The sequence below is a fragment of the Dyella sp. 05T440 genome (assembly GCF_056395965.1).
Map to the genome: position 1 here is coordinate 56,498 of NZ_JBFTKN010000019.1, position 50,799 is coordinate 107,296.

General features: G+C 64.4%; 50 protein-coding genes, 1 tRNA gene and 1 other RNA gene (1 of these 52 running past the window's edge). 28 read left to right on the forward strand and 24 right to left on the reverse strand.

The features are described 5' to 3' along the window. The 3 genes from AC1DE1_RS19265 to rpe form a co-directional block, all read left to right on the forward strand. A protein-coding gene (locus tag AC1DE1_RS19265) for a c-type cytochrome (RefSeq protein WP_477175075.1) crosses the window boundary here: on the forward strand, positions 1 to 8 show its end. It extends 343 nt beyond the left edge of the window; only the last 8 of its 351 coding nucleotides appear in the window; its start codon lies beyond the left edge, outside the window; its stop codon occupies positions 6 to 8. Beyond that, positions 5 to 811 carry a co-chaperone DjlA gene (gene djlA / locus AC1DE1_RS19270; RefSeq protein ID WP_441605406.1) on the forward strand — a complete coding sequence of 269 codons (807 nt, stop codon included), beginning with the start codon at positions 5 to 7 and terminating at the stop codon, positions 809 to 811. The genes AC1DE1_RS19265 and djlA overlap by 4 nt, the downstream gene beginning before the upstream one ends. 98 nt (positions 812 to 909) lie before the next feature. Next, positions 910 to 1,590 (forward strand): ribulose-phosphate 3-epimerase, encoded by a 681-nt coding sequence (rpe, locus tag AC1DE1_RS19275; RefSeq protein WP_477175074.1) that lies wholly within the window; start codon positions 910 to 912, stop codon positions 1,588 to 1,590. A 253-nt stretch (positions 1,591 to 1,843) separates the two neighbouring features. Here rpe and AC1DE1_RS19280 read toward each other — a convergent pair whose 3' ends face one another. Then, the gene (locus AC1DE1_RS19280; protein ID WP_441605408.1) at positions 1,844 to 1,975 is read right to left on the reverse strand and encodes a hypothetical protein; all 132 of its coding nucleotides are present in this window, start codon (positions 1,973 to 1,975) and stop codon (positions 1,844 to 1,846) included. Between the two features lie 384 nt (positions 1,976 to 2,359). Here AC1DE1_RS19280 and pdsR point away from each other — a divergent pair, with 384 nt between their 5' ends. Genes pdsR through AC1DE1_RS19295 form a run of 3 tightly spaced genes read left to right on the forward strand, consistent with a single transcriptional unit; the run spans position 2,360 to position 5,674 of the window. After that, the gene (gene pdsR, locus AC1DE1_RS19285) at positions 2,360 to 3,049 is read left to right on the forward strand and encodes a proteobacterial dedicated sortase system response regulator (protein ID WP_046972653.1); all 690 of its coding nucleotides are present in this window, start codon (positions 2,360 to 2,362) and stop codon (positions 3,047 to 3,049) included. Further along, on the forward strand, positions 3,049 to 3,636 hold the full coding sequence (locus AC1DE1_RS19290; protein ID WP_477175073.1) for a hypothetical protein: 588 nt from the start codon (positions 3,049 to 3,051) through the stop codon (positions 3,634 to 3,636). The genes pdsR and AC1DE1_RS19290 overlap by 1 nt, the downstream gene beginning before the upstream one ends. Before the next feature lie 25 nt (positions 3,637 to 3,661). Further along, a complete protein-coding gene (locus AC1DE1_RS19295; RefSeq protein WP_477175072.1) occupies positions 3,662 to 5,674 on the forward strand; it encodes an ATP-binding protein in 2,013 nt (670 codons plus the stop codon). A 129-nt stretch (positions 5,675 to 5,803) separates the two neighbouring features. On the opposite strand, the gene AC1DE1_RS19300 is transcribed toward AC1DE1_RS19295, so the two are convergent. Continuing rightward, a complete protein-coding gene (locus AC1DE1_RS19300) occupies positions 5,804 to 7,015 on the reverse strand; it encodes a hypothetical protein (protein WP_477175071.1) in 1,212 nt (403 codons plus the stop codon). A 174-nt stretch (positions 7,016 to 7,189) separates the two neighbouring features. On the opposite strand from AC1DE1_RS19300, the gene trpE reads away from it, so the two are divergent. From trpE to AC1DE1_RS19320, 4 genes are all read left to right on the forward strand, one after another. After that, the gene (trpE, locus tag AC1DE1_RS19305) at positions 7,190 to 8,665 is read left to right on the forward strand and encodes an anthranilate synthase component I (RefSeq protein ID WP_477175070.1); all 1,476 of its coding nucleotides are present in this window, start codon (positions 7,190 to 7,192) and stop codon (positions 8,663 to 8,665) included. 2 nt (positions 8,666 to 8,667) lie between these two features. Continuing rightward, positions 8,668 to 9,375, forward strand: coding sequence for a hypothetical protein (locus AC1DE1_RS19310; protein ID WP_477175069.1), 708 nt, complete (start codon positions 8,668 to 8,670; stop codon positions 9,373 to 9,375). Between the two features lie 213 nt (positions 9,376 to 9,588). Next, positions 9,589 to 10,272: a hypothetical protein gene (locus tag AC1DE1_RS19315; protein WP_477175068.1), complete on the forward strand. Its 684-nt coding sequence runs from the start codon at positions 9,589 to 9,591 to the stop codon at positions 10,270 to 10,272. Between the two features lie 142 nt (positions 10,273 to 10,414). After that, positions 10,415 to 10,648 (forward strand): hypothetical protein, encoded by a 234-nt coding sequence (locus AC1DE1_RS19320; RefSeq protein ID WP_441605415.1) that lies wholly within the window; start codon positions 10,415 to 10,417, stop codon positions 10,646 to 10,648. A 1-nt stretch (position 10,649) separates the two neighbouring features. Here AC1DE1_RS19320 and AC1DE1_RS19325 read toward each other — a convergent pair whose 3' ends face one another. The 7 genes from AC1DE1_RS19325 to AC1DE1_RS19355 all read right to left on the reverse strand — a co-directional run bounded on the left by AC1DE1_RS19325 (position 10,650) and on the right by AC1DE1_RS19355 (position 21,054). Beyond that, on the reverse strand, positions 10,650 to 11,672 hold the full coding sequence (locus tag AC1DE1_RS19325; protein ID WP_477175067.1) for a serine hydrolase domain-containing protein: 1,023 nt from the start codon (positions 11,670 to 11,672) through the stop codon (positions 10,650 to 10,652). 47 nt (positions 11,673 to 11,719) lie between these two features. Next, positions 11,720 to 12,418, reverse strand: coding sequence for a M15 family metallopeptidase (locus AC1DE1_RS19330; protein WP_477179268.1), 699 nt, complete (start codon positions 12,416 to 12,418; stop codon positions 11,720 to 11,722). A gap of 13 nt (positions 12,419 to 12,431) precedes the next feature. Continuing rightward, positions 12,432 to 13,967, reverse strand: coding sequence for a serine hydrolase (locus AC1DE1_RS19335; RefSeq protein ID WP_477175066.1), 1,536 nt, complete (start codon positions 13,965 to 13,967; stop codon positions 12,432 to 12,434). A gap of 7 nt (positions 13,968 to 13,974) precedes the next feature. Beyond that, positions 13,975 to 15,192 (reverse strand): dipeptidase, encoded by a 1,218-nt coding sequence (locus AC1DE1_RS19340; protein WP_477175065.1) that lies wholly within the window; start codon positions 15,190 to 15,192, stop codon positions 13,975 to 13,977. Then, the gene (gene lysA, locus AC1DE1_RS19345) at positions 15,189 to 16,454 is read right to left on the reverse strand and encodes a diaminopimelate decarboxylase (RefSeq protein WP_477179266.1); all 1,266 of its coding nucleotides are present in this window, start codon (positions 16,452 to 16,454) and stop codon (positions 15,189 to 15,191) included. Before lysA ends, AC1DE1_RS19340 begins: the two co-directional genes overlap by 4 nt. A gap of 65 nt (positions 16,455 to 16,519) precedes the next feature. Next, positions 16,520 to 19,522, reverse strand: a complete 3,003-nt coding sequence (locus AC1DE1_RS19350) for a TonB-dependent receptor (protein WP_477175063.1) — start codon at positions 19,520 to 19,522, stop codon at positions 16,520 to 16,522. Positions 19,523 to 19,566: 44 nt separating this feature from the next. Next, on the reverse strand, positions 19,567 to 21,054 hold the full coding sequence (locus AC1DE1_RS19355; RefSeq protein ID WP_477175062.1) for a transglutaminase-like domain-containing protein: 1,488 nt from the start codon (positions 21,052 to 21,054) through the stop codon (positions 19,567 to 19,569). 148 nt (positions 21,055 to 21,202) lie between these two features. Between AC1DE1_RS19355 and AC1DE1_RS19360 the strand changes: the two genes are divergently transcribed. The 12 genes from AC1DE1_RS19360 (at position 21,203) to AC1DE1_RS19415 (ending at position 33,619) form a co-directional block, all read left to right on the forward strand. Next, positions 21,203 to 22,354 (forward strand): DUF819 family protein, encoded by a 1,152-nt coding sequence (locus AC1DE1_RS19360; protein ID WP_477175061.1) that lies wholly within the window; start codon positions 21,203 to 21,205, stop codon positions 22,352 to 22,354. Between the two features lie 8 nt (positions 22,355 to 22,362). Continuing rightward, the gene (locus AC1DE1_RS19365) at positions 22,363 to 23,769 is read left to right on the forward strand and encodes a C40 family peptidase (protein ID WP_477175060.1); all 1,407 of its coding nucleotides are present in this window, start codon (positions 22,363 to 22,365) and stop codon (positions 23,767 to 23,769) included. 49 nt (positions 23,770 to 23,818) lie between these two features. After that, on the forward strand, positions 23,819 to 24,916 hold the full coding sequence (locus AC1DE1_RS19370; RefSeq protein WP_441605423.1) for a dipeptide epimerase: 1,098 nt from the start codon (positions 23,819 to 23,821) through the stop codon (positions 24,914 to 24,916). 1 nt (position 24,917) lies between these two features. Beyond that, on the forward strand, positions 24,918 to 25,775 hold the full coding sequence (locus AC1DE1_RS19375; RefSeq protein ID WP_477175059.1) for a MurR/RpiR family transcriptional regulator: 858 nt from the start codon (positions 24,918 to 24,920) through the stop codon (positions 25,773 to 25,775). Between the two features lie 21 nt (positions 25,776 to 25,796). Continuing rightward, positions 25,797 to 26,591: a L,D-transpeptidase family protein gene (locus AC1DE1_RS19380; protein ID WP_477175058.1), complete on the forward strand. Its 795-nt coding sequence runs from the start codon at positions 25,797 to 25,799 to the stop codon at positions 26,589 to 26,591. Continuing rightward, entirely contained in the window at positions 26,588 to 27,835 is a 1,248-nt protein-coding gene (locus AC1DE1_RS19385; RefSeq protein WP_477175057.1) for a dicarboxylate/amino acid:cation symporter, read from the forward strand. Before AC1DE1_RS19380 ends, AC1DE1_RS19385 begins: the two co-directional genes overlap by 4 nt. Beyond that, on the forward strand, positions 27,832 to 28,968 hold the full coding sequence (locus AC1DE1_RS19390) for an NAD(P)/FAD-dependent oxidoreductase (RefSeq protein ID WP_477175056.1): 1,137 nt from the start codon (positions 27,832 to 27,834) through the stop codon (positions 28,966 to 28,968). The genes AC1DE1_RS19385 and AC1DE1_RS19390 overlap by 4 nt, the downstream gene beginning before the upstream one ends. A 256-nt stretch (positions 28,969 to 29,224) precedes the next feature. Continuing rightward, positions 29,225 to 29,821 carry an anthranilate synthase component II gene (locus AC1DE1_RS19395; protein WP_477175055.1) on the forward strand — a complete coding sequence of 199 codons (597 nt, stop codon included), beginning with the start codon at positions 29,225 to 29,227 and terminating at the stop codon, positions 29,819 to 29,821. Then, positions 29,818 to 30,885 carry an anthranilate phosphoribosyltransferase gene (gene trpD / locus AC1DE1_RS19400; RefSeq protein ID WP_441605484.1) on the forward strand — a complete coding sequence of 356 codons (1,068 nt, stop codon included), beginning with the start codon at positions 29,818 to 29,820 and terminating at the stop codon, positions 30,883 to 30,885. The genes AC1DE1_RS19395 and trpD overlap by 4 nt, the downstream gene beginning before the upstream one ends. Before the next feature lie 42 nt (positions 30,886 to 30,927). Further along, entirely contained in the window at positions 30,928 to 31,722 is a 795-nt protein-coding gene (gene trpC / locus AC1DE1_RS19405; protein WP_441605485.1) for an indole-3-glycerol phosphate synthase TrpC, read from the forward strand. 19 nt (positions 31,723 to 31,741) lie between these two features. After that, entirely contained in the window at positions 31,742 to 32,443 is a 702-nt protein-coding gene (locus tag AC1DE1_RS19410) for an HAD family hydrolase (protein WP_441605486.1), read from the forward strand. Positions 32,444 to 32,629: 186 nt separating this feature from the next. Continuing rightward, positions 32,630 to 33,619, forward strand: a complete 990-nt coding sequence (locus tag AC1DE1_RS19415; RefSeq protein ID WP_477179267.1) for a bifunctional helix-turn-helix transcriptional regulator/GNAT family N-acetyltransferase — start codon at positions 32,630 to 32,632, stop codon at positions 33,617 to 33,619. A 78-nt stretch (positions 33,620 to 33,697) separates the two neighbouring features. Here AC1DE1_RS19415 and crp read toward each other — a convergent pair whose 3' ends face one another. Beyond that, on the reverse strand, positions 33,698 to 34,393 hold the full coding sequence (gene crp / locus AC1DE1_RS19420) for a cAMP-activated global transcriptional regulator CRP (RefSeq protein ID WP_441605488.1): 696 nt from the start codon (positions 34,391 to 34,393) through the stop codon (positions 33,698 to 33,700). Positions 34,394 to 34,671: 278 nt separating this feature from the next. Between crp and speD the strand changes: the two genes are divergently transcribed. Then, the gene (gene speD / locus AC1DE1_RS19425; RefSeq protein WP_019465856.1) at positions 34,672 to 35,457 is read left to right on the forward strand and encodes an adenosylmethionine decarboxylase; all 786 of its coding nucleotides are present in this window, start codon (positions 34,672 to 34,674) and stop codon (positions 35,455 to 35,457) included. A 920-nt stretch (positions 35,458 to 36,377) separates the two neighbouring features. Here the strand turns inward: speD and coq7 are convergent. Then, positions 36,378 to 37,019, reverse strand: a complete 642-nt coding sequence (gene coq7 / locus AC1DE1_RS19430; RefSeq protein WP_477165769.1) for a 2-polyprenyl-3-methyl-6-methoxy-1,4-benzoquinone monooxygenase — start codon at positions 37,017 to 37,019, stop codon at positions 36,378 to 36,380. Continuing rightward, positions 37,016 to 38,230 (reverse strand): (Fe-S)-binding protein, encoded by a 1,215-nt coding sequence (locus tag AC1DE1_RS19435; RefSeq protein WP_477175053.1) that lies wholly within the window; start codon positions 38,228 to 38,230, stop codon positions 37,016 to 37,018. The genes coq7 and AC1DE1_RS19435 overlap by 4 nt, the downstream gene beginning before the upstream one ends. A 140-nt stretch (positions 38,231 to 38,370) precedes the next feature. Between AC1DE1_RS19435 and rplM the strand changes: the two genes are divergently transcribed. From rplM to AC1DE1_RS19450, 3 genes are all read left to right on the forward strand, one after another. Further along, the gene (gene rplM, locus AC1DE1_RS19440; RefSeq protein ID WP_046972628.1) at positions 38,371 to 38,799 is read left to right on the forward strand and encodes a 50S ribosomal protein L13; all 429 of its coding nucleotides are present in this window, start codon (positions 38,371 to 38,373) and stop codon (positions 38,797 to 38,799) included. Between the two features lie 9 nt (positions 38,800 to 38,808). Beyond that, positions 38,809 to 39,201 carry a 30S ribosomal protein S9 gene (gene rpsI, locus AC1DE1_RS19445; protein ID WP_046972627.1) on the forward strand — a complete coding sequence of 131 codons (393 nt, stop codon included), beginning with the start codon at positions 38,809 to 38,811 and terminating at the stop codon, positions 39,199 to 39,201. A 66-nt stretch (positions 39,202 to 39,267) separates the two neighbouring features. Then, a tRNA-Gln gene (locus AC1DE1_RS19450) sits at positions 39,268 to 39,341 on the forward strand. 433 nt (positions 39,342 to 39,774) lie between these two features. On the opposite strand, the gene AC1DE1_RS19455 is transcribed toward AC1DE1_RS19450, so the two are convergent. The 7 genes from AC1DE1_RS19455 to AC1DE1_RS19485 all read right to left on the reverse strand — a co-directional run bounded on the left by AC1DE1_RS19455 (position 39,775) and on the right by AC1DE1_RS19485 (position 43,611). After that, positions 39,775 to 40,878: a hypothetical protein gene (locus tag AC1DE1_RS19455; protein WP_477175052.1), complete on the reverse strand. Its 1,104-nt coding sequence runs from the start codon at positions 40,876 to 40,878 to the stop codon at positions 39,775 to 39,777. A 158-nt stretch (positions 40,879 to 41,036) separates the two neighbouring features. Then, positions 41,037 to 41,675, reverse strand: coding sequence for a ribose-5-phosphate isomerase RpiA (gene rpiA / locus AC1DE1_RS19460; RefSeq protein ID WP_441605647.1), 639 nt, complete (start codon positions 41,673 to 41,675; stop codon positions 41,037 to 41,039). Between the two features lie 26 nt (positions 41,676 to 41,701). Then, positions 41,702 to 42,166 carry an EVE domain-containing protein gene (locus AC1DE1_RS19465; RefSeq protein ID WP_441605646.1) on the reverse strand — a complete coding sequence of 155 codons (465 nt, stop codon included), beginning with the start codon at positions 42,164 to 42,166 and terminating at the stop codon, positions 41,702 to 41,704. Next, positions 42,163 to 42,783 carry a 5-formyltetrahydrofolate cyclo-ligase gene (locus AC1DE1_RS19470; RefSeq protein ID WP_477175051.1) on the reverse strand — a complete coding sequence of 207 codons (621 nt, stop codon included), beginning with the start codon at positions 42,781 to 42,783 and terminating at the stop codon, positions 42,163 to 42,165. Before AC1DE1_RS19470 ends, AC1DE1_RS19465 begins: the two co-directional genes overlap by 4 nt. 79 nt (positions 42,784 to 42,862) lie before the next feature. Beyond that, positions 42,863 to 43,049: non-coding RNA, 6S RNA (ssrS, locus tag AC1DE1_RS19475), on the reverse strand. A 6-nt stretch (positions 43,050 to 43,055) separates the two neighbouring features. Further along, entirely contained in the window at positions 43,056 to 43,379 is a 324-nt protein-coding gene (locus AC1DE1_RS19480) for a cell division protein ZapA (RefSeq protein ID WP_441605644.1), read from the reverse strand. Continuing rightward, positions 43,372 to 43,611 carry a TIGR02449 family protein gene (locus tag AC1DE1_RS19485; RefSeq protein WP_441605643.1) on the reverse strand — a complete coding sequence of 80 codons (240 nt, stop codon included), beginning with the start codon at positions 43,609 to 43,611 and terminating at the stop codon, positions 43,372 to 43,374. Before AC1DE1_RS19485 ends, AC1DE1_RS19480 begins: the two co-directional genes overlap by 8 nt. Positions 43,612 to 43,714: 103 nt before the next feature. Here AC1DE1_RS19485 and AC1DE1_RS19490 point away from each other — a divergent pair, with 103 nt between their 5' ends. Both AC1DE1_RS19490 and AC1DE1_RS19495 read left to right on the forward strand, forming a co-directional pair. Next, positions 43,715 to 44,275: a UPF0149 family protein gene (locus AC1DE1_RS19490; protein ID WP_441605642.1), complete on the forward strand. Its 561-nt coding sequence runs from the start codon at positions 43,715 to 43,717 to the stop codon at positions 44,273 to 44,275. A 2-nt stretch (positions 44,276 to 44,277) separates the two neighbouring features. Next, positions 44,278 to 45,582 (forward strand): aminopeptidase P N-terminal domain-containing protein, encoded by a 1,305-nt coding sequence (locus tag AC1DE1_RS19495; RefSeq protein ID WP_477175050.1) that lies wholly within the window; start codon positions 44,278 to 44,280, stop codon positions 45,580 to 45,582. 101 nt (positions 45,583 to 45,683) lie between these two features. On the opposite strand, the gene cydX is transcribed toward AC1DE1_RS19495, so the two are convergent. From cydX to pepQ, 5 genes are all read right to left on the reverse strand, one after another. Then, positions 45,684 to 45,815 carry a cytochrome bd-I oxidase subunit CydX gene (gene cydX, locus AC1DE1_RS19500; protein ID WP_121882642.1) on the reverse strand — a complete coding sequence of 44 codons (132 nt, stop codon included), beginning with the start codon at positions 45,813 to 45,815 and terminating at the stop codon, positions 45,684 to 45,686. Positions 45,816 to 45,830: 15 nt separating this feature from the next. Further along, entirely contained in the window at positions 45,831 to 46,961 is a 1,131-nt protein-coding gene (cydB, locus tag AC1DE1_RS19505; protein ID WP_441605640.1) for a cytochrome d ubiquinol oxidase subunit II, read from the reverse strand. 10 nt (positions 46,962 to 46,971) lie between these two features. After that, positions 46,972 to 48,558 carry a cytochrome ubiquinol oxidase subunit I gene (locus AC1DE1_RS19510; RefSeq protein WP_441605639.1) on the reverse strand — a complete coding sequence of 529 codons (1,587 nt, stop codon included), beginning with the start codon at positions 48,556 to 48,558 and terminating at the stop codon, positions 46,972 to 46,974. Then, positions 48,555 to 48,797 carry a hypothetical protein gene (locus tag AC1DE1_RS19515; RefSeq protein ID WP_477175049.1) on the reverse strand — a complete coding sequence of 81 codons (243 nt, stop codon included), beginning with the start codon at positions 48,795 to 48,797 and terminating at the stop codon, positions 48,555 to 48,557. Before AC1DE1_RS19515 ends, AC1DE1_RS19510 begins: the two co-directional genes overlap by 4 nt. A gap of 187 nt (positions 48,798 to 48,984) precedes the next feature. Continuing rightward, positions 48,985 to 50,313: a Xaa-Pro dipeptidase gene (gene pepQ, locus AC1DE1_RS19520; protein ID WP_477175048.1), complete on the reverse strand. Its 1,329-nt coding sequence runs from the start codon at positions 50,311 to 50,313 to the stop codon at positions 48,985 to 48,987. Positions 50,314 to 50,799: the final 486 nt, after the last annotated feature.

Sequence of the window (50,799 nt, forward strand, 5' to 3'; positions counted from 1 at the left end):
ACCCATGAATTTCACCTGGACCATCTGGCTCGCCCTCTTCGGACTGATCTTCGGCCACGGGCTGCCCGGCGCCGTGGTGGGCGGCATCACCGGTTTCATCATCGACAGCCTGCGCCAGGGCCAGCGCCGTCGCGCCACGCCCCAGGCCGGCGGTTACATCAGCCCGCTGTTCGCCTTGCTGGGTGCCGTGGCCAAATCCGATGGCCGCGTGTCGGAGGCGGAAATCGCCGTCGCCGAGCGCCTGATGCAGCGCATGGGTCTTGAACAGGACGCACGCAAGCAGGCCGTCACCGCGTTCAACGCCGGCAAGCAGCCGGAGTTCAACGTGACGCCGGCCATCGAGGAATTGCGCCGCTGGGTGGGCCTGCGCCGCGACCACGCTTTCCCGGTGCTGGACGTGGTGATCGAGACGGTGATCGCCGAAGGCAATCCGCCGCCCGAAAAAATGGCCATCCTGCGCCAGCTCGCTTTCGCGCTGCGCGTGAGCGACATGGAACTGATGGCGCTGATGGCGATGAAGGGCTATGCCTGGAACGCCAGCGGCGGCTCGCGCGGCTATGGCCAGCGCGGCAACGGCGGCTACGTGCCGCCTCAGCGCAATACGAACGGCCCCGATCCGTACACCGTGCTCGGCATCGCGCGCGATGTGGACGACCGCGCGGTGAAGCGCGCCTATCGCAAGCTGATTTCCGAACACCACCCCGATCGCCTGGGCGACCTGCCTGAGACGATGCGCAAACAGGCCGAATCGCGCGCCAGCGAGATCAATGCCGCCTACGAGCGGATCAAGGCCGAGCGCGGGTTCAAATAAACTCTGCCGTGACCTGCAGGAGCGCACCCTGTGCGCGACCGCAGACCATCACGACACCTCAGGTCGCGCACAAGGTGCGCTCCTACAGGAAACCGAATATGAGCAAGCAAACCAACGTCATCGCCCCGTCCATCCTCTCCGCCGACTTCGCCCGGCTGGGCGAGGACACCGCCAAGGCGCTGGCCGCTGGCGCGGACTGGGTGCACTTCGACGTGATGGACAACCACTACGTACCCAACCTCACCATGGGTCCGATGGTGCTCAAGGCGCTGCGCGACTACGGCATCACCGCGCCGATCGACGTGCACCTGATGGTCAAGCCGGTCGATCGCATCGTGCCGGACTTCGCCAAGGCCGGCGCCAGCGTGATCAGCTTCCATCCGGAAGCGAGCGAGCATGTGGATCGCACCCTGGGCCTGATCAAGGATTCCGGCTGCCAGGCAGGCCTGGTGTTCAACCCGGCCACCTCGCTGGACTGGCTCGACTATGTGATGGACAAGCTCGACCTGATCCTGCTGATGTCGGTGAACCCGGGCTTTGGCGGACAGAAGTTCATCCCCTCTGCGCTGGACAAGCTGCGTGAAGTGCGCCGTCGCATCGATGAAAGCGGCAGGCCGATCCGCCTGGAAATCGATGGCGGCGTGACGGCGGCGAATATCGGGGAAATTTCGGCGGCGGGCGCGGATACCTTCGTGGCCGGCTCGGCCATCTTCAACGCGCCGGACTACCAGGCCGTGATCGCGGCCATGCATCAGCAGCTGGCCGCCGTGCGCGGCTGATCAGCGGTTCCGGGCAGAAAAATCCCGGCGCTGTTAACGCCGGGAGAAGTTTCGTCGGAACGACGTGTGAGGAGACCACACAACGGCCGCTGATCCACGGCAAGAATCCGCGACCGTCAGAACTTCTGACCGGGTTTTTGCGATTTGGTTCCCGTCGAGACGTCATCATCTTTCGATAGCGCTTTGTTAACGCTAGAAAAAAATCCCCGCCGGTGGGCGGGGAAGGAACGTGCCTAGGATGGGAACACGGTGGTTACATGGGTTGCCAGTCGGGGTCGGGTTCGTCCGCCCCGGCGGCCGGCGCGCTTCCATGCGCACCAGCCGCTTCCATGGCTTCCACGGGTAAGGAAAAGAAGGGGTCGTTCAGGTCGAAGTCGCTGCTCATAGCGGGTCTCCTCAGTGCAGGCTCATGACCAGGCCCAGTAATAGCCCACCGAGTGCCAAGATCACGCGAAGCGGCTCAAAACCCCGCAATTCGGCGTTGGGATCGACATGGGCTTGATCGGTGGGACGCATCACTGGACTCCTGCAAGGACGAGCCCATTGAGCGGCCGGCAAGGGCATAGGGCGGGACCCGGATATGGCAAAACGCGGGCAAGATCGGCCCGGCCTCGGGCGGCCACGCCCGATCGTGACGCCGGTCCCACCTTCTGTGGCGGCCAGCCGGCCCAACATGGCGAAACGCGGGCATTGCGTGGCGATGGCTTGCGCGGCCTGGGCCCAGGCTTCACGCTGCGCGGCGTTGCCAGGGAATCCTCAGGAGTGAAGCATGGGCCGCAGTATCGCCATCGTCGAAGACGAGCCGCTGATCCGCGCGAATTACGTCGAAGCGCTCAACCGCTTCGGCTATGAGACGCGTGGCTACGGCTCGCGGCAGGAAGCCTCCAGCGCGTTCGCGATGCGCCTGCCCGAGCTGGTCATCATCGACATCGGCCTGGGCGACGAGCCCGAAGGCGGCTTTGACCTGTGCCGCGAACTGCGCGCCAAGTCGGCCACGCTGCCGATCATCTTCCTCACCGCGCGCGATTCGGATTTCGACGTGATCTCCGGCCTGCGCCTGGGCGCGGACGACTATCTGAGCAAGGACACCAGCCTGCACCAGCTGGCGGCGCGCATCGCGGCGCTGTTCCGCCGCATCGAGTCGCTGAAGGTGCCGGCCAGCAGCGAGACGGTGATCGAGCACGGCCCGCTCAAGCTCGAGTCCGAGCGCATGCGCATCACCTGGAACCACGAAGAGATCCCGCTCACCGTCACCGAGTTCTGGATGGTGCACACGCTGGTGCGTTTCCCCGGCCACGTGAAGAATCGCGACCAGCTGATGCGTGAGGCCGAGTTGGTGGTGGACGACGCCACCATCACCTCGCACATCAAGCGCATCCGCAAGAAGTTCATCGCCGTGGCGCCGGAGTTCGACGCCATCGAGACGGTGCATGGCGTGGGTTATCGATGGAAGCCGTGATGAAGCGCTGGTGTTGGGGGCTGCCGTTGTTGCTGCTGGTATCCATTGCGCAGGCCGCGCCTGCAGACAAGGTGGCGAGGGTATCCGGCGCAGCGGATGGGGACGTTCCCGGCTGGACGATTCGGGCGTCCACGCCTGACGGCTGGACGCAGGACTGCTGCATGTACGCCAAGGCGATCGGCGTGAACCTGGTGATGTACAAGGGCGAATGGACCGGCGAGCCCGAGCGCGTGATCGTGCTCAACGTCTGGAACGCCAAGCTCTCCTCGCTCGAGGCCGAATTGCAGGACGACAGGCATCGCTATCTGGAACGCGATCCGGCCGGCAAGGCGAGCGTGTTCGCCGTCGACAACAAGACGGTGAACTGCCGCGGCGTGCTGTTCGAAGGCAGCGACCACAAGGACGATGCGGTGGTCTTTTGCGATCCCGGCCTGGCCAGCGGCATCCGTTTCAGCTGGTCGATGACGCTGGCGCATGACGATGCACAGAAGGCGGACCTGCTCGCCTTGTTCCGCCACGTGGCCGGGCTGTCGCAATACACCAGGCAAGCGTCGGCCGGGCAGGGTGCTGCCAAGACGCAGCATTGAGCGGCGTTTTCAGTATCGTCGCGCCATGAACCTTCGCCACAAACTGCTGCTGGTCGCCCTCTGCACGCTGGCCTTGCCGGTGGCCGGCTGGTTGTACGTGCGCCAGATGGAAACGCTGTTGCGTGAGGGCCAGGCGCAGGCGCTGACCGCCTCGGCGCGCGCCATGGCGCGCAGCCTGGTCGTCACCGATGCGCCGCTGCCGCCGGCAGGTCCCGTGTGGTACGTGCAGGAGGCGAGCAATCCCATCACCATCGACGGCTACGGCGACGACTGGGCGCCGCTCACGCCGTGGAGCCAGCCGCTGGACAAGCGCGGCAAGCTGCTGCTGGCCGAAGATGCCGACTGGCTCTATCTGTATGCCGATGTGCGCGGTGCGCAGCGCACACGTGCCGATGCGGACGATCCCACCGCCTTGCGCGCCGATCATCTGGTGTTGAGCCTGGGCAAGGGCGATCAATCGCGACGCTACCTGCTGGCCAGCGCGGCGCCGGGACAGTTGACTGCGCGTCCGCTGGATCCGCCGGTCGATGGCCTGCCCACGCGCATCACCGCGCAATGGCAGGAAGACGGCGGCGGTTATCGGGTGGAATTGCGCGTGCCGCGCAGTCCCGGGCTGGATGCCCTGGGGCTGGCCGTGTTCGATCCGGCCACCGGCGGCGATCCCGCGGCGGTGCAGAGCCGCCCGTTGGTGACTTACTCCAGCGCGCTGTCGAAGGAATTGGGCCTGCTCGCGCTCGACGGCGTGCAGGCGCGCGTGCTCGCGCCCCAGGGCTGGCTGCTCGCGCAGACCGGCCGCCTCGCCACCCCTGCATCGGCGCCGGGCGATCAGCCGGGCTGGTTTGCCTCGCTGGTGTATCGCTCCCTGCTCGCCAATCAGGTGGACGACGCGGAGTTGTGGACGCAGGACGTGCCGCGGCTGGATGTGAGCGAGGTGCACGAAGCAAGCCTGGGCAAGCCGGCCACGCTGTGGCGACAAGGCGAAGCCCGCGGCAGTGTGGTGCTCGCGGCCGCCGTGCCGATCGAACGCGATGGTCAGGTGCGCGGCGTGCTGCTGCTGGAGCAGGCCAGCCGCGCGGTGCCCTTGCTCGCCAACCGCGCACTGCTTGGCCTGTTGCTGACCAGCTTTGGCGTGCTGCTGGTGGCGGGCGCGATCCTGCTGATCTTCGCCACGCGCCTGAGCATTCGCCTTGGCCGTCTGCGCGACGCCGCCGAGCGCGCGCAGTTGAACGATGGACGTCTGGACGGCCCATTCCCGATGACCTCGTCGGAAGACGAGATCGGCGATCTGGCGCGCAGCTTCGAGCGGCTGTTCGAAGTCGTGGGTGGTTACACCGATTACCTGCGCACGCTCGCGTCCAAACTTTCTCATGAATTGAACACGCCGCTGGCGATCGTGAAATCCTCGCTGGACAACCTCGAGCACGCCTTGCAAGCCGAACACGCGATGCCGCCGGACGCGGCACCGTATCTTCAGCGCGCCCGCGATGGCGTGGCACGGCTGGGCATGCTCGTGCGTGCGATGAGCGAAGCCAGCCGGATGGAACGCTCCATCGCCGCGGCCGAACCGGAAGACGTGGATCTGGTCGAGGTCGTGCGCGGATGCAGCGAGGCCTATCGTCCGCTTGCGGGCACGCGCAGGATGCAGGCGGTACTGCCGCACGACGCTCTGTTCATGCATTGCGCACCTGAATTGATCGCGCAGGCGTTGGACAAATTGTTCGACAACGCGCTGTCGTTCACGCCGGAAGATGGTTGGCTGCGCCTCACCTTGCGCGCCACCCACGATGGCGCCGAGATCGAGCTCGCCAATCAAGGGCCGCCCTTGCCGGCAGCCATGCAGGGGCGTTTGTTTGATTCACTGGTGAGCTTGCGCGACAAGGCGACGCCCGGCGATGCGCCGCACCTGGGCTTGGGCCTGTACGTGGTGCGCCTGGTCGCCGAGCGCCACGGCGGCGTGGCAGTGGCGCGCAATCTGGAGGACGGCAGCGGCGTGGCGTTTACGCTGCAGCTGCATGGAATGCCGCGGCAAAGGCTCTGAAGCGAAGCAAACGACCCCTGTGGGAGCGCACCCTGTGCGCGACGCTCTGTCGGTGGCCGTCGCGCACAGGGTGCGCTCCCACAGAGAGTGAGGGATTCCCAAAGGGCATCGAGATACAACAACCTCGCGCTACTTCAACTCCCCCAACGTCCACCCACCACCACCCGGCATCACCGCGATCTGCCGCACCGTGGTGGCCGCGCAGCTGGCCGGCTTGTCGGTGCACTCGGCGAGCGTCACGCGCAGGTGCTGGTCATCCACCAGGTCGAAATCGGTCAGCTTGGTATTGGCCAGGCGCGTGGCTGTGTCCAGCGCCGTGCCGATGAAGACGCCGTTGTGGAAGACATAGAGCTGCAATGCGTTGGGTTGGCACTGCTCGTCGACCGAGACGGCCGCTTCTGCCACATAGGTGTCGCCCTTGCGCTGGGCGCGACCGGTGAGCAGGCGCTGGCCGGTGAGCAGGAAGCGGTCTTCGTCGTTCTTGGGCGCGGCGGTCTTGGCCATGCATTGGTTGCTGGCCACGGTGGCCGGTGCGCTTTTCGACAACGGCTCCAGCGGTCGCGGCACATACGGCTGCGCCGCCAGCGTGGCCGCCGGCTTGTGCATCCACAGCGCGAGCGCCCCGATGCTGACCAGCACGGCCACCACTGCAACCGCGCGCCCGCGCAGGAGTGGACGCGGAAACAAATAGACCAGAGTGCACAGCGCCAGCAACAACGCGACCGGCGAAAGCGGATGCCACAGCAGTGCCAGCAAAGCGAACAGGGCGGCAAAGACCGCTGCGGTGGAAAAAGGCTTGCGGACCGGCGCCGGCGTCGCAGCGGTGGGCAGGGGCGGCGGTTCCGGAGCGGTATAGCTGTGCTCGGCATCCAGCAGCAGTGGCTCGCTCAACGGTTCGGTTGCCGGCGGTATATCGGATTCGATCGCAGCTTCCTGCGCAGGCAGCGGAGGCGGCTCCGCGCTGGTCGATGCGGGCGTCCAGGCGAACCAGCTCTGTCCGCCGTCATGGCACCACTGGTCGCCTTCTTGCGCATAGCGGGCCAGCGCACCCTCGGGCAGCGGGCCACGTACCTGCTGGTCACGGCGCAGCCAGATCAGCCGTTCGCCGTCGGGCCATACGTCCGCTTCCACGCCCATGCCGCGCAGTTGCGCCGCTTGTGCCTCGGCCGCATCGGGCTCAAGGCCGCGGCGGATGATCAAGGGCGCCCGCGAGAAAACGCGTTCGCGGAAGCCCGCCATCTCCATCCCAAAGGCGGCAGCCATGCGTTCGTGCACGGCGGTAGGGTCCTGCCCATCGAGCAGGCGACCGGAAAGTACCAGGCAACGTTGGTCCATACCCATCGATTTCCCCTGCGGATGCAGCCATGTGCACCGATACCGCAAGGTTAGGCGTGCTGGCGCGGCTGAACAAGCGGCACGTGGCCCTCGTACGTGGGGCAATCGTGAAGGGATGCTTCGGTCCCCGCCTCGCTACCCCTACAATGCCCGTTCAAGCTTGGCCATCCGGATCCCCACGTGATATCCCGAGACGATTTCGACGCGCTGGCAGCGCAGGGTCATACCCGTATCCCGCTGGTGCGCGAGGTGTTTTCCGACCTCGACACGCCACTGTCCGTGTACCTGAAGCTGGCCGATGGCCCGTATACCTTCCTGTTCGAATCGGTCGAGGGCGGCGCCACCTGGGGGCGTTATTCCATCATCGGCCTGCCTGCCAGGCGCGTGTACCGCTTTCGCGGCCACGAGCTGGAAGTGGAGGACGCCGGCGAAGTGACCGAGCGTCGCCACGTGGCCGATCCGCTGGGCGAGATCGAAACCCTGCGCAAGCAATACGACGTGCCGCGCCTGCCGCAACTGCCCGCCTTCACCGGCGGCCTGGTGGGCTACTTCGGTTTCGAGACGATCGGCTATATCGAGCCTCGCCTCGCCCAATGGGATCGCCCGGACGAACTGGGCACGCCCGACGTGCTGCTGATGCTGGCCGAAGAAGTGGCCGTGTTCGACAACCTCAAGGGCCGCCTGTATCTGATCGTGCATGCCGATCCGTCGCAGCCACATGCGTATGCAGCAGCACAGCGCCGGCTCGATGCGCTGGTCTATCGCCTGCGCCAGAGCGGCGTGTCCTACCCGCAGCTCAACCAGAGCACGGCGCTGGACGAGGGCGACTTCAAATCCTCCTTCACCAGGGAGGAATTCGAGGCGATGGTGGAGCGCGCGAAGGAATACATCCGCGCCGGCGATATTTTCCAGGTGGTGCCGTCGCAGCGCCTGAGCGTGGGGTTCAACGCGCGGCCGGTGGATGTGTATCGCGCACTGCGTGCGCTCAATCCCTCGCCGTACATGTATTTCGTCGACCTGGGCAATACGCAGATCGTCGGTTCCTCGCCGGAGATCCTCGCTCGCCTGAAGGATGGCAAGGTGGTCGTGCGTCCGCTCGCGGGCACGCGCAAGCGCGGCGCCACCGAGGAAGAAGACCAGGCACTGGAAGCCGAACTGCTGGCCGATCCAAAGGAACGCGCCGAGCACGTGATGCTGATCGACCTGGGCCGCAACGACATCGGCCGCATCAGCGAAACCGGCAGCGTGGAAGTGAGCGAATCGTTCGTGGTCGAGCGCTACTCGCACGTGATGCATATCGTGTCGCAGGTGCAGGGCAGCGTGCGTCCCGATGTCGGCTATATGGATGTGCTCAAGGCGACCTTCCCGGCCGGCACGCTCAGTGGCGCGCCCAAGATCCGCGCGCTGGAAATCATCCAGGAGCTGGAGCCGTACAAGCGCAACATCTACGCGGGAGCGATCGGCTGGATCGGCTGGTGGGGCGATGCGGATACCGCCATCGCGATCCGCACGGCGGTGATTCAGGATGGACGTCTACACGTCCAGGCTGGCGCGGGCATCGTGTACGACTCCGATCCGGCATCGGAGTGGGAAGAAACCATGAGCAAGGGCCGTGCGCTGTTCCGCGCCGTGGCCCAGGCAGCCAAGGGTCTCTGAGCATGCGCCGTCTACGACGTGGAGCGGCCTGGTCCTGCGCGCTGGGCTTGGGCAGCAGCCTGCTGGTGGCGCCGCTGCATGCGCGCGAGCCAGGAACGCCGCCGGCCTGGCGCGACGACGCCACCTCGCGTCTCGAGGCGCTGGCGCTGTTGCAGTCGCTCAATGCCGAGTTGCTCAGCCACCCCAGCGCCACGCTCACGCTGGAGCGCTGGTGCGCCGTGCATCAGCTCGCACCCGTGGCCAAGATCGTCGCCGAACGCGTGCAGGGCCAAGACAAGCCACTGCCGCCGGAAGCGCGCAACCAGCTGCAGATCGGCGCGGACGAACCCGTGCGCTATCGCCGCGTGCAACTGGCCTGCGGCGAGCATGTGCTGTCCGAAGCAGACAACTGGTACGTGCCCTCGCGCCTCACCGATGCGATGAATCACGAGCTCGACAGCACCGACACGCCGTTCGGCAAGGTGGTGCAAGCCTTGCACTTCCGCCGGCAGACCTTGTCCGCGCAATTGCTGTGGTCGCCGCTGCCCGAAGGCTGGGAAAGCAAGCCCACGCTGCCGCCTGCGAACAACACCTCACTGGTGATGCCGCCGCATGTGCTCGAACACCGTGCGCTGTTGTTCGATCAGGCCAATCGCCCCTTCAGCCTGGTGGTCGAAACCTATACATCGCAAGTTATTGCCTTCGCTGCGCCGACGCTGCCTCGGCCATAAGTTAGATATCGAACCCCTCGTTTTTTATTCGCTTCTCCGATAAAAATGCGCGACGCAGTCACGGGGGCTGACTGTCTTGCGTCGAACTGTCGTCTGACAGTGCGTTCGTGCAATACGAACGCGATGCGCATCACCGCCACCTGTTTCAACCAGCGCTACGGACGTCCAAGGGGGGATGTCTGGGAATGCGCGGGACCAAGTCAGGGGAATGACATGAAGCATTTAGGGAAGAAGGCCGTCGTGATGGCGTGCGCCTTGAGCGTATCGGCGTGCGCGTCGATCGTGGGTGGCCGCTATCAGAAGGTGGAAGTGGATGCGCGTGCGGCAAACCAGAGCATCCATGCCGATTGCACGCTGAGCAATGGCACCGGCCAGGTGCGCGTGACGACGCCGGGTACGGCGGTGGTCCATCGCTCGTCGCACGATCTCAGCGTGACCTGCCAGCAGGACGGCAAGCAGATCGCGCAGCAGTCCTACGACGCCAGCATCCGCGGCATGGTGTGGGGCAACCTGATCATTGGCGGCATCGTCGGCCTGGCCATCGATTTCTCGGACGGCGCCTCGCATCACTATCCGGACAAGCTCACCATCGTGCTGCCCTCGGCGTATGCGCTGGCCTCGACCTATCCGAGCGTCAACGCGGTGCCGGGCGCGACGTATGCCACGCCGACGGCCGATGGCCTGGCCAGCCTCGACGGTCGCGTGAGCAAGAGCATGTTCAACGCCGCGCAGAACGTGGCGGCCTCTCGTCAATGCGATCGCGCCATCCATGTGGTGATGGTCGACGGGAGCAAGGCAATGTTCCGATCGCAGTGTCCGGCGTCCAGCGACGTGCAGATCGAGTGCGCGGGCGATGCCTGCGTGCCCCTGCAGCAGGCTGGCATCGCCGCCAACTGACCGGCGATTGCCTGAGGGAGCCGGATTCTCTCCGGCTCCCCGGCATTTTCGGATTATTCCGATGTTTTGCCGGATGCGTGCTGGCTAACGTGTAGAAATCCCGACCCACAGTGCAGGCGCGAGCCTGGCGCGGAGTTTCTTCATGGACGCCCCCATCATCGAATATCTGGTCGCACGCCAACAGGGCGAGGGCTGGCGTGTGTTGCGCGACGGCTCGCCCGTCGGTCGGCGTTGCGTGCTGGTCAATGCGCTGGAATTGGCCACGCTGCTGGCCGAACGCGAAGCCACGCGCGGCGGTGGCGCCACCCGCGTCCTTATGGCGAGTCAGGACACCCACCGTTTGCCGGGTTACCACCCGTGGCGCAGCGTCACCTGATTCAAGGCTTCAGGTACAGCTGCCCGATGGCGAGCGCCGTGCGATAGGGTTCCGGATCGTTGCGGTTGCTGAGCAGGATCACCGTCACGTGCTGCTTCGGCCAGCGAATGATGACGTTGCGAAAGCCGATGCTCTCGCCCGAATGCCAGAGCACGTCGCCGTGGATGCGCCAGCCGTAGCCGTAACTGTCCACATCGGGCTCGTCGTTGATTTTGTTCTGGGGACTGAAGGCAAGACGACGCGATGCATCGGACAGCAGGCGATGGTCGTAGAGCGCGGCATCCCAGCGCGCGAGATCGTCGATGGAGGAGTAGATGCCGCCATCGCCGCGTGTCGCGCTGGTGGGACTCTGGTCGGTTTGCACCCAGTGCCCGTTCTCTTCGCTGTAACCGTAGGCGCGATGCGTGACCTGAGGGCCGCCGCGCACGTAAAGCAACGTGTGCGTCATACCCAGCGGCCGGAAGATGTTCTGCGCGAGGAAATCGGGCAAGGGCCGTCCCGATGCGCGTTCAACGATCAAGCCCAGCAGCACGTAGCCGCCATTGCTGTAGCGATACGCCGTGCCCGGCGGAAAATAACTGCGTGGCTCCGCGGCAAGCATGCGCAGCACGTCGGCATCGCTGATCTGCGCGGTGGCATCGGCGGGCATCAGATCTTCGTAATCGATCAGGCCGCCGGCGTGACTGAGCAGTTGCCGGATGGTGATCGGCTCATGTGCGGCGGGGAGTTCCGGTAGCCAGTGACGAACATGATCGTCCAGGCTGAGCTTGCCGCGTTCGGCCAGCAACAGGATCGCTGCCGCCGTGAACTGTTTGCTGACCGAAGCGAGTCGATAATTGGTAGCTGGCGTGGCGGCCTCGTGTGTCTCGAGGTTGACCAGGCCGTAGCCGCGGTTGACCAAGAGTTTGCCGTCCTTGATCACCAGCAGGGATGCACCTGGTCCGTTGCCCTGGTAGCGGAACATCAAGTCGTCGACCTCGCTCGCGTGCACCACGCCGGAGCAGAGCAGAACGGCGACACACATGAAAACCCACTGGCGCATCATGGCTGGCCTCGTCATTGGCGGGACGGTCATTGCACCGGCACGTCGTAGACGGTGTCGGGTGAGGGCTCGGGGCTCAGCGTGTAGTGCCACCACTCCATCGCATAATTGCGGAAACCTTCTCGTTCCATCGCGCGCTTCAGGATCTCGCGGTTGGCGTGCTGCGCGGCATTGGCTTCCAGTGAATCGGTGTTGGCCAGCGTGCCGAAGTAGTCGAAATCGGTACCCATATCGAGCGGCGCGCAGTGACTGTCGGTGGCATCGCATTGCATCAGCGTGAGATCCACTGTGGCGCCGCGGCTATGGCCGGAGACCGGTGCGATGTAGTCGCCCAGCAGCGCGCTCTTGTCCAGTTTCGGATAGTGCGTGGCCTTGGTCCGCTGGTCGTTGAGGTCGCCGGCCCAGCGCACGAAATGCTGCACGGCTCGCGCGGGGCGATAGCAGTCAAACAGCTTGAGTCGCTGGTGTTGCGCATGCAGGTCGTGCTCCACGCGTGCCAGCGCTTCGGCGGCGGGCTTGAGCAGCAGGCACTTGGGCGCGAGGTAACCATCCACGGGTGCGCCGACGAAATTGTCGCTGCCGGCGTACTTGATGTCCTCGGCGATATCGGGCGCGAGTTGACGGATATCGACCAGGCCCGCTTGTGCCGCCGAGGTTGCCGGCGACAGCCTGGGTGCACCGTCGGCCTGGGCGAGTGCGACGAGCGCGAGCAGTGCCAATCCAGACATAAAGCGTGGGCGCTCAGTCACAGCCGTGCTCCCGATGAAAGGCGAGATCTTCGAAGTCGTAGCTGAAGTCCGCAGAGGGATCGACCTTGCTCATGTGCAGGCTGCCGTGGTTGTCGGCGGGGAAACTTAGCCATGCGTCGGCGTCCCCGTGATCCCAGTGCACCAGGTAACGCTGGCCGGCGCGCATCACCGTACCCGTCAGTCGCGGCGACTTGGCTGCGGCGAAACGCAGTGCCTTGCCTTGCGGGCACAAAGTGATGGCGCCGAACCACGGATCGCGCCATTGGCCCCACTGGCTGCGCAGTTCGTCCGCTTTGGCTGGTTGTGAGGCGGGCGGCGCAGCTGCCTTGCGGGACGTGGCCGCTGCGCGATCGAGTTGGTCGGCGTACCAACTGACATCGTGCGCATCGGCGGGCGAGGTGAACTGCTTGGTCAGCGCTTCGACCAGCACCGTGCGTGCGTCCTCCGCCTCGCTGTTCATCAGCACGACGAAACCGGCCTGGCGATCGGGCAGCAAGGTCATGGCCGAATACATGCCGGACAGCGTGCCGGTATGCGACACCGTGTGCACGCCATCGACGTCGGCAATGCGCCAGCCATAACCATAGGCATAGAGACGCGTGCCATCCCAGGCGCGACGCCGGGCCGAGATCGGCATCGGTGTGTAGGGCGTCCACAGAATCTGGCGCTGTTCGGGCGTCAGCCATTGCAGCTGCTGCGGTGTCGGTGCGACCCAGTTGCGCGCCCACACCAGCATGTCGGCAAGGCTGCAGCGCACGCCACCGGCAGCGGCCGAGGTGATGTCGGGAATCTCGGCGTCGTCGGCGTTGATCACGATGTTGCGATCATGCTCGCGCATGTGCGGCTGGGCGACGTTGCCCACGCCGTCCCGCCCCCATGCGCCAATCTGGCAACGTGTGAGGCCGAGCGGCTGGAACACTTCGCGGCGCAGCAAGGCGTCGTAACGATCATGACCCGCGGCTGCGGCCACTTCGCCGGCGACGACGTAGAGCAGGTTGTCGTAGGCGTAGCCCGCGCGAAAACTGTAGGCCGGCTTGAGATAAGCCAGCGCATGCACGATGTCCTTGCGCGTAAAGTCGTTGGGTTCCGGCCACAGCATCAGATCACCGGCACCCTCGCGCAGCCCGCTGCGATGGGTGAGCAGATCGCCCACCTGCATATGCACGGTGACCCAGGGGTCGGCCATGCGGAAATCAGGCAGGTAGCTGCGCACCGGTGCATCCCAGCGCAGTTTGCCTTCCTGTACGAGCCGGGCGAGCAGGGCGGCGGTCATCGCCTTGCTGTTGGAGGCGATCTTGAACAGCGTATCGGGCGTGACCGGCTGGCCGGAGCCGGCCACGCGTTCACCCAGCGTGCGCGTATAGATCACTTCGCCATGATCGATCACGCCGACCGCCAGGCCGGCGAGGTGATAGCGCGCCATCACCGCATCGACGATCGGATCGAGCTGCGCGGCGGACGGCGAGTCGGCCGCCGTGGCGACACTGGTGGCGAGGGCAAAGGCTATCGCCACCGTCCACCGCCGCATTAGACGCTCAGCCCGCATGACCCGCCGTGGCGTGATTGGTCACTTCATCCCACACACGCAGCAAGTTACCACCCCAGATCTTGGCGATGTCCGCGTCGCTGAAGCCGGCGCGATGCAGTGCTGCCGTGAGATTGCGCGTCTGCGTCGCGTCCGACCACCCGGCGAGACTGCCGCCACCGTCGAAGTCCGACGCGATGCCGACGTGATCGATGCCAGCCACCTCAACCATATGCTTGATGTGCGCGACGTACTCATCAACTGTTGCGGGCCGGAAGGCCGCATCGATGCGCTTCATGCCGTCGATATAGGCGGGCAGGTATTCGTGCTTCTCGCTGTCGAAAGTCTTGGCACCAGCCTGCTTGGCCACTTGTGCCTGCAGCGCTTTGATGGCCATCTCGCGGCCCGGATCGAGCTTGATGAATTCACCCACCGCCACCGCATGGATCACGCCGCCCTTGGCCGCGATGGCGCGCAGCAGATCATCCGACAGATTGCGCGGATGGTTGGTCAGCGCGCGCGACGACGAATGCGAGGCGATCACCGGCGCGGTGGACAAGGCGAGCACCTCGCGCACGCAGGCGTCGGAGGAGTGCGACACGTCGACCATGATGCCCAGCTCGTTCTCGCGCTTGACCACGCTGCGGCCGAAATCGGTGATGCCGTATTCCGGCAGCGGGGTGTCGCCGAGGTCCGCTTGCGGCGTGGAGCTGCTGCACAGGTCGTTGTTGCCCATATGGGCGAGGCCGACGTAACGCGCGCCGCGCTTATAGGCCAGGTCGAGGTTCCTGATGTCGTGGCCGAGCGAGTAGCCGTTTTCCACGCCGATCATCGCCGACAGCTTGCCTGCGGCCTTATTGGCACGCACCTGCTCCGGCGTGGTGGCAAGACGGATCTGATCCGGATAGGTCTTCAGCATCAGGTCGATAGCGTCGTACTTGCGCTTGGCCTGGGCCACGGCATGCGCATACCCGGCCGGCGTCAGCGGGCCCTGGTCCACGTAGACGATGAAGAACACAGCGTCCAGGCCACCGCGGCGCATCTTGTCGAGGTCCAACTGCATCGGCGTCGTCTTGCCGAAGTCGAAGCGCGCCTCGTGCATATACCCAAAGGGAATATCCACGTGCGTGTCGAGGGTGATCGGCGGATCCTGCTGCGACCGGGCGGGAGCGCTGGCCAGCGTGAGTGCAAGCGCGGTGGCGCCGCCGAGTAAGCCAAGAGTCTTCATGCGGTTTCCCAGTGTTTGGCCGGCTGCTCGCCGGCGACCATGTCTTCGTAACTTTGGCGCTTTCGCACGACAGCGTAGCGTCCCGCATCCACCATCACTTCGGCGGCGAGCGGGCGCGAGTTATAGGTGGAGGCCATCGAGGCACCGTAGGCGCCGGCGGTGCGTATCATCAGCAGATCGCCGGGAACGCAGGCGGGCAGGGCGCGTGCCCTGGCAAAGGTGTCGCCGGTTTCGCATACCGGTCCCACGATGTCGTAAGAAGTCATCGAGCGTGCGTCCCCGGCTAGCGGCGCGATGTCGTGCCATGCATCGTACAGGCTGGGCCGGGCCAAGTCGTTCATGGCGGCGTCCAGCACCAGGAAGGTACGCTCGTCGCCCTGCTTGAGGCGGATCACGCGCGTCAGCAGCAGGCCGGCCTCGCCCACCAGATAGCGGCCGGGTTCGAACAGCAGGCGTCCTTCAAAGCCGGCCAGGGCTTCGCGTACCACCTCGATATAGGCAGCTGCATCGATCGGGTGATCGTGGCCTTCGCGATAGCAAACGCCCAGGCCACCACCCACGTCGACGCTGTTGATCGCATGCCCCTGCGCCACCAGTTCGCGCCAGAAAGCCGCCACGCGCTGCAAGGCTTGTCGAAATGGCTCCAGCTGGAGGATCTGCGATCCGATATGCACATGCAGGCCATCGAGTTGCACATGGCTGAGTTCGTCGCGTTTGGCAAACCAGCGCCGAGCCTCTTCGATGCTCACGCCGAACTTGTTCTCGGCGCGGCCCGTGGAGATCTTGGCGTGGGTGAGCGCATCCACGTCGGGATTGATGCGTACGGCGGCACGAGCCTTGATGCCCAGAGCCAGCGCCACGCGCTGCAAGGCCAGCAGCTCGTCGTGTGATTCCACATTGAAACGCAGGACCCCGACCTCCAGAGCTTCGGCGATCTCCGCCTCGGTCTTGCCCACGCCGGAAAACACGATGTGCTCTGGTGGTATGCCCGCTTGCTGCGCACGCCACAGCTCGCCGGCCGAGACGATATCCGCGCCGATGCCCTGCCCATGCATCAAGGCGAGCACGCCGCGGTTGGGGTTCGCCTTGACCGCGAAACAGATCAGGTGGTCGGTGCCGTGCAGGGCCGACCGCAGGGAAGCGATGCGTTCGCGGATCGCACTGGCCGAATAGACATACAGCGGCGTGCCTAAACGGTCCGCCAGCGCGTGCAGGTCGATGCCGTCGAGCTTGGCGCAGGGTGAAGCGATCGTGTCCATCATGGGCGAGCCTGTCGCAAAAAAAACGGCAGCCTGCATCGCGCAGGCTGCCGGTGGGGACGGACTCATCAGAAGTCCACGGACACCGTCAACTGCGCAAAGCGAGGCGACTGGAAACGCAAGGGCTGTTCGAAGGTGGAACTGGTGCTGTTGGAAATGGTGGTCTGCAGATCCTGGTCCACCTGGATGGTGCGCTGTTCGTTGAGCAGGTTGTAGACCGCGAACTTCACGCGCAGCTGGCCGACGTCGGCCAGCTGGCGCAAGTAGGTGATGCTGGCGCCAAGGGTGTAAGTCCACGGCATGCGGCCGTATTTGCCGCGCGGCGAGGATTCGTACACGCGATCTTCCGAACGCGCCGCATCGCAGTTGGCCACGCAGATGTAGTAGCTGTGGTACACCGTGGCGTCATACGGATTGCCGACGCCGAAACCGGTGATGGGGCCACCCGAAGCGATATTCGCGTCGCCCGCCACTTGCCAGTTCGGCGTGATGGCATAGGTGCCGCGCAGCTTGAGCTGATGACGACGATCGTTGGGCAGGTAGCCGTCGCCGCCGAAGTTCACCCACGGATCATCGAAATTCTCGGTGCGGCCGGTGTCGTCGAAGTTGGTGTCGGAGTTCACCGGGCCCTCCGCATTGCCGCGGTTCCACGACAACACGTAGGACGCATTGAACGACCACTTGTTGTCCCAGGCGCGATCCAGCTGGAATTCCAGCGCGGTGTAGGTGCGCTTGGGATTCACCCAGCCGCGCTGGCCCAGGTAGTTGCCATCCTCGTCGTACATCGCCCAGCCTTCCTTGGACGTATCCACGGTGACCCAGCCATCGGCCGTGCCGTCGCAGTTGGTGTCGCCCCACACCTTGTTCTTTTTGCCGGGATTGCCCATCACCCAGCCGATGTAGCCGTCCGGACCGCACTTGCCGGTGGCGCTGATCTCCATGTCGTCGATGGCATTGTGCAGCTTGCGGTAGGTGCCGTTCACGCCCCACGACCACTTGTCATTGAGCATCTGCTGGAAGCCGATGATCAGCTCATCCTGGTAGACCTGCTGCATATCCTTGTTCACTTCCGAACGCAGGTCATGCACGGTGCCGTCGCCCTGCGACGTGTCCACGCCGCCCAGCTGCGGTCCGAGGACGGGAATGGCGTACTGGTTGCCGTTGGCATCGGTAAGCGTCTGCCAGCCACCAAACGCGTAATACGTGCGCTGGTCGAGCAAGCCACCGGCCTGCTTGATGTTGATCACGTTGGCCACCGGCAGGTAGTAGCGGCCCAGGTTGCCATAGAGTTTGGTAGTGCCGTCCCCCTTCACGTCCCACGAGAAGCCGAAGCGCGGCGCCCACATATTGTCCATCTTGATATAGCTGCGGCCAGCGGCGTCCATATTGTCGAAGCCATCGCGACGGATGCCGGCGTTGAGCAGCAGGTTGGGCGTCACCTGCCAGTTGTCTTCCAGATAGAAGGCGTTGTTGGTGGTGTCGAAGTTGCCTGCGATCTCGTAGCGGCGGGCGCGCACATAGCCGTTGTAGCCCGGCGGAATCACGCCGCCGCCGTTGGGATTGGGGATGGTCGAGCCGGGCGTGGCCGCATAGACGTTGTAGTAGATCGCGCCGGGGCCCGGATAGTGACGACTGTAGACAGAGTCGTCGTCCTCGTGGTCGTAGCCGAAACGCAGCAGGTGGTCTTCCAGCTTCCATTCGAAGTCGGCGCGGCCTTCCTTGCGCTTGTCGTTGCGCTTCTCCACCGCCGTATTCGTCGTGCAACCCAACGGCACGCCAGGCTTGGGAACGGCGGTTTCAGCGGCGACGTGGTTGCAATCGAGGTCGGTGAGCGCGCGATTGAACGATTCGCGCTTGTTCTCGCCGTACAACACTTTCATCGACAGGTTGTCGGTGAGGTAGTTGGTATAGGTGAGCGACCAGTTCTTGCCGCCGGTGTCCGTGTAGATGGTATTGGTCTTGGCGCCGATGGTGTGCGTGTCGTAGTCGTAGTTGTAGACGGTGCCGACGTTTTTGCTCTTGTCCGAGAAGGCCATCAGCGAGAGCAGGTTGCTGTCGTTGATGTGCCAGTCGATGGTGGTACCCCAGAAATCGGGACTGGAGCTGTTGCTGGTGAGGGTGGTGCCCTCGTCGTTGGTGTTGCGCGGGTTGTCACCGCGCTGTTCCACCATGGCGAAGATAAACAGCTTGTCCTTCACGATCGGGCCGGACGCGTAGATGTTGGTCTTCATCAGCGAATCGCGGTCCTCGCTGGCCGTGAGGTAGCGATTGCCGTTGGCGTCGTAGCGATCCTCTGCCTGCGCATGCCACGCCCCCGGTTCCATCGTCATTTCCACGCCCGCGTGGAAATCGTTGGAACCCGAGCGCGCCACTGCGTTGATCACGCCGCCGGTGGTGCGGCCGAACTCCACCGAGTAGCCGCCGGTCTTCACCTGGAATTCCTGGTAGAAGTTGAACGGTGCCTCGGAATAGCCATTGCGGTTGTAGAAGTCGGTGACGTTGAGGCCGTTGACGTAGATGGCGTTCTCCGCCACCGACGAGCCACCGAAGGACAAGCCGCCAAAGGCCGATGCGCCCTTCACCACGCCTGGCGCGAGTGTCGCCACGGCGGCGATGTTCTGATCCACCGGCAGGCGACGCAGCTCTTCACGCGAGATATTGGTGGACGACTCGGTCGAAGTGACGTCCACCGCGGTGATGATCGACGTGCCGGTGACATTGACTGCCGACAGGTTGGTCGCGTTGTTGCCGCCCAGGTTCACGGTGGTGGCGTTGCCCAGCGTCACGGTGACGGGCGTGGACTGCGTGATGGTCTTGCCGTCCTTGGCCACGGACAGCGTGTAATCGCCGATGGCGAGGAACGAGATGCGGTAATTGCCCTTGTCGTCGGCTGTTACCGAGCGGGTGAAACCCGTCTGCGGATTGCTGATGGTGACGAGTGCGCCGGGTTCGGTGTGACCGACCACCGTGCCGTCGTTATTGCCTGCAAATGCCGGAGGCGTGGCCATCGAAGCCAGACCCATGCCCAACGCCATGCACAGCATGGTCCTGCGAAAAGTACGACTGACCATTTCCCCGTCTCCCCCGGTTCTGTCGTCGTTGATGTAAAGACCGCTTATCTGCTGGCGCGCTCAGTCGCCGGCAGCAGCTGCCACGTGAAGTCGTAGTCCCATTGATCGAAGTACAAGTTGCCGCCACGCCACTCCAGCTCGCCGCGCTGCGAGTCCACCGTTTCGGAGCGGAAGAACTGTTTGGCTGGCACCAGCGGCTGGCTGAAATCGCTGTTGAAAGCGATGCGGTAGGCGTCGAGCCCGCCGAGGTAGAACCACTGCAAGGCAGGGTCGTCGCCCGCCGCCGGATGCAGCTGGCCGAAGGTCACGTCCATCGGTACCCAGCCATAGGGCGCCAGATAGAGCTGGCCCCAGTCGTGGATGTTGTTGTACTTGCCGTCCGAGAAGATGAAGCCCGATTGCCAGCGCGCAGGAATGCCGTTGAGGCGCAGCAGAGCAATCAACAGCATGGTCTGCTCGCCGCAATCGCCGTGGCCGGCATGCAGCGTGTAATCGCTGAGGTTGCTGATGGTGGAATATTCGCGTGCCCCGGCCCAGGGAATCTGGTCCACGGCGGCGAACAACTTCTGCGCGATGCGATACGGATTGGTTTCGTTGCCCACGGCCTTGCGCGAAAACGCGCGCAGGTCGTCGGTGAAGACGATGTGCGGTGCGCGCTCGGCGACAAAGGGCGCAAGCTCGGGCGAGATCTTCGCCGGCACCACCTTGGACGCATCGATGTCGTGGTATTGCGCGTAAATGGTCAGCTCGTAGGTGACGGCAAACGTGGTCGGCTTGCCTGCGACGGCCGGCTTCTCCAGATAGGCCGTGCGTTGCATCGTGCTGGCCGGCGCCACTTGAGCGCCGACAGGCTGGCTGTCGACGAGGCGCACGCCTTCCTGCTGTCCCGGCAGTTCGCGCGGAAACGGCAGCCAGGCGCGCACCGTTTCGCCGGCGGGCACGGCATCGGCGTTGACTGTGACGGTTTCGGTGACGCGCACATGGTTGGGCGTGACGCTGCTGCGATGCGTAGCGAGCGCTTCGCGACGCGCGTCGCGATGGTGATCGTTGAGCTTCTCCATCGGGTCGTCGTTGGACGGCGCCGGATGCGTGCGCCGTGCGGCGGCATCCTTGCTGAGCAGGAACAGGTTGCCCGGCGCACGCTTGAAGTAAAGCGTGCGCCCGTCGATCACCTGATGTTCGAGCAAGCCCTGCTGATCCCAGCGCGCGAACTCCGCGTCGGTGAGGTCGGGAATCTGCTTGCGCAGTCGTGCTTTGGCGGCATCGGCATCGAGCGTGAAGTCGAGTCGGATGCGGCGCATGCGTTCGCGCTGGAACAGCAGCGCATCGCGCGCCTCCGGCGAGAGTCCTGGTTGGGCCAGTGCGTTCGTGATATCGGCTTCAGCCGCGCTGAATTGCCCCGCATCGATCTGCGCAATGGCATGCTGCACCGGGGCTTGGGTGGCGGCCGATGCGACACCGGCGAGCAGCAGGCAGGCAAGCGCCGTCGCCAGCGAAAATTGCCGACGTCGCAAGGATGAGATGGGTCGCACCGTCTGCACCTGCCACTTCCCCGTAAGAAAAAGCGAAGTCGCTGTGTAGCACGCTTGCAATCGACGGTCAATAATTTATGCTTCGAGCAAACGTCGTCCGAATCAGATATTCCAAAGACGACGATGATCGGGGATTCAAAGGGGACGCATGATCCACACGGCCTGGCCTTATCTCGCTGTCATGTTGCTGGCAGCGGGCCTGTTTCCCGCCCTGGAGCGGCGCTACAAGTGGCGTTTCTTCGAGGTTTTGCCGCCGATCGTGCTGACCTATCTGCTGGTGACCGCGTTGGCGGTCACGGGTCTGTGGCAGGTCAATGCGGAGATCCGCGCCACCCAGGGCATGCTCATCGAGCACCTGGTGCCGGCCCTGTTATTCCTGCTGATGATCAATTGCGATCTGCGGGCGATCTACCGGCTGGGGCCGCGCGTCCTTGCGGTTTTCTTCGTCACCATGGTGTGCCTGTTCATTGCCTTCGTCGGCACCTTCCTGATGTTCCGCGTGTGGCTGAAAGGCGATGCCTGGCAGCCGCTGGCCGCGCTGTCGGGCAGCTGGATCGGCGGCACAGCCAATATGGTGGCGGTCAAGCAAGCCATCGGCATGCCCGATCGCCTGCTGGCGTTTTCGCTGCTCACCGATGCCTTGTGCTACTCGATGTGGGTGGTGGTGCTGTTTGGCCTGGGCCGCGTGGCCACCCAGTTCAACCGCTGGACTCGCGCCACCTCCAGCGCCGACATGGTGGTGGAGCCCTCGCGCAGTCACGGCCCGACCACCTCCGAGAACGTGCTGCTGTGGCTGGGCATGGCCCTGCTGGTGGCGGCGCTGTCCGCATGGCTTGCCGGGCGCCTGCCGGTAACCGAGATGGTGTCGTCCACCACCTGGACCATCATGCTGTCCACTGCCTTCGGTCTGGTGGCTGCGCATACACCGCTGGCGCGCTTCGCTGGCGCCAGCACGATTTCCAGCGCCATGCTGATCAGCGTGGTGGCCATCCTGGCCTCGCAAAGCAATTTCGACGGCATTGCCTCGGCGCCGCTGTATCTCATGTGCGGCGTCTGCATCATCGCCATCCATGCCGTGCTGCTGGCGCTGGCCGCGCGGGTATTTCACTTCGATCTGTATCTGTGCGGCATTTCCTCGCTCGCCTGCATCGGCGGCGTGGCAGCCACGCCCATACTCGCAGCCAGCTACTCGCGTTCACTGGTGCCGGTGGGCATCCTGCTGGCCTTGCTCGGCTATATCCTCGGTACAGGGTTTGGATTGCTGGTGGCGTCCGTCATGTCGTCACTGGCCATTGCATAGGAATCAGCATGCGACTCATGCCTCGCCTGACGTTGTGTCTGCTCGCCGCGCTGGCCGCGGCCCCGGTCTTGGCGGACCAGCGGCCCGACCCCGTCCCCGTGCCGCCTTCGGGCGTGCTCGGCATCAGCAACAACGCGATGCTGGCGCCGGATTTCTGGATCAAGCAGCTGGCGCAGCCTGATCGCGTGCTTGCGGGCATCGATGCCATCGGCGCGCAGAACGCGAAGCTGCTCAGGGTCGATGGGTCCATGCACGACCTGCATGGCGTCCCGGCCAACGTCGATCGCGCCATGGTGACTGGTTGGATCAACGACCTTTCGCAGTATCCCAAGCGCCCGTTGTTTGACGACAAGGGCCAGCCGGTGCCCGACAGCTTGCGCGCGCAGCTCGCGGACGCGCTCGCGCTCGATGCCGTGCCGGCACAGCAGACCAGCCGCTACGGCATGATCGTGCAGCGCGCGGCCTTGCGTACGTATCCCACCGACACGCGCGTGTTTACCTCGAAAGACGATACAGACATCGATCGCTTCCAGGAGACCGCCGAATTTCCCGGTACGCCGGTGCTGATCGCGCACACCAGCCGCGACGGCCGCTGGCTGTTCGTGGTGAGCGAGCGCTATGCCGCCTGGACGCATCGCGACAATGTCGCCGAGGGTTCGGCGGTCGAGGTGCTAACTTATGGCACGCGCCTGCCGCAACGCGTGGTGACGGGCGGAACCATCCGCACCGTGTTTACGCCGGAGCAGCCGGCGGTATCGCAGCTGCAGCTGGATATGGGTGTGGCCGTGCCGGTGCTGTCCGATCATCCGGCCGATGAGCCAGTGAACGGCCAGTCGCCCTATGCGTCGTACGTGGTCGATCTGCCGATCCGGCAAGCCGATGGCAAGCTCGCGTTCTCGCCGGCATTGATCCAGCGCAACGTCGACACGCAGGACACCTATTTGCCGCTGACGGAAGCCAACATCATCCGCCAAGCGTTCAAGTTCCTTGGCGAGCGATACGGCTGGGGCCACGACTACGATGGCCGCGATTGCAGCGGCTTCGTATCGGACGTCTATCGCAGCATGGGCGTGCAGATGCCGCGCAACACCAGCAAGCAGGCGATCAGTCCCGGCCTCACGCATCAGACCTTCGGCGACAAGGACAGCCACGACGCGCGCCTCAAGGCCGCGATGGCCTTGCAGGTGGGCGACCTGGTCTATATCCCTGGCCACGTGATGATGGTGATCGGCAAGCTCGATGGCGAGCCCTACGTGATCCACGATACGGGCGGCATGTCTTATCGCGACGGCAAGGGCGGCACGCGCCGCGTCAAGCTCAACGAAGTGTCGGTGACGCCGCTGCTGCCGCTGATGTACGACGACAAGCACACCTATGTCGACCGCATGACCAGCATCGTGCGCGTGCATCCGTGATCGTCTTGCGCCTCCATTCCCTATCGAAGACAGGAAGCTTCCGCCTCCCATGAAGATCACCGACATCCAGTTCGGCATGCTGCGCGTACCGCTCAAGACGCCGTTCAAGACGGCGCTGCGCACCGTCAACCAGGTCGAAGACATCGTGGTGATGGTGCATACCGATAGTGGCCATATCGGCTACGGTGAAGCGCCGGCCACGGCGGTGATCACCGGCGACACCCATGGTTCGATCGTCGATGCGATCCGCCATTACATCGCGCCGCGCCTGGTCGGCCAGGAAATCGCCGATCTCAATCGCCTGACCCAGCTGATCCAGAGTTCGATGGAGAAGAACACCAGCGCCAAGGCGGCGGTGGAAATCGCCCTCTACGACCTGTGGGGCCAGCTGTACAACGCGCCGCTCTACAAGCTGCTCGGCGGTGGCGATCCGGTGATCACCACCGATATCACCATCAGCGTCGACTACATCGACAAGATGGTCGCCGATTCGGTGAGCGCGGTGGAGCGCGGCTTCGAGTCGCTCAAGATCAAAGTGGGCAAGGACATCGGTGTGGACATCGAGCGCGTCAAGGCCATCTATGCCGCGGTGGAAAACCGCGCCTTGCTGCGCCTCGACGCCAACCAGGGCTGGACCGCCAAGCAGGCGGTCTACGCGCTGCAGACGTTGGAAGACGCCGGCGTGCGGCTGGAACTGGTCGAGCAGCCGGTGAAGGCGCGCGACCTCGAAGGCATGCGTTACGTCACCGAGCGCGTGCACACCCCCATCATGGCCGACGAAAGCGTGTTCGGCCCGATGGAGGTGATCGACCTGATCCAGATGCGCGCCGCCGACATCATCAACATCAAGCTGATGAAGACCGGCGGCATCTCCAACGCCATCCGCATTGCCGACATCGCCGCCATGTACGGGGTGGAATGCATGATCGGCTGCATGCTGGAAACCAGCATCAGCGTCGCTGCGGCAGTGCACGTGGCGGTGGCCAAGTCGGCGGTGATCACCAAGGTGGATCTGGACGGCCCCTCGCTGTGCCAGTACAACCCGGTGGACGGGGGCGTGGTCTTCAACGAGTCGGAGATCTCGGTCACCGAGGCGCCTGGATTGGGTATCCGGGAGATTCGTGGCTTGGAAAAGCTGGAAGCTTGATATGTCGCCCTTGGTGAAAATCCGCTCCGAACGCGACCAGATGTCGGCGGTCGAGCGGCGCATCGCCGATTTCATCCTGGAAAACGCCCAGCTGCTGCGCGACTACTCCTCGCAGCAACTGGCCAACGCGCTGGGCATCAGCCAGTCCAGCGTGGTCAAGTTCACCCAGAAGCTGGGCTTCAAAGGTTATCCGGACCTCAAGTATTCCGTCGGCGAGGCGATTGCCCGTGCCGACAACGGCGACGCCGCCCATGTCGCCACGCAGGCCAAGGCGGCCTTCGACGAATCGGCCTCGGGCAATCTGTGGCGGCGCAAGGCTGAGTCGGAAGAAGAGACGCGCCTGATCAATGCCCCCGAGACCCTGCAAGCCGTGGCCGAAGCGATTGCCACGGCCGGCACCAAGGGCAAGGTCTTCATGATCGGCCTGGGCGACGACGACATCTATGCGCGCAGCTTCGCGCTGCGCCTGTCGCTGCTGGGCGTGCCGTCGATACACAACTTCGATGCGCCGCGCATGGCGGCCAGCGTTTCCGCTGCCGGGGCAGGCGACGTGCTGCTGGTATTTTCCGAGCACGGCAACCATCCGGCGCTGTGCAAGATCGGTCGCTTCTTCCGCGAGCGCCGCGGTCGCCTGATCACGGTGACGCGACACACGTCCAATCCGCTGCGTGCGATCGCGGACATCGCCTTGCTGGTGTCCGCCCACGACGATCGTCCTTACATCCAGCCCGTGCTCTACCAATCGGCGCTGCAGCATCTGCTCGATGGCGTCTACGTCCAGCTGTGCGAAGGCGACGAACACCGCCATGTCCAGCTGCTCGCCAATCTCGAACGCGTCCAGCAGATGCTGGAACCCTAGTCTCCCATTTCGCGGAATCGCATGACTTCTCCCGCCCGTCGCTTTGTGATTCGTCATCTTCTTGCCGCCGCGTTGAGCTTGACCACGGTGGCGCCGGTCGCCGCGGTGTTTGCCGCCGAGCAACCGCTGGCCTGGCAGGCTTCGCGCCAGATGGTGCTGGTGATCACGCCGGACTGGAACGCCGACCACGGCGTGCTGCGTGCGTACGAGCGCTCAGGCAACCGCTGGAAGCCGATCGTGGACGCGCAAGCGGTCACCGTGGGGCGCTCGGGTTCCGCCTGGGGCCTCGGTCTGAATGCCGCGCAGGCCGACGGCCCGCAGAAGCACGAAGGCGACGGCCGTGCCGCCGCCGGTGTGTATCGCGTTGGCGAAGTCTTCGGTTACGCCGCCAGGGCCGATACGCACATGCCTTACGAGGCGATGCAGGACACCGACTGGTGCGTCGATGTTGATGGTTCGCCGTACTACAACCAGATCGTCGATACCAGGAAGGTCGGCGAGAAAGCGGTGGAGGGCGCCAGCGAACCGATGCGCCGCGACCTGCATCTGGACGGCGACCAGCGCTACAAGATCGGCTTCGTGATCGAGCACAACGCCAAGGGCAAGCCGGGCGGCGGCAGTTGCATCTTCGCGCACCTTTGGAAATCGCCGACCGACGCGACCGCCGGCTGCACCGCCATGCCCGAGCCGGTGATGCGCCGTCTGCTGAGCTGGATGAAGCCCGAGGAGCAGCCGGTATTCGTCCTGCTGCCACAAAGCGAATACGAGCGGTTGCAGGCGTCCTGGCAGCTGCCTTCGCTGGGCAAGCAGCCTTGAGTCCGACGTCGAGGGTACTCATTGGTTTGGTCCTGGGCGCGGTCGGTGGCCTGAGCCTGGATGCCTGGTGGCCTGGCGCGGCACTACCGGTAGCCGACGCCGTGCAACCGTTTGGACGTCTATGGCTGAACGCATTGCAGATGACCGTGGTGCCCCTGGTGTTTGCGCTGGTAGTCGTGGGCGTGAACACGGCCAGCGACGCGGCGGCCTCCGGGCGCATCGCGCGGCGTGCCATCGTGGCCTTCCTGCTGATACTCACTGGCGGCGCGTTGTTCGCCGCCGTCGCCGCACCGCGGTTGTTTGCGCTGTTTCCACATAATCCGTCGCTGACGGCCGCGCTCGACAGCGCGGTGGCCTCACACGCGCCGCCGGTGGCCGCTGCCGTGGGTTGGGCGGAGTGGTTCAATGGCATCGTGCCCGCCAACGCGATCATGGCCGCGGCGCAGAGCGCCATGTTGCCGCTGGTGGTGTTCGCGCTGTTCTTCGGTTTCGGCTTGACGCGTATCGATGCCACCCGCCGCGCGCTGATCGTGTCGTTTTTCCAGGCCATTGCCGACACCATGATCGTGGTGGTGCGCTGGGTGCTGTGGGTGGCGCCGCTGGGCGTGTTCGCCCTGATCCTCGCGGTATGCGCACGTGCTGGCCTGCATATGCTGAGCGCGCTGGGCATCTATGTCCTGGTGGAATGCCTGCTGTATCTCGCGGTCACCTTGCTGATGCTGCCGGTCGCCATCGTATGGGGCGGCGAAACGCTGCGGCGCTTCGTGCCCGCGCTGCTTCCGGCCCAGATCGTGGCTGCAAGCACGCAGTCGTCGCTGGCTTCGTTGCCGGCCATGCTCGAAAGCGCAGAGCGCCGTCTAGGCTATCCACCGCAGGTGAATGCATTGGTGCTGCCGATGGCCGTCAGCCTTTGTCGTCTCACCAGCCCGATCCAGTACGTGACGTCGGCGTGTTTCATCGCCTGGGCGTACGGCATCGATGTGGGCGTGGCGCCGCTGTTTGCCGCGGCCTTGCTGGCGGTGGTGATCAGTCTCGGATCGGTGGGGCTGCCCGGCGCGGTCAGCTTCATGGCGACCAATCTGCCGGTGGCGCAGGCCATGGGCGTGCCGGTGGGGCCGCTGGGCCTGATGCTGGCCGTGGATGCCTTGCCCGATGCGCTCGCGACCTTGGGCAATGTCACTGCCGATCTCACCGCCACCAGTGTGGTGGCCCGTCAAACCGCCCGGGATAGCGACAAGGCATGAGTACGCTGCACGACGTCGATGTGATCGTGATCGGTGCCGGCATGGCCGGCGCCTCCGTCGCCTATTTTCTCGCACCGCATGCGCGCGTGCTGGTGCTTGAGCGCGAAGAGCATGCCGGCATGCATTCCACCGGGCGTTCGGCAGCGCTGTTTTCCGAGACCTACGGATCCGCGCAGGTGCGTGCCTTGACGCGTGCCGCGCGCCGCTTCTTCGATCATCCGCCTGAGGGCTTCGCGGGGCACCCAGTGCTTTCGCCGCGCGGCTCGCTGAGCATCGGCACGGTGGATCACATCGAGAAGGTACACGCGCTGCATGCAGAGATGGCGCCGCGCACACGCGGCCTGCGCGTGGTGGATGCGGCATGGCTGCAGGAAACGGTACCGGTCCTGCGTCCTGAGGCGGCGCAAATCGGTTTGTACGAATCCGGCGCTGCCGACATCGACGTCAACGAACTGCACCAGGGCTTTCTTCGCGGCCTGCGGGCACAGGGTGGCCAACTACGCTGCAATGTCGACATCCGCTCGATTGAACATGGACCGGGCCATTGGTTTATCGATGCCGGCCACGAGCACTACCGCGCACCTTTGCTGATCAACGCCGCGGGCGCGTGGGTGGACCAGATCGCCGCGCTCGCGGGCATTGCACCCATCGGCATCCAGCCGCGTCGACGCTCGGCATTTCTGTTCGAAGCGCCCACCGGAATGGACACCTCGCGCTGGCCGTTCGTCACCGACGTCGACGAAGGTTTCTACTTCAAGCCCGATGCCGGCCTCCTGCTCGGCTGCCCAGCGAACGCGGATCCGGTGATGCCGCACGACGTGCAGCCGGAGGAGCTCGATATCGCCATCGGCATCCATCGCATCGAAGAGGCGACCACGATGACCATTCGCCGGCCCACGCGCACCTGGGCAGGCCTGCGCTCATTCGTTGCCGATGGTGATCTGGTGGGCGGTTTCGCGCCGGGTTCCGGTGATTTCTTCTGGGTCGCGGCGCAAGGCGGCTACGGCATCCAGACCTCGGCGGCGATGGGTGAAGCCTGCGCGAATCTCGCCCTGGGCCGTCCGTTGCCCGGCCATCTGCAGGATGCCGGCGTCACCGCCGACATGCTCGATCCCCGGCGCCTGAAGGGCTGACTCGGGCGCGTTCGGGAGCGCCGCCGGCCCAACAACCCGCGGGCCGGTTTCCGGCACTCATGGTGTCGTCTGCCCGGCCGCCGGCCTCATATCCAGCGCTTCCCCACAATTCCATGCTGCATCGCCGCGACGGCCACCGCTACAATCGGGCAGGTCGGCGCTCGCGCCGACACCCGCTGACGGTAGGGATGCCTGGCGCTGTCCAGCGCCAGCGGCGCGTTGCTTGGTATAACCAAATCAAAGAGTTGGGCCCTGTATGCTGCTGATGATCGACAACTACGACAGCTTCACCTTCAACCTCGTGCAGTACCTGGGCGAGCTGGGCCAGGCGGTGAAGGTGGTGCGCAACGACGCGCTGGACGTGGCTGGCATCCGGGCGCTCAAGCCCTCCCACATCATGATTTCGCCGGGCCCCGGCACGCCGGACGATTCGGGCGTGTCGCTGCAGGTGCTGAGCGAGCTGGCCGGTGAGATCCCCGTGTTCGGCGTGTGCCTGGGTCATCAGGCCATCGGCCAGGTGTTTGGCGGCAAGGTGATCCGCGCCAAGCAGATCATGCACGGCAAGACTTCGCCGGTGCGTCACCGCGGCCAGGGCGTGTTCGCCGGGCTGCCCGATCCGTTCGAGGCGACGCGCTATCACTCGCTGGTGGTGGAGCAGGAGTCGTTGCCCGACTGCCTCGAAGTGACCGCCTGGACGGAAAACGCCGACGGCAGCATCGACGAGATCATGGGCCTGCGCCACAAGACGCTGAACGTTGAAGGCGTGCAGTTCCATCCCGAATCCATCCTCACTCAGTACGGCCACGACTTGTTGCGCAACTTCCTCGGCCTGCCGTTGAAGCTCGCGGCATGAACGTGGCAGGCAACGTGGGGCGCCGCGTCACCATCACGCCGCAGGAAGCGCTACAGCGCACCATCGAGCACCGCGAGATCTTCCACGATGAAATGATCGAGCTGATGGGGCAGATCATGCGCGGCGAAGTGAGCCCGCTGATGACCGCCGCCATCATCACCGGCCTGCGTGTGAAGAAAGAAACCGTGGGCGAGATCACCGGCGCGGCGCGCGTGATGCGCGAGCTGTCGGCGAAGGTGGAACTGCCCGCGCACGAGCACTTCGTGGACATCGTCGGCACCGGTGGCGATGGTGCCTCGAGCTTCAATATTTCCACCACCTCGATGTTTGTTGCCGCCGCCGCCGGTGCGCGCGTGGCCAAGCATGGCGGTCGCAGCGTGTCGTCCAAGTCGGGCAGCGCGGATGTGCTCGAAGCGCTGGGCGCAGTGATCGATCTGCCGCCCGCAAAAGTGGCCCAATGCATGCAGGAAGTCGGCATCGGCTTCATGTTTGCGCCCAACCATCATCCTGCGATGAAGGTGGTGGCGCCGGTGCGCAAAGAGATGGGCGTACGCACGCTGTTCAATATCCTCGGACCGCTGACCAATCCGGCCGGTGCGCCGAATATTTTGATGGGCGTGTTCCATCCCGATCTGGTCGGCATCCAGGTGCGCGTGCTGCAGGCGCTGGGCGCGAAACACGCGCTGGTGGTGTGGGGACGCGACGGCATGGACGAGATCTCGCTGGGCGCGGCCACCCTGGTGGGCGAACTGCGCGACGGTGAAGTGCGCGAATACGAAGTGGAGCCGGAAGATTTCGGCCTCGCCATGGCGTCCAGTCGTAATCTGCGCGTTGAGAATGCGGAAGAATCGCGTGCCATGCTGCTCGAGGCCCTGGAGGGGCGTCGTGGCGTGCCGCACGACATCGTGTGCCTCAATGCGGGCGCTGCGCTGTACGCTGCCAATGTGGTGGATTCCATCGCCGCAGGCATCGAACTCGCACGCTCAACCATCGCCAGCGGCGCTGCTCGTGCAAAAATGGACGCCTTCGTCGCCGTCACACGGCGTCTGGCGGAAGCGTCCTGACGCTCACGCTACTTTCATCCCCTTTCCCCGCAAGCTTTTGCCATGACCGACATCCTCCAGCGCATCCTCACCCGCAAGACTGAAGAAGTGGCCGAACGCAGCGCCAGGCTGCCGCTGGCAGAACTGTCCTCGCGCGTGGCCGATCTGCCGGAAACCCGCGGTTTTGCGGCCGCGATCGAGGCGAAGGTGGATGCCGGCCAGGCCGCTGTCATCGCTGAAGTGAAGCGCGCGAGCCCGAGCAAGGGCCTGATCCGTCCGGATTTCGATCCCGCCGCGATCGCGCGCAGCTACGAGCAGGGCGGTGCCGCCTGCCTGTCGGTGCTCACCGATAAGGATTTTTTCCAGGGCAGCGAAGATTTCCTGCAACAGGCGCGCGACGCCTGCTCGCTGCCGGTGCTGCGCAAGGATTTCGTGATCGACCCGTACCAGGTGTACGAAGCGCGCGTGATCGGCGCGGACTGCATCCTGCTGATCGTGGCGGCGCTGAGCGACTCCGCGCTGCTGGATCTGTCGATGCTGGCGGCCGAGCTCGATCTGGACGTGCTGTGCGAAGTGCACGACGCCGAGGAACTGGAGCGCGCGCTCGCGCTGCCGGTGCCGCTGATCGGCGTGAACAACCGCAACCTGCGCACGTTCCACACCTCGCTGGATACCTCGCTGGAATTGCAGCAGCTGATGGAATACGACCGCATCCTGGTCAGCGAATCGGGCATCCACACGCCCGACGATGTCGCCACGCTGCGCGAGGCGGGCATCAACGCCTTTCTCGTGGGTGAAGCCTTCATGCGCGCCAACGATCCGGGCGCGGAACTGAAGCGCCTGTTCGCCACGGCCTGAGTCTCGGGCAGGTCGACGCATGAGCACAGGGGAAACCGGTCTGGAGTCGGCAGCGGCGGAAGCAGCCGTGGCCGCGCCGCGCACGGTGTTGTTCGATTTCGATGGCGTGCTGATTCACGGCGACGCCTTTTATCTGTTCATGCGCGAGCGCTTCCAGCGCTCGTGGCTGCGCAAGTTCGGCGCCTTGCTGGCGCTGCCGTGGATGCTGCTGGTGGTGCCGTTTTCGCGTCGTCTGGCCGAGCGCGCGCTAGTCCATGTGGGTCTGATGGGTCTCAACGAGCGTCGCTACCGCCTGGCGGCCGAAGCGTTCGGTGCAAGCCTGACGCGTCGCCCCAAGCAATTTTGCCGCGACGGCCTGAACGCCTTGCGCCGCCATCAGGCCGCGGGCGACCGCGTCATCGTGGTCACCGGCTGCGAGCACGTGCTGGTCAGCCACATCCTGTCTCAGCTGGGCCTGGGCGAAGTGGACGTGCTGGCTTCGCAGCTGCGTCCCGGACCGCTGGGCATGCGCGTGAAGCTGCACAATGTGGGTCGCCGTAAACCCGCGCAGCTGGCGGCTTTCGGGGTTGGCGAGTGGCATGTGGCCTATAGCGACTCGCTGGTCGATGCCCCCATGCTCAAGCCTGCCGCGGAAGCCGTCCTGGTCAACGGCACGCCCAAGCTCTGCAAGAAGCTGGAGCGGGCACTGGGTCGCACGATTACCCGCGTCGACTGGTTCTAACCCACAGCTCGTTGTGGGAGCGCACTCTGTGCGCGACACCGGTCGTTGTGGGAGCGCACCCTGTGCGCGACACCAGGTTGCGACACGTTGCCGACAAGGGCAGTCGCGCACAGGGTGCGCTCCCACAAGGGGAGGGGCTTCGCGACGCGCGTTGATATCTACTCATCATGGTTCGAGGGTTGTCGGATGTATCTCCCTACGCTCGCCCAGCTGGCGCTCGGCAGCCGGCTCAAGTCGCTTAGCGACCACTTTTACACCGCCGTCGACGAGGTCTACCGCACCTGCGGGGCAGGCGTGGAATCGCGCTGGTTTCCGGTACTGCGCTTTCTATGGGAGAACGGCGAAACCACGGTCAGCGATGTGGCCCAGGCCATCGGGCAAACCCATTCGGCCGTGAGCCAGCTGGCCGACAAGCTGGTCGATGCCGGCCTGGTCTGCCGCAACAAGGATGCCCAGGATGGTCGCCGCAGCCTGCTTGGCCTTACCACCAAGGGACGTACCGACCTATCCGCGCTGGGGCCGATCTGGGTCGCGGTGCGTCGTGGCATCGTCAAATCCTTGGGCGAGCAGGAACTGGAGGCTTTGCTAAATGCCCTGGCTGCCACCGAGGCGGCCGTGCAGGATCGTCCCGTGGTCGACGCCATGCTGGCCGAATATGCGGCGCTCACCACCGCGGTACTGGAAGTGGTGTCCTACGAGCCGGCCCTGAAAGAGCACTTCTACCGCCTCAATGCGCAGTGGCTGGAGCGCCATTTCCGCATCGAGGAGATCGACCGCGAGATGCTGGGCGACCCTGAGCGCCACGTGCTGGCGCCGGGTGGGGCGATCTTCTTTGCGCGCCTCGCCGGCGAGGTCATCGGCACCTGCGCGCTGCTGTGCGAATCGCCGGGCGTCTATGAGCTGTCCAAGATGGGCGTGGACGAGACCTTCCGCGGCATGGGCGCCGGGCGTGTGCTGCTGGCCGCCGCCATCGCCGAATTCCATCGCCGCGGCGGCCAGGAACTGTTCCTGGAATCCAACAGCCGCCTCAAGACGGCGCTGCGCATGTACCAGCAGGCCGGTTTCGTGTTGCAGCCATCGGTGCTCGCCGGCTCGCACTACGAGCGGGCGGACGTGTACATGATCTACCAGCCGGAACATCGCCAGGTCGCCAAGGCGGGCGCCCCCCGGGGCTGAGTCCGGCTGCGGCAGGCTGGAAACAAAGAAACCCGGCCGAGGCCGGGTTTCGTCGTCTGGGCGAAGCCCGGATGAGGCTTAGCGCGTGCCGCGCACCACGATGGTCTTGCCGGCCACGTCGATCATGCGCTGTTCCTCGAGCTGCTTGAGCACGCGACCCACCATCTCGCGGGAACAGCCCACGATGCGGCTTACTTCCTGGCGGGATATGCGGATCTGGGTGCCTTCCGGGTGGGTCATCGCATCAGGCTCCTGGCACAGGTCCAGCAGCGTCTTGGAGATGCGGTTGGTCACGTCCATGAAGGCCATGCGGCTGACCTGGCGCGAGGTGCGCAGCAGACGGTGCGTCAGCTGGGAACCGATGGCGAACAGGATCTTCGGACATTCCTCGCGGAGCGGGCCTTCCAGCAGCTGGAACAGGCGCTCATAGCTGATCTCGGCCATCTCGCAAGCGGTGCGGGTGCGCACCATGGACTCGCGCTGTGCCTGCTCCACGAACAGGCCCATCTCACCGATGAACTGACCCCGGCTCAGGTACGCCAGGATCAGTTCGCGGCCTTGCTCGTCCTCCGTGCAAACGGCCAAAGAGCCGTCCACGATGTAATAAAGCGTGTTGGCCGGGTCGCCCGGTCGAATGATGGCGGTCTTGCCCGGGTAGCGTCGGCGATGGCAAAGCGCAAGAAATCGCTCCATCGACGCCGGATCCGGAGCGAAATTCGCTGGCGCCTGTGACCGTTCAAAAGCCTGCTGTAGCTGATATTTGAGTTGCGCCACGTGAGATCCCGTTGATTCAAAACGGGGGCCGCAAGCGTCCCCCGGTAGTCCAAACCTTACCCCTCCGGGCATTATGGCAAACTAACCTGAGCTTCCGGAGGTTCAGTTTTCCTTTTTTTTGCCGCATACTTCACGGTCTTTCGGACGCGATCCCTTTGTCGCGCTCCCGTCACAAGGGTCGTGGAAGCTTCGGGCTTTCACGTCGAATTATCCAGCGGGGACCCTTGTAGCTAACCCGCCTCTACTGCTGGCCCCATCCCCGGCCATGGAGAGTCGTTGTGGTTAAACCGCTTCCGCGCCTGCGTTTGCAAGGCTTCAACAATCTGACGAAGGCCCTGAGCTTCAACATCTACGACATCTGCTATGCGGTGTCCGAAGAGCAGCGCCAGCGTTATATCGAATACATCGACGAGCAGTACGACGCCGATCGCCTGACCCAGATCCTGACGGATGTGGCCGAAATCATCGGTGCCAACATCCTGAACATTGCACGCCAGGACTACGATCCGCAAGGCGCATCCGTCACCATCCTCATTTCCGAGGAGCCGGTGGTGGAAAAGCTCGGCCGCGACACGATCTCCGACGCGGTGGTCGCGCACCTGGACAAGAGCCACATCACCGTTCACACCTACCCGGAAACGCACCCGCACAACGGCATTGCGACCTTCCGCGCGGACATTGATGTCGCCACCTGCGGCGTGATCTCGCCGCTGAAGGCCCTGAACTACCTGATCGACAGCTTCGAATCGGACATCGTCATCGCCGACTACCGCGTGCGCGGCTTCACGCGCGACGTGAAGGGCAAGAAGCATTTCATCGATCACAAGATCAACTCGGTGCAGGACTACCTGGCCAAGCACATCCGCCAGAAGTACGAGATGTTCGACGTGAACGTGTACCAGGAAAACATGTTCCACACGAAGATGCACATCAAGGACTTCGACCTTGATACGTATCTGTTCGAGGCGCATGCGGATGACCTCTCGTTCAAGGAGCGCCAGCGCATCGAGTCGCTGCTGCGGCGCGAGATCGAGGAGTTGTTCCATGGTCGCAACCTGATGTGACGAAAAACCCGCCGGAAGGCGGGTTTTTTTTATGGCTCGTATCGCGGTCTAGAGCGGTGTTTGGCCTTTGACTGTCATCCCGGCGCAGGCCGGGATCCAGAGCCTCGGTTTCTGGTTGTTGCGTTAGGGCCAGCGTGCCGCCTACGCGGCGGGCGTTTCGATCGGCTGCCGCCGCTCGAGTCACTTTTCTTTTGCTGGCCCAAAAGAAAAGTAACCCAAAGAAAATGGCCTGATAACGCCCGCAGCATCGTGTTGGGATAAGCCCGAACGCTCGAGGCGCGTCGTGGTGGGACAACCTCCGAGGGTACACAGGGGGTACTTCAAAGCGCTGCGCAACGCGCCCGAATCGCTGAGGACTTAAAGCCGAGGCTCGCTTCGCATTGCCTTTGGTTTGCTGGGTTTCGGGGAGCATTTCACTTCTCCCTCTCCCCTTCGGGGAGAGGGTCGGGGTGAGGGGCGGGTGCTCGCGGCGGTGTAGCTATCCGAGCTTTTAAACCCAAAACGCAACCGCCCTCATCACCATCGCCGTCAAATGCATTCGCCGGGTATGGAGGCGGCCCGTCAACCCGCCGCCACCCCTTGTGGGAGCGCACCCTGTGCGCGACAGCAACCCACCAGGTGCCTCATTTCAAAGTCGTCGCGACCACCCCCGCATGCCCGGCTCTTGGGGCAGTCGCGCACAGGGTGCGCTCCCACAAAGAACCGGTGTTCAGACGCGGTACGCCACCGCCTTCATCACCATCGACGTCAAACGCATCACGCCGGGCAAGGGGTGCGGCCCGTCAACCCGCCGCCACCCCTTGTGGGAGCGCACCCTGTGCGCGACCGCAACCCACCAGGTGCCTCATTTCAAAGTCGCCGCGCATGCCCGGCTCTTGCGGCTGTCGCGCACAGGGTGCGCTCCCACAAAGAGCCGGTGTTCAGACGCGGTACGCCACCGCCTTCATCACCATCGACGTCAAATGCATCACGCCCGGTATCGGAAACGGCAAGTCGATGCCGCCGCGCTCGCGTGCGTTGTGTGCATGACGGATCTCATCGGCCTGCATCTGCGACAACACGGCGCGCGAGCGCTCGTCCTGGGCAGGCAGCTTGTCGAGATGCTCTTCGAGGTGCGCCTCCACCTGCCGCTCCGTCTCCACCACGAAACCCAGGCTCACCGGATCACCGGCCAGTGCCGCGATCGCGCCAATGGCGTAGCTGCCGGCGTACCACAGTGGATTGAACAGGCTGGGGCGGCTGTCGAGTTCTTTCAGGCGGTCGGCGCACCAGGCCAGGTGATCGGTTTCTTCGGCGGCCGCGTGCTGGAGGTGTTCGCGGATGTCGTCGTTGCGGGCCAGGGCGGCCTGTCCGTCATACAGCGCCTGGGCGCAGACTTCGCCGGTGTGGTTGATGCGCATCAGGCCCGCGGCGTGGCGGCGTTCGGCATCGTCCATATCCGCTTCATCGAAAGCATCGGCGGGCGAGGGGCGGGCCGCTTCCGGTGCGCCGGACACGGTTTCCAGCGCGCGTTCGATGCCGGACAGCAGGCGGTCGAGCGGGGAGAGTGTGCGTGCGTTCATGGCGAAATCTCCAGTTGCTGCGCGAGCAGGGTCAGCGGATGCATGGTCGGCCAGTGCTCGCCTTGCTTATCCATGCCCGCAGCCAGGTGCAGGCGACAACCGATATTGGACGACAACAGCTGCTGGGGTGCCAAGCTGGCAATTTGTCCAAGCACGCCCTCGCGCAACCGTGCCGCGCGTTCGGGAAACTCCAGCATGTGCGAACCAGCCGCGCCACAACAATGTGGTGGACGCGGCACCACCGCGAGATCGAGCGAGGGCACCTGCCGCAGCAGATCCTGCAGGGCCGATTCGCTGCGGGCGACATTGATCTGCGTGCAGGGGAAATGCACGGCGACGCGGCGCTGCAGCGGACGGAAGACGAGGCGATCCCGACGCTCCGCCAACAGCGTGACCGGGTCGCTCACCGCGACATCGGGCAGGGCGCGGCGCAGGGTGCCCAGGCAGCCGGGCGTCACGCTGACCAGTTGGGTCGCGCCGGAGCGTTGCCAGCTGTCGCGCACGCGTTCGGCCAGGCGATCGGCGGTGTCCATGTCGCCGCCATGCAGGTCCATGGCGCCACAACAGAAGGCGGGCAATCGTTCCACGCGGTAGCCCGCCGCCTGGAGCAGGGTGATGGTGGCGCGTTCGGCCGCTTCGTCTTCAACGCTGGCCACGCAGCCGGGAAAGAGGGCGACGGCGGGCTGGTCGGCGTCCTGGTTTTTGGGTGCTGGCGGGGCGGGCGCATGCTCCGCGTCCGCGTCCGACCAGGTTTCCAGCGCGGCGCGCCATGCCGATGCGGCTGGCAGGCGGTCGGCGAGTCGCTGCTTCCAGTGCGCCAGGCCGGTCGAGCCGCCCACGCGGGCCGCCAGTCTCAACAGGCTGGGTTGTTTGAGCATCGCCAGCAGCTGCTTGGGGCGTCGCGGCGACGGGCCAATCAGCGCCCGGGTCTCCACCAGCAGTTCGTCGTACTTGACGTTGGCCGGGCAGACGCGCTGGCAATTGAGACACCCCAGGCAGTGATCCAGATGGATGCGCAGGGCGTCCGTGGGCTCCGCGTCGCCCCGCGCCAGCGCGGCGGCAATGGCGATACGGCCGCGCGGAGACTCCGCTTCATTGCCGTCCAGGCCGTAGGTGGGACAGGTGGGAAGGCACAGGCCGCACTGCACGCACTGGTCGGCAAGAGAGGCGATCTTCTGTTTTCGAGTGTGTGGGGGCTTTTCAAGCGCCATGGTCGTCATGCTATCATTGCCAGCTCGCATCCCACCGGTCGGTGGGCTTGCGCGATTGATGAAAACTCCGTTATCATCTCGCGCCTTTGTTCCACCGATTATGTGAACCGCCCTAGAGGCGGCAGACTAGGTATTCTGAAATGAAAACGTTCAGCGCCAAGCCGGAAAGCGTCAAGCGCGATTGGTTCGTGATTGACGCCACGGACAAGACGCTCGGTCGTCTGTCGACCGAGATCGCCCGCCGTCTGCGTGGCAAGCACAAGCCGGAATTCACCCCGCACGTCGACACCGGCGATTACATCGTCGTGGTCAACGCTGAGAAGGTGGCCGTCACGGGTGCCAAGCTGGACGACAAGATGTACCACCGTTTCACCGGTTACGTCGGCAACCTCAAGACCATGAGTCTGAAGGACCTGCTCGCCACGCATCCGGAGCGCGTCATCGAAATCGCCGTCAAGGGCATGCTGCCGAAGAATCCGCTCGGCCGCGCGATGTACCGCAAGCTCAAGGTGTACGGCGGCGCCGAACATCCGCATACCGCTCAGCAGCCGCAGGCGCTGGAACTCTAAGGAATCATTATGGCGATCCAGCAGAACTACGGCACCGGCCGCCGCAAGACCTCCGCCGCTCGCGTGTTCCTGCGCAAGGGCAGTGGCGCGATCACGGTTAACGGCAAGACTCTCGACCAGTTCTTCGGTCGTGAAACCTCGCGCATGATCGTGCGTCAGCCGCTTGAGCTGATCGAAGCGACCGACAAGTTTGACGTCAACGTGACCGTCGCCGGCGGCGGCATCACCGGCCAGGCCGGTGCGATCCGTCTCGGTATCGCTCGCGCCCTGATCGAGTACGACGAAAGCCTGAAGTCCCAGCTCCGCAAGGCTGGCTTCGTGACCCGCGACGCCCGCGAGGTCGAGCGCAAGAAGGTCGGTCTGCATAAGGCCCGCCGCGCTACCCAGTTCTCGAAGCGCTAATTCTCCTCGGAGAGTTGCTTCGACGGTCCGGTGCACCAAGTCAGAGCGCACCGCTCCGCAGGGTTTTGGGAGATCGTCTAACGGTAGGACAACGGACTCTGACTCCGTTTATCTAGGTTCGAATCCTAGTCTCCCAGCCAAAATAAAAAGCCCGCCTTTACGGCGGGCTTTTTATTTTGACTGGGAGGGTCAGGAGACGGACCTCGTTCGACAAATTTGTCAGGAACAAATTTGGACAGCGCGCAGCGCTGGCCCCGTAGCGCGAAGCGCGTAGGGGTGAGCCCCATGGATGGGGCGAACAATCCCCAGGCCCCACGCAATAGAGAGCCCGCCTAACTGGCGGGCTTTTCACTTTTTTTGGGAGGGTCAGGAGACGGACCCCGTTCGACAAATTTGTCAGGAACAAATTTGGACAGCGCGCAGCGCTGGCCCCGTAGCGCGCAGCGCGTAGGGGTGAGCCCCATGGATGCGGCGAACCATCCCCAGGCCCCACGCAAAGAAAAGCCCGCCTAACTGGCGGGCTCTTTATTTTGACCGGGAGGGTCAGGAGACGAGCGGCAAACCCGCACGCCACTATCGCGGCACCAGCATCGGAGTCGCCCCGCTTACAGCGTGCCTCTGGTTAAGGCGGGTCATCACCAGAACGAGCTGTGGATTGTCGAAACTGACGTCGATGCCATCCACTGTCCTGAATGTTGGCAACGGAACCTTGGTCGCCTTGCCAATCGAGTCGATCCTGTAAAGACCATCCGTACCGACGGCCCAGAGTGACCCGCCGCTGGCGGTGAGGCCAAAAAACGCTACGGTCTGCGGCAGTTGTCCACGTTTTCCACCTTTGATGGCGAACGAGGTGCTGAAGGGCTTCTCGAAGAGCGAGCGCACCTCGTCACCACACACCTCGACGATGCCCCCGCGCTCCATAACCAAATGGACGAGCCCAACGGCCACAGCATTGCACCTCGTGTTCCATGGTTCGGTGGCGATGCCGTGGACCGCATCGCATGCAGCGTTCAAAGGGCCGCTGCATAGGTCGCTGCCGTCCCTGCGCTCGATGGCGGTGACGACCCCGCTGGCTTTGTCGATACGTTGCAGTCCGCCGCCCCATTCGCCGGCATTGATAGCGACCAGCAGGGTCGTGCCAGTGTCGTGCATGGCGGTGACGCTACCAAAAGGCAGCTCCGCGGAAAGTTTCGTGATCCGCGCCGAGCCGCTCTTTGCGAGCTGGATGACGCGTGCCGACGTCAGCAGAGTTGTGTCATCAGCGCCGCAATTCATGGCGGCCAGGCCGTCATCCTGGCGTGCCACGGTTGAGGTGGCATGCCATCGTGTTCCATCCCACTGGCGAATCGTCCAGTCACCGGTGTTGGTGCCAGTAATGACCTGAACCCCGGTACCGGTGGCGCAAACGTCAAGAACGGGCTCGGGAAAATCGAGTGTGACGCGCTTATCGGCGTCCTGAGCGATGGTCGACAGCTCCCCCGCATCGGAGAGCAGCCAAAGGCGGCCATTGGAAAAAAGCGCACGCATCAGAAAGGACTGTTGATCTTCTCGTGCCGGCTCCGTGGCTTGCGCGTGCATCGGAGTGCAGGCGATCAGCGTTGCCAACATCATCGACGCTACGGTGACCGTGGCGCCGGTGAACATGGCGAATCGGCGTGGGAAAACCATCGAGCCCATGTCGTTCCTCCCCGTTGTTTCGCCGAGGATAAGCGATTGCTAGCAGCAAGGGCGGCCGCCGTTTTGAGGCGGTGCTCGAGGGGCACTCCTTCGCCAACGAAAAAACGCCGACCTTCGGGCCGGCGTTCTTCATGACGCAGATAGTCCCGGGCAGGCAATCACATCACCCGATCACCCACCAACACCACATCCGCCGCCCGCCGCGCGAACAGCCCCACGGTGACAATGCCCGGAATCTGGTTGAGGTCATTCTCCAGGCCCACCGGATCGACGATCTGCCACCCGTGCACATCAATCACCCAGTTGCCATTGTCGGTGACCACGCCGTCGCGCCACACCGGGGTGCCGCCGCGCTTGACGATCTCGCGTCCCACCAGGCTGCGTGCCATCGGAATCACTTCGATCGGCAGCGGAAACTTGCCGAGCAACTGCACCTGCTTGCTCGAGTCGATGATGCACACGAACTTGGCGCTCGCTTCGGCGATGATTTTTTCGCGCGTGAGCGCAGCGCCGCCGCCCTTGATGAGGCGCTTGTGCGTATCGCACTCGTCGGCGCCATCCACGTAGAGATTCAGTGGACCGGTAGCGTTGAGGTCGAGCACCGGGATGCCCAGACGCTTGAGGTGTGCAGTGGACTGCTCGGAGCTGGACACCGCGCCTTCGATGCGGTCCTTGAGGTCCGCGAGGGCATCGATGAAGAAGGCGACGGTGGAGCCGGTGCCGACGCCCACGATGGCTCCGTTCTCGACGTAGCGGATGGCGGCTTCGCCGGCCTGGCGTTTTTCGTTGGCGCTCATGATGTGGATCCGATAAGAGGTAAGCGTTATTCCATCGTCAGGATATGGCGCCATTCCTCGGCGCCTACCGGCATGACGGAGAGTCGGTTGCCTTTGCGCACCAGCGCCATGTCGGCGAGCGCGGGGTCGGCCTGCAGCTGCTTGAGCGTGATGGTGTGCTTGAACTTCTTGACGAACTTCACGTCCACCAGCATCCAGCGCGGATTGTCGCGCGAACTGCCGGGGTCGAAATATTTGCTCTTGGGATCGAACTGGCTCGGGTCGGGATAGGCATCCGTGGCGACTTCGGCAATGCCCACGATGCCGGGCTCTGCGCAGTTGGAGTGATAGAAGAAAACCTTGTCGCCCACGCGCATGCCGTCGCGCATGAAGTTGCGCGCCTGGTAGTTGCGCACGCCGTCCCAGTGTTCCTGGCCTTTGCGCTTGAGATCGTCGATGGAGAAAGCGTCTGGCTCGGATTTCATCAGCCAGTACTGCGTGGTTTTACTCATGCGTGCGCCTCTCCATCTTCGCGCGTGGCGTGGCAGTCGATCAGTTCGCGATCGGTGGCGATGAAATCGAGCGGCACATCCCAGGGCTCTTCATCGATCTCGGGCAGTTCCTGGAACGCATAAGCGATGCCAACCAGCAGCGGTTCGGTGGGGCGCACCTGTTCGTTGAGGAAGGCAAACGCGCGGTCGTAGTAGCCGCCACCCGTACCCAGCCGGTTGCCGCGACGATCGAAGGCGGTCAGCGGTACCAGTACAAGGTCGAGCTGGAAGGGTTCCAGCAGTTCCTTCGGCTCGGCGGGTTCGGGAATGCCGAAACGATTGGGCTGGACGGGTTCGCCCGACTGCCACGGTGCAAACCGCAACTGATGATTCGGACCGATCACCGGCAGCAGGAATTGCTGTCCCCGCGTCGCCAGCGGCGGAATGATCAGATTGAGCGGCAGTTCGCCGTCGTGGGCCCAATAACCGGCGACGCGGGCGTCGGTGAGGTATTCGGGAAGCTGATCGAGGCTGCGGCGCAGCCCCTGGGCGGCGGCGATGCGCTGGACCGGCGCCAGGGCCCGGCGCTGTTCGGCCAGTTGCCGGCGTAGTTCGCGTCGCTGGGCGTTGGCGTCCACGTTCGCGTCTCCTGCGGTGCGAGCGAGTGGCCTTTCGAACTTACGGCGCCCAAGGGCGCCGTAAGTTAAGGAATAGGTGGCGTTAACCGCGATGCCGCTGCCCACCGAACGACCTTGATCCACGATGGATCAGGTGGGAGGGCGACATGGTCTCGAGGCTTTCCGCACGCGGCGGACATGCACAACAACCGATGAAAAGCCGACCCGGGGCCGTATTTAGGAACAAGGCAAATGTAAGAGTGTGCTGGCGCACACCGCAGATAACGCCGTGACTATTTTATGGTGCCGTCGAGTGCCGCTTCAAGCTTGCGACGCAGTGCAGTAATACCGTCAGTCACGCTCTGATCAGAGCCAGTGTGCTGCTTGCGCAGCGCAAGGAACTCATGGGTGACGCTGATGGCGGCAAGTACGGCGAGACGATCGAAGCCTGGCGCCTTGGCGTTGGCACGCAATTCGCGCATCTTGCGATCGAGGTAGGCGGCCGATTCCAGCAGCCCTTCGCGCTCTTCCGGCGCGCAGGCGATCAGGAATTCGCGATCCACCAGCCGCAGGGCGACCGGTTCGTTGGCGGTGGTACCCACGCTGCTCTCAGCCATTGCTCTCAAGCGCCTTCAGTCGCTGGATCATTGCTTCGACGCGGCTGCGCGCCTGTTCGTTGCGCGCCATCAGACCGGCCCGCTCGCTGGCCAGTTGTTCCTGGCTGTGACGCAGGCTACGGTTTTCTTCCGTAAGACGGCGTACCGCGTCGATCAGGCGATCGACCTGCTCGCCGAGTACGGCAAGCTCGTGCTTGACAGGATCTGGCTTGACGGAATCGGGCGCGCTCATGGGCCGGAACTATAGCAGGAGGTCTGGCCAAAGCAGCAGGCTCAAGGACGTTTCGGGAACCAGTGCATTAAACTGCCCGCTTGTCTTGAAGAGGAACCAGGCCATGAGTGCGAACGAGCTGATCGGCTACGACGAACTGGACGCTGCCGCCGCCCGTCTGCAGCTGGCGGAAGACGCCAGCGGCCTGCATGGATCGCTATGCGGTTTCCTGGCGGGAGGCGGTCGGATCGGGCGCCAGTCGCTGGTCGAAGCACTGCACCTGGATGCCGAAGCGGCCACCCCGTCGGCCGGTGATCAGGGCGTGCTCGATCGCCTGGTCAAGCAGACCCAGGCTGAGCTGGCCGATCCGGAACTGGGCTTCGAGCCGATGTTGCCGGCCGACGATCGTCCCTTGACCGAACGGGCCGACGCCCTGGTCGACTGGTGTCGCGGGTTTCTCGGCGGCTTCGGCCTGGCTGGTGCGGAAACGCACAGCAAGTTGTCCGAAGAGGCACAGGAAATCCTCAAGGACCTGGGCACCATCGCGGCCTCGTCGTTCGAGTTCGGCGATGAAGCCGAGGACGAGGATTCGCTGATCGAAGTGCATGAATTCGTGCGCCTTGGCGCGATGCTGTTGTTTGCCGAATGTTCCAATCGCGGCCCGAACAGCGACACCGTGCATTGACCATGTCGTCCGAGGAATACGCCCGTCGCCGCCGCCAGTTGATGCGCATGGCGGGCGATGACGCGGTGGTGCTGGTTGCCGCCGCACCTGAGCGGGTGCGCAATGCGGACGCCAACTGGCCCTACCGCCAGGACTCGGACCTGCACTATCTCTCGGGTTTCCCCGAGCCTGAAGCGGTGCTCGCCCTGATGCCGGGGCGAAAGCACGGGGAGGCCGTGCTGTTCTGTCGCGAGCGCGATGAAGAACATGAGCGCTGGCATGGCGAGTCCATCGGCACCGACCGCGCCGTCAGTGAGCACGGCATGGACGACGCGTTTCCCATCGACGATATCGACGACATCCTGCCCGGCATGATCGAGGGCAGGGCGCGCGTGTACTGCCATTTCGGCCGCGAGCCGGAGTTCGATGCCCACCTGCTGGGCTGGATGCGTCGCCTGCGCCAGTTGCGCGGCGGCGGTGTGGTGCCGAAGGAATTCGTCGCGCTGGGGCACCTGCTGCACGATCTTCGCCTGTACAAATCGCGTGGCGAGCTGAAGCTGATGCGTTCGTCCGCCAACATCGCGGCCGAGGCACATCGGGCGGCGATGCATGCGGCGATCGCCGGGCGCCATGAATACGAAGTCGAGGCGGAAATTCTCCGCGTGATGCGCCGTCACGGCGCGGTTCCCGCCTTTCCGCCCATCGTGGCCAGCGGCGCCAATGCCTGCGTGATGCACTACACCGCCAACCGCGCCGTGTTGCGCGATGGGGATCTGTTGCTGGTGGATGCGGGCGCCGAAGTGGACTGCTATGCCTCCGACATCACCCGCACCTTTCCCATCAGCGGTCGTTACAGCCGCGAACAGCGGGCGCTGTACGAAGTGGTGCTGGCGGCGCAGCTGGCGGCGATCGACGAAGTGCTGCCGGGGCGCGCGTTCAATGCAGCGCACGAAGCCGCCGTGCGGGTGATCTGCGAAGGCTTGTGCGCGCTGGGTCTGCTCAAGGGTTCGGCCGACGACGCCATCGCCGAAGGGAGCTACAAGCGCTTCTTTCCGGCTAAAACAGGCCACTGGCTGGGCCTGGACGTGCATGACGTGGGCGACTACCGCGTCGATGGCGAGCCCCGCGTGCTCGAACCCGGCATGGTGGTGACGGTGGAGCCGGGCATTTACGTGCCGCCGGGCGATTTCACCGTGGCCGAGCGCTGGCGCGGCATCGGCATCCGCATCGAAGACGATGTGGCGGTGGTCAAGGAAGGCAATGACGTGCTGACGCGTGACGTGCCCAAGGATGCGGATGAGATCGAGGCCTTGCTGGCCTCGCGTTGACCGACCTACCTCTGTGGGAGCGCACCCTGTGCGCGACTGCCGCGGCATGCAACCTCGACGCAGTCGCGCACAGGGTGCGCTCCCACCATAGAATCACTTCCTCACTTTCCGGCCGGACGCGGCTCCTTGCGCTGATGCGCCTCATCGTCTGCATGCACTTCGTACCACATCGCGTTGAGGATGCCGAACGCGCAGGCAAGGCCAAGGCCGAGCATCCAGGAGAAATACCACATGGCGTCGTTCCTCTCTCAGTAAGTGCTGCCGGAATGGCGCACGTGCTCCAGCGTCACGCGACCGCGCATCACGTGGTACACCCAGCTGGTGTAGATGATGATCAGCGGCATGAAGATCAGCGTCATCGCCAGCATCAGGCCCAGCGTGCCCTTGCTCGACGAGGCATCCCACACGGTAAGGCTGGAACGCGGATCCAGCCGAGAAGGCAGCAGGAACGGAAACAGCGCGAAGCCGGCGGAAAGTATCGTGCCCGCCACCATCAGGCTGCTGCACAGGAAGCCGCCCAAGCCCTTCTTGCCGACCGTGAGCTGCACGCCGATCGCGCCGGCGAAAGCAACCACCGGGGCGAGCCAGAACGAGGGATGCTGCAGGTAGCTGGCAAACCAGCTGCTGCCGTGCGCAACCTGCTTGAACAGGGGATTGGACACGCCGTCGGTCACCACCGGACCCACGATCGCGTAACCCGCCACGCCGTAAGCGAGCCAGATGCCGGCCGCGACGTAGACCACTACATAGGCCAGCGTGGCCCAGCGCGCGACGCGCACCGCACGATCAGCGACCACATGGTCGGCCTTGTAGGCCGCCCAGCAGGCGCCGTGCGCCAGCAGCATGCTCAGCGAGACGAGACCGGCCATCAGCGCGAAGGGATGCAGCAGCTCGAAGAAGCTGCCGTGCCAGGTCATGCGCAAGTCGTTGTCGAACTGGAACGGTGCGCCCAGGAACAAGTTGCCGAAGGCCACGCCGGAAATCAGCATCACCACGATGCCCGACGTCGTCAGCACGCCATCCCACAGCGTACGCCAGCGCGGATCGTGCACCTTCCCGCGGAAGTTGAAGCCCACCGGCCGCAAGATCAGCGCGAGCAGCACCAGGAAGATCGCCAGGTACATGCCCGAGAACGACACCGCATACAGCTGCGGCCACGCGGCAAAAGCCGCACCGCCGCCGAGCACGAACCACACCTGATTGCCTTCCCAGGTGGGCTCGATGGTTTCCAGCATCACCAGTCGTTCGTCTTCGGTCTTGCCCAGCACGCGCAGCAGCGCGGCGATGCCGAAGTCAAAGCCATCCATGATGGCGAAGCCGATCAGCAAGACGCCGAGCAAGGCCCACCAGATCACGCGTAGCGTTTCATAGTCGAACATGACGTTCTCCTCAGGCGCCTGCGTGGGCGGCAACGTTGGTGATGGGCGGCACGGGTTCGGACGGTGGCCACAAGCCAAGGCCATCCGGCCCCTTCTTCGCGTACTTCACCATCAGCACGGCGTCGATGATGGCCAGCACGCTGTAGAACAGCACGAAGCCGCCCAGCGAGGTCCACACCTGTCCCGTGGTGACGCTGGACACGCCCAGCGCAGTCGGCAGTACGCCTTCGATCGCCCATGGCTGGCGCCCGTATTCGGCCACGATCCAACCCAGCTCGGTGGAAATCCATGGCAGTGGCAGGCTCCATAGCGCGAGCTTCAGATACCAGCGACGCTTGTCGAGCTGGCGCTTGCTCGCCTGCCAGAACGAGAACGCGAACAGTACAATGAAATAGAAGCCCAGGCCGACCATGATGCGGAACGACCAGAACAACACCGGCACATTCGGAATGGTGCTTTCCGCCGCCTTCTGGATATCCGCCGGCGTCGCCTTGCGCGGGTCGTCCATGAAGCGCTTGAGCAGCAGGGCGTAGCCCATGTCTTTGTCGTGGGCTGTGAGGATGGCCTGGGCCTGCGCGTTGTTCTTGTCGTCGCGCAGGACCAGCATCGCGTCATAGGCCTGGATGCCGGTGTTGATGCGGCCCTTGGTGTCTTCCACCAGGTTGACGATGCCGGGGATCGGTTTGTCGATCGAACGCGTGCCGATCAAGCCCATCACCCACGGAATGCGCAGGGCGTAGTGGGTGGTGTGGTTCTCCACATCCGGCAGGCCAAACAAGGTGAACGATGCGGGTGCTGGTTCGGTTTCCCACATGGCCTCGATGGCGGCCATCTTCATCTTCTGGTTTTCCGATACGGCGTAACCGGACTCATCGCCCAGCACCACCACAGAGAGCGCCGCGGCCAGTCCAAAACTCGCCGCCACCGTCATCGAGCGCTTGGCAAAATCCACGTTGCGACCGCGCAGCAGATACCAGGCGCTGATGGAGAGCACGAACATCGAACCGATGACGTAGCCGGCACTCACCGTGTGCACGAACTTGGCCTGCGCCACCGGGTTGAACATCACCTCGCTAAACGAAGTCACCTCCATGCGCATGGTCTGCACGTTGAACGCCGAACCCACCGGATTCTGCATCCAGCCATTGGCGATCAGGATCCATAGCGCGGAGAGGTTGGTGGCAAACGCGAGGAACCAGGTGGTGAGCAGGTGCGCCATGCGCGACATGCGGTCCCAGCCCACGAAGAACAGGCCGACCAGGGTCGCTTCCAGGAAGAACGCCATCAGGCCTTCGATGGCCAGCGGCGTGCCGAAGACATCGCCCACGTAGTGCGCGTAATACGCCCAGTTCATGCCGAACTGGAACTCCATGGTGACGCCGGTGGCGACGCCCATGGCGAAGTTGATGCCGAACAGCACGCCCCAGAACTGCACCATGCGCTTCCAGACTTCGCGCCCGGTCATCACGTAGACGGCTTCCATGATGGCCAGCATCCACACAAGGCCGAGCGTGAGCGGTACGAACAGGAAGTGATAGAGCGCAGTCAGCGCGAACTGCAGGCGTGAGAGCGTGACGACCTCGGGATCGATGATCATGGGCTGCCTGCTTGCGATGAGGAAGAAGAGGACGCCGGCGCGAGCAGGTGCTCGATGGCGGCGGGACGGGTATCAGGGCGTGCGTAATGCGCTGCGACCGCCCACCAGACCAGGGAAATGAACACGATCTTGGCGAGCACCAACACAATCAGCTTGCGCGCCAGGCGACGCAGCGGCGGCTTTGGCAAGTCGACGGGAACCGACACCGGCATGACCGGTTCGGCGGACGGCATGGACATGCAGCAAGCCCCTAGCTGTACCTTGAGGCGAGCATACGCAACCCATGTGAAGTTGTCGTGCGGAGGGTTGCCGCAGCGGCGAATCGCCGCCGAGACGCCGTGCCGCATGGCGCGGGCGGTGTCTTGATGCAGGCAGCTTCAGCAGGGCCCGCCATCGCGTGGCGGGCCCTGGCAACCGGTGAAAACGTCAGCCGATCAGTGCGAAGGCATCGCGGGTGAGGTTCTCGGGGTCGGCGTCGGTGCAGACCACGTCGTCTTCGATCCGGATGCCGCCGTAGGGACGGAAGCGTTCCACGCGCGCCCAGTCGATGTCGCTGGCCACCGGCTTGGCGCGCAGTTCTTCCAGCAGCATGTCGATGAAGTACAGGCCTGGCTCGATCGTGACCACCATGCCCGCTTCGAGCACACGCGTCATGCGCAGATAAGGATGGCCTTGCGGGCGGGCGATCGTGCCGCCGGTTTCGGACGCCTGGAAACCGGCGACATCGTGCACCTGCAGGCCAATGGGGTGACCCAGGCCATGCGGGAAGAACGCCGACGTGACGCCCGAAGTCACGGCGCTGTCCGCGCTCATGCGCACGATGCCGTGCTCGCGCAGTACCTCGGCCAGCACGTGATGCGCGTGGATATGTAGTTCCGGATAGCTCTGGCCCGCGCGCACCTTCGCGGCAAAACCCCGCTGCGCTACATCGACGCTGTCGATCAGCGCCTGAAATTCGGCATGGCCTTTCGCGGCGTACGTGCGCGTGATGTCGCTGGCGTAACCCGCGGCGCTGGCGCCGGCATCGATCAGGAAGGAGCGGCTCTGTGCCGGCGGCTGGCGATCGAAGTGCGTGTAATGCAGCACGGCTCCGTGCTCATTGAGACCCACGATGCTCGAATAAGGCAGCTCGGCGTCGTTCTGGCGCGTGGCGGCGAGATAGGCGAGGTGGATGCCAAATTCGCTTTCGCCAGCGCGGAACGCCTGCTCTGCAGCGTGATGAGCACGCGCGCCGATGCGGCTTGCTTCGCGCATCAGTTCCAGTTCATAAGGGGTCTTGTAGGAGCGGTGCCAGTGCAGGTAGTCGAGCACCGCCTGCGGGTTGTTCGCCTCGGCGCCGGGCACGCTCGGACACTCGGGCCCCAGGATGGCGCGACGGGTCTTGGCATCCGGCAGCAGCGCCACGGCGTCGGTCGCTTCGCGCACGATCTCGATATCGAAGTGTTCCACCCAGTAGCCACTCGGGGCGGCCGGCACGACGTGCCAGTAATCCTTGGGCTGCAGGAAGATCAGCTTGGGCTTCTGCCCCGGCGTATAGACGATCCAGCTACCCGGCGTGTCCGTGAGCGGCAGCCAGTGGCGGAAAAGCGGGTTGGCGACGAAAGGGTAGTCCTGGTCGTCCAGAAACTTGCGCAGCGGCGTCCCTGCGGCGATTACCAAGTGGTCGAATCCGCCGCCCAGGGTTAGCGCTTTGTCGGCACGGTCGCGCAGCGTGGCGAGGTGCTGGGGATAGAGCGAGGCGAGACGGTCGTGCATGGTGACTCCGGGCGGCGGCGCCTGGCGGTGTTTGGGCCGGGCGGGTGGGGGAGGGGGACATGATGGCGCGGAGGGGAGGGGATCGCTAGTTGGGGGGGCTGACGCTTTCGTCCCGTCCACACGCACACCCCCGGTTCTTGCTCGTTGTCCTGCGCAGGCTGGGTTCTTTTGATCGTCATGCCGGCTTAGGCCGGAAGCGCTCTTCAACAGCCGAATGGCTGGTCATCCAGAGCCTCGGTGTTTGGTTTTAGCGATACGGCGATCTGGCTCGCCTGCCGCGGGCTTCCGCCCTCCTGCCGGAGGCCGGGTTACTTTTCTTTGCTTGCCCAAAGAAAAGTAACCAAAAGAAAGGGCCCCCCGGATGACGCGCCTTCCGGGCCTTTGGCCCTCCAGGTGCGCGTGCGGGTTACGGGGTTTTTCGACAGGACATCCCTGTCCTGTCGAAAAACTGGCCGCATCCATGCGGCCACCCTTCGGGCTTTCCTC

Bases quoted from the DNA above. Each gene is read 5' to 3' on its own strand.
- AC1DE1_RS19515 (WP_477175049.1), bottom strand. From the start codon at position 48,797: ATGTCCATGCCGTCCGCCGAACCGGTCATGCCGGTGTCGGTTCCCGTC.
- AC1DE1_RS19300 (WP_477175071.1), bottom strand. From the start codon at position 7,015: ATGGGTATGGACCAACGTTGCCTGGTACTTTCCGGTCGCCTGCTCGAT.
- AC1DE1_RS19485 (WP_441605643.1), bottom strand. From the start codon at position 43,611: ATGAGCGCGCCCGATTCCGTCAAGCCAGATCCTGTCAAGCACGAGCTT.
- pdsR (WP_046972653.1), top strand. From the start codon at position 2,360: ATGGGCCGCAGTATCGCCATCGTCGAAGACGAGCCGCTGATCCGCGCG.
- AC1DE1_RS19280 (WP_441605408.1), bottom strand. From the start codon at position 1,975: ATGAGCAGCGACTTCGACCTGAACGACCCCTTCTTTTCCTTACCCGTG.
- AC1DE1_RS19410 (WP_441605486.1), top strand. From the start codon at position 31,742: ATGAGCACAGGGGAAACCGGTCTGGAGTCGGCAGCGGCGGAAGCAGCC.
- AC1DE1_RS19335 (WP_477175066.1), bottom strand. From the start codon at position 13,967: ATGCGGCGGTGGACGGTGGCGATAGCCTTTGCCCTCGCCACCAGTGTC.
- AC1DE1_RS19435 (WP_477175053.1), bottom strand. From the start codon at position 38,230: ATGGCGCTTGAAAAGCCCCCACACACTCGAAAACAGAAGATCGCCTCT.
- lysA (WP_477179266.1), bottom strand. From the start codon at position 16,454: ATGATGGACACGATCGCTTCACCCTGCGCCAAGCTCGACGGCATCGAC.
- AC1DE1_RS19380 (WP_477175058.1), top strand. From the start codon at position 25,797: ATGACTTCTCCCGCCCGTCGCTTTGTGATTCGTCATCTTCTTGCCGCC.
- AC1DE1_RS19310 (WP_477175069.1), top strand. From the start codon at position 8,668: ATGCGCCGTCTACGACGTGGAGCGGCCTGGTCCTGCGCGCTGGGCTTG.
- rpsI (WP_046972627.1), top strand. From the start codon at position 38,809: ATGGCGATCCAGCAGAACTACGGCACCGGCCGCCGCAAGACCTCCGCC.
- AC1DE1_RS19415 (WP_477179267.1), top strand. From the start codon at position 32,630: ATGTATCTCCCTACGCTCGCCCAGCTGGCGCTCGGCAGCCGGCTCAAG.
- AC1DE1_RS19395 (WP_477175055.1), top strand. From the start codon at position 29,225: ATGCTGCTGATGATCGACAACTACGACAGCTTCACCTTCAACCTCGTG.
- AC1DE1_RS19295 (WP_477175072.1), top strand. From the start codon at position 3,662: ATGAACCTTCGCCACAAACTGCTGCTGGTCGCCCTCTGCACGCTGGCC.
- AC1DE1_RS19330 (WP_477179268.1), bottom strand. From the start codon at position 12,418: ATGTCTGGATTGGCACTGCTCGCGCTCGTCGCACTCGCCCAGGCCGAC.
- cydB (WP_441605640.1), bottom strand. From the start codon at position 46,961: ATGTTCGACTATGAAACGCTACGCGTGATCTGGTGGGCCTTGCTCGGC.
- djlA (WP_441605406.1), top strand. From the start codon at position 5: ATGAATTTCACCTGGACCATCTGGCTCGCCCTCTTCGGACTGATCTTC.
- AC1DE1_RS19510 (WP_441605639.1), bottom strand. From the start codon at position 48,558: ATGATCATCGATCCCGAGGTCGTCACGCTCTCACGCCTGCAGTTCGCG.
- AC1DE1_RS19320 (WP_441605415.1), top strand. From the start codon at position 10,415: ATGGACGCCCCCATCATCGAATATCTGGTCGCACGCCAACAGGGCGAG.
- coq7 (WP_477165769.1), bottom strand. From the start codon at position 37,019: ATGAACGCACGCACACTCTCCCCGCTCGACCGCCTGCTGTCCGGCATC.
- AC1DE1_RS19480 (WP_441605644.1), bottom strand. From the start codon at position 43,379: ATGGCTGAGAGCAGCGTGGGTACCACCGCCAACGAACCGGTCGCCCTG.
- AC1DE1_RS19350 (WP_477175063.1), bottom strand. From the start codon at position 19,522: ATGGTCAGTCGTACTTTTCGCAGGACCATGCTGTGCATGGCGTTGGGC.
- rpe (WP_477175074.1), top strand. From the start codon at position 910: ATGAGCAAGCAAACCAACGTCATCGCCCCGTCCATCCTCTCCGCCGAC.
- AC1DE1_RS19490 (WP_441605642.1), top strand. From the start codon at position 43,715: ATGAGTGCGAACGAGCTGATCGGCTACGACGAACTGGACGCTGCCGCC.
- AC1DE1_RS19495 (WP_477175050.1), top strand. From the start codon at position 44,278: ATGTCGTCCGAGGAATACGCCCGTCGCCGCCGCCAGTTGATGCGCATG.
- AC1DE1_RS19365 (WP_477175060.1), top strand. From the start codon at position 22,363: ATGCGACTCATGCCTCGCCTGACGTTGTGTCTGCTCGCCGCGCTGGCC.
- AC1DE1_RS19325 (WP_477175067.1), bottom strand. From the start codon at position 11,672: ATGTGTGTCGCCGTTCTGCTCTGCTCCGGCGTGGTGCACGCGAGCGAG.
- AC1DE1_RS19375 (WP_477175059.1), top strand. From the start codon at position 24,918: ATGTCGCCCTTGGTGAAAATCCGCTCCGAACGCGACCAGATGTCGGCG.
- AC1DE1_RS19360 (WP_477175061.1), top strand. From the start codon at position 21,203: ATGATCCACACGGCCTGGCCTTATCTCGCTGTCATGTTGCTGGCAGCG.
- AC1DE1_RS19465 (WP_441605646.1), bottom strand. From the start codon at position 42,166: ATGAGTAAAACCACGCAGTACTGGCTGATGAAATCCGAGCCAGACGCT.
- AC1DE1_RS19455 (WP_477175052.1), bottom strand. From the start codon at position 40,878: ATGGGCTCGATGGTTTTCCCACGCCGATTCGCCATGTTCACCGGCGCC.
- trpC (WP_441605485.1), top strand. From the start codon at position 30,928: ATGACCGACATCCTCCAGCGCATCCTCACCCGCAAGACTGAAGAAGTG.
- AC1DE1_RS19315 (WP_477175068.1), top strand. From the start codon at position 9,589: ATGAAGCATTTAGGGAAGAAGGCCGTCGTGATGGCGTGCGCCTTGAGC.
- rplM (WP_046972628.1), top strand. From the start codon at position 38,371: ATGAAAACGTTCAGCGCCAAGCCGGAAAGCGTCAAGCGCGATTGGTTC.
- AC1DE1_RS19290 (WP_477175073.1), top strand. From the start codon at position 3,049: ATGAAGCGCTGGTGTTGGGGGCTGCCGTTGTTGCTGCTGGTATCCATT.
- cydX (WP_121882642.1), bottom strand. From the start codon at position 45,815: ATGTGGTATTTCTCCTGGATGCTCGGCCTTGGCCTTGCCTGCGCGTTC.
- AC1DE1_RS19340 (WP_477175065.1), bottom strand. From the start codon at position 15,192: ATGAAGACTCTTGGCTTACTCGGCGGCGCCACCGCGCTTGCACTCACG.
- AC1DE1_RS19370 (WP_441605423.1), top strand. From the start codon at position 23,819: ATGAAGATCACCGACATCCAGTTCGGCATGCTGCGCGTACCGCTCAAG.
- AC1DE1_RS19390 (WP_477175056.1), top strand. From the start codon at position 27,832: ATGAGTACGCTGCACGACGTCGATGTGATCGTGATCGGTGCCGGCATG.
- pepQ (WP_477175048.1), bottom strand. From the start codon at position 50,313: ATGCACGACCGTCTCGCCTCGCTCTATCCCCAGCACCTCGCCACGCTG.
- rpiA (WP_441605647.1), bottom strand. From the start codon at position 41,675: ATGAGCGCCAACGAAAAACGCCAGGCCGGCGAAGCCGCCATCCGCTAC.
- trpD (WP_441605484.1), top strand. From the start codon at position 29,818: ATGAACGTGGCAGGCAACGTGGGGCGCCGCGTCACCATCACGCCGCAG.